This window comes from Pseudomonas sp. EA_65y_Pfl2_P78 (assembly GCF_963970495.1).
Taxonomy (GTDB): domain Bacteria; phylum Pseudomonadota; class Gammaproteobacteria; order Pseudomonadales; family Pseudomonadaceae; genus Aquipseudomonas; species Aquipseudomonas baetica_A.
On sequence record NZ_CAXAON010000039.1, the window covers coordinates 1 to 40791 of the forward strand.

At 59.9% G+C, this 40791-nt stretch carries 42 protein-coding genes and 2 pseudogenes; 32 read left to right on the forward strand and 12 right to left on the reverse strand.

Annotated elements, in window-relative coordinates; genetic code table 11:
- Positions 1-114 precede the first annotated feature (114 nt).
- The gene (locus tag AACY02_RS22960; protein ID WP_339433903.1) at positions 115-639 is read left to right on the forward strand and encodes a DUF4225 domain-containing protein; all 525 of its coding nucleotides are present in this window, start codon (positions 115-117) and stop codon (positions 637-639) included.
- Positions 640-642: 3 nt separating this feature from the next.
- On the opposite strand, the gene AACY02_RS22965 is transcribed toward AACY02_RS22960, so the two are convergent.
- Entirely contained in the window at positions 643-1071 is a 429-nt protein-coding gene (locus AACY02_RS22965) for a hypothetical protein (RefSeq protein WP_339433904.1), read from the reverse strand.
- A 328-nt stretch (positions 1072-1399) separates the two neighbouring features.
- Positions 1400-1948, reverse strand: a complete 549-nt coding sequence (locus AACY02_RS22970; protein WP_007950154.1) for a cupin domain-containing protein — start codon at positions 1946-1948, stop codon at positions 1400-1402.
- A gap of 129 nt (positions 1949-2077) precedes the next feature.
- Between AACY02_RS22970 and AACY02_RS22975 the strand changes: the two genes are divergently transcribed.
- From AACY02_RS22975 to AACY02_RS22995, 5 genes and pseudogenes are all read left to right on the forward strand, one after another.
- Positions 2078-2326: a hypothetical protein gene (locus AACY02_RS22975; protein ID WP_339433905.1), complete on the forward strand. Its 249-nt coding sequence runs from the start codon at positions 2078-2080 to the stop codon at positions 2324-2326.
- A 74-nt stretch (positions 2327-2400) separates the two neighbouring features.
- Positions 2401-3192: pseudogene (locus AACY02_RS22980) on the forward strand (amidohydrolase family protein); the annotation flags it as partial.
- A 214-nt stretch (positions 3193-3406) separates the two neighbouring features.
- Positions 3407-3601 carry a hypothetical protein gene (locus AACY02_RS22985; protein WP_221733894.1) on the forward strand — a complete coding sequence of 65 codons (195 nt, stop codon included), beginning with the start codon at positions 3407-3409 and terminating at the stop codon, positions 3599-3601.
- Positions 3552-3932, forward strand: coding sequence for a hypothetical protein (locus AACY02_RS22990; RefSeq protein WP_339433906.1), 381 nt, complete (start codon positions 3552-3554; stop codon positions 3930-3932). The genes AACY02_RS22985 and AACY02_RS22990 overlap by 50 nt, the downstream gene beginning before the upstream one ends.
- 96 nt (positions 3933-4028) lie before the next feature.
- On the forward strand, positions 4029-4457 hold the full coding sequence (locus AACY02_RS22995; RefSeq protein ID WP_339433907.1) for a nuclear transport factor 2 family protein: 429 nt from the start codon (positions 4029-4031) through the stop codon (positions 4455-4457).
- 94 nt (positions 4458-4551) lie between these two features.
- Here the strand turns inward: AACY02_RS22995 and mqo are convergent, their stop codons facing one another.
- The 3 genes and pseudogenes from mqo to AACY02_RS26105 form a co-directional block, all read right to left on the reverse strand.
- A complete protein-coding gene (gene mqo / locus AACY02_RS23000) occupies positions 4552-6201 on the reverse strand; it encodes a malate dehydrogenase (quinone) (protein ID WP_339433908.1) in 1650 nt (549 codons plus the stop codon).
- 517 nt (positions 6202-6718) lie between these two features.
- Positions 6719-7582 (reverse strand): methyl-accepting chemotaxis protein, encoded by an 864-nt coding sequence (locus AACY02_RS26100; RefSeq protein ID WP_445262003.1) that lies wholly within the window; start codon positions 7580-7582, stop codon positions 6719-6721.
- A pseudogene (locus AACY02_RS26105) lies at positions 7574-8353 on the reverse strand (MCP four helix bundle domain-containing protein); the annotation flags it as partial. The gene AACY02_RS26100 and the pseudogene AACY02_RS26105, both read right to left, overlap by 9 nt.
- Before the next feature lie 197 nt (positions 8354-8550).
- Between AACY02_RS26105 and AACY02_RS23010 the strand changes: the two are divergent.
- A complete protein-coding gene (locus AACY02_RS23010; RefSeq protein ID WP_339433910.1) occupies positions 8551-8865 on the forward strand; it encodes a DUF2388 domain-containing protein in 315 nt (104 codons plus the stop codon).
- 80 nt (positions 8866-8945) lie between these two features.
- Complete coding sequence (locus tag AACY02_RS23015; protein ID WP_339433911.1) at positions 8946-9347, forward strand: hypothetical protein; 402 nt, start codon at positions 8946-8948, stop codon at positions 9345-9347.
- A 71-nt stretch (positions 9348-9418) separates the two neighbouring features.
- Here AACY02_RS23015 and AACY02_RS23020 read toward each other — a convergent pair whose 3' ends face one another.
- Entirely contained in the window at positions 9419-10144 is a 726-nt protein-coding gene (locus AACY02_RS23020) for a tellurite resistance TerB family protein (RefSeq protein ID WP_339433912.1), read from the reverse strand.
- A 258-nt stretch (positions 10145-10402) separates the two neighbouring features.
- On the opposite strand from AACY02_RS23020, the gene pcsA reads away from it, so the two are divergent.
- Positions 10403-11125 carry a phosphatidylcholine synthase gene (gene pcsA / locus AACY02_RS23025; RefSeq protein WP_221733809.1) on the forward strand — a complete coding sequence of 241 codons (723 nt, stop codon included), beginning with the start codon at positions 10403-10405 and terminating at the stop codon, positions 11123-11125.
- Positions 11126-11248: 123 nt separating this feature from the next.
- Here the strand turns inward: pcsA and AACY02_RS23030 are convergent, their stop codons facing one another.
- Entirely contained in the window at positions 11249-12061 is an 813-nt protein-coding gene (locus tag AACY02_RS23030; RefSeq protein ID WP_339433913.1) for a class I SAM-dependent methyltransferase, read from the reverse strand.
- A gap of 33 nt (positions 12062-12094) precedes the next feature.
- On the reverse strand, positions 12095-12367 hold the full coding sequence (locus AACY02_RS23035) for a DUF4242 domain-containing protein (protein ID WP_064120013.1): 273 nt from the start codon (positions 12365-12367) through the stop codon (positions 12095-12097).
- Between the two features lie 237 nt (positions 12368-12604).
- Between AACY02_RS23035 and AACY02_RS23040 the strand changes: the two genes are divergently transcribed.
- The 6 genes from AACY02_RS23040 (at position 12605) to AACY02_RS23065 (ending at position 18128) form a co-directional block, all read left to right on the forward strand.
- Positions 12605-12757: a hypothetical protein gene (locus AACY02_RS23040; protein WP_339433914.1), complete on the forward strand. Its 153-nt coding sequence runs from the start codon at positions 12605-12607 to the stop codon at positions 12755-12757.
- Positions 12754-14070: a hypothetical protein gene (locus AACY02_RS23045; RefSeq protein WP_339433915.1), complete on the forward strand. Its 1317-nt coding sequence runs from the start codon at positions 12754-12756 to the stop codon at positions 14068-14070. Before AACY02_RS23040 ends, AACY02_RS23045 begins: the two co-directional genes overlap by 4 nt.
- Positions 14071-14078: 8 nt before the next feature.
- Positions 14079-14936, forward strand: a complete 858-nt coding sequence (locus tag AACY02_RS23050; RefSeq protein ID WP_339433916.1) for a hypothetical protein — start codon at positions 14079-14081, stop codon at positions 14934-14936.
- On the forward strand, positions 14923-15969 hold the full coding sequence (locus tag AACY02_RS23055) for an NAD(P)/FAD-dependent oxidoreductase (protein WP_339433917.1): 1047 nt from the start codon (positions 14923-14925) through the stop codon (positions 15967-15969). Before AACY02_RS23050 ends, AACY02_RS23055 begins: the two co-directional genes overlap by 14 nt.
- 215 nt (positions 15970-16184) lie before the next feature.
- The gene (locus AACY02_RS23060) at positions 16185-17231 is read left to right on the forward strand and encodes a class I SAM-dependent methyltransferase (RefSeq protein ID WP_339433918.1); all 1047 of its coding nucleotides are present in this window, start codon (positions 16185-16187) and stop codon (positions 17229-17231) included.
- A gap of 54 nt (positions 17232-17285) precedes the next feature.
- Positions 17286-18128, forward strand: a complete 843-nt coding sequence (locus AACY02_RS23065) for an NAD-dependent protein deacetylase (RefSeq protein ID WP_339433919.1) — start codon at positions 17286-17288, stop codon at positions 18126-18128.
- 25 nt (positions 18129-18153) lie between these two features.
- On the opposite strand, the gene AACY02_RS23070 is transcribed toward AACY02_RS23065, so the two are convergent.
- Entirely contained in the window at positions 18154-19029 is an 876-nt protein-coding gene (locus AACY02_RS23070) for a LysR family transcriptional regulator (RefSeq protein ID WP_339433920.1), read from the reverse strand.
- Between the two features lie 149 nt (positions 19030-19178).
- On the opposite strand from AACY02_RS23070, the gene AACY02_RS23075 reads away from it, so the two are divergent.
- From AACY02_RS23075 to AACY02_RS23085, 3 genes are read left to right on the forward strand one after another with little or no spacing between them, the layout of a single operon-like run.
- Complete coding sequence (locus tag AACY02_RS23075) at positions 19179-19877, forward strand: CoA transferase subunit A (RefSeq protein ID WP_339433921.1); 699 nt, start codon at positions 19179-19181, stop codon at positions 19875-19877.
- A 24-nt stretch (positions 19878-19901) separates the two neighbouring features.
- Complete coding sequence (locus tag AACY02_RS23080; protein ID WP_339433922.1) at positions 19902-20567, forward strand: CoA transferase subunit B; 666 nt, start codon at positions 19902-19904, stop codon at positions 20565-20567.
- Positions 20568-20578: 11 nt separating this feature from the next.
- Positions 20579-21760, forward strand: a complete 1182-nt coding sequence (locus tag AACY02_RS23085; RefSeq protein ID WP_339433923.1) for an acetyl-CoA C-acetyltransferase — start codon at positions 20579-20581, stop codon at positions 21758-21760.
- A gap of 202 nt (positions 21761-21962) precedes the next feature.
- Here the strand turns inward: AACY02_RS23085 and cobF are convergent, their stop codons facing one another.
- Together cobF and AACY02_RS23095 are read right to left on the reverse strand one after the other, a co-directional pair.
- Positions 21963-22718 (reverse strand): precorrin-6A synthase (deacetylating), encoded by a 756-nt coding sequence (cobF, locus tag AACY02_RS23090; protein ID WP_339433924.1) that lies wholly within the window; start codon positions 22716-22718, stop codon positions 21963-21965.
- The gene (locus tag AACY02_RS23095) at positions 22718-23287 is read right to left on the reverse strand and encodes a histidine phosphatase family protein (protein WP_339433925.1); all 570 of its coding nucleotides are present in this window, start codon (positions 23285-23287) and stop codon (positions 22718-22720) included. The genes cobF and AACY02_RS23095 overlap by 1 nt, the downstream gene beginning before the upstream one ends.
- A 329-nt stretch (positions 23288-23616) precedes the next feature.
- Here AACY02_RS23095 and AACY02_RS23100 point away from each other — a divergent pair, with 329 nt between their 5' ends.
- The 8 genes from AACY02_RS23100 (at position 23617) to AACY02_RS23135 (ending at position 31889) form a co-directional block, all read left to right on the forward strand.
- Positions 23617-24471, forward strand: a complete 855-nt coding sequence (locus AACY02_RS23100) for a MurR/RpiR family transcriptional regulator (RefSeq protein ID WP_339433926.1) — start codon at positions 23617-23619, stop codon at positions 24469-24471.
- Between the two features lie 2 nt (positions 24472-24473).
- Positions 24474-25118 carry an isochorismatase family cysteine hydrolase gene (locus AACY02_RS23105; protein ID WP_339433927.1) on the forward strand — a complete coding sequence of 215 codons (645 nt, stop codon included), beginning with the start codon at positions 24474-24476 and terminating at the stop codon, positions 25116-25118.
- The gene (locus tag AACY02_RS23110) at positions 25115-26446 is read left to right on the forward strand and encodes a glutamine synthetase (RefSeq protein WP_339433928.1); all 1332 of its coding nucleotides are present in this window, start codon (positions 25115-25117) and stop codon (positions 26444-26446) included. Before AACY02_RS23105 ends, AACY02_RS23110 begins: the two co-directional genes overlap by 4 nt.
- Complete coding sequence (locus AACY02_RS23115) at positions 26430-27182, forward strand: N-formylglutamate amidohydrolase (protein ID WP_339433929.1); 753 nt, start codon at positions 26430-26432, stop codon at positions 27180-27182. The genes AACY02_RS23110 and AACY02_RS23115 overlap by 17 nt, the downstream gene beginning before the upstream one ends.
- An 81-nt stretch (positions 27183-27263) precedes the next feature.
- On the forward strand, positions 27264-28613 hold the full coding sequence (locus tag AACY02_RS23120; protein ID WP_221733826.1) for an APC family permease: 1350 nt from the start codon (positions 27264-27266) through the stop codon (positions 28611-28613).
- Between the two features lie 118 nt (positions 28614-28731).
- Complete coding sequence (locus tag AACY02_RS23125) at positions 28732-29748, forward strand: arginine N-succinyltransferase (RefSeq protein ID WP_339433930.1); 1017 nt, start codon at positions 28732-28734, stop codon at positions 29746-29748.
- A 61-nt stretch (positions 29749-29809) separates the two neighbouring features.
- On the forward strand, positions 29810-30844 hold the full coding sequence (gene astA / locus AACY02_RS23130; protein WP_339433931.1) for an arginine N-succinyltransferase: 1035 nt from the start codon (positions 29810-29812) through the stop codon (positions 30842-30844).
- Positions 30845-31019: 175 nt separating this feature from the next.
- Positions 31020-31889 (forward strand): isocitrate lyase/PEP mutase family protein, encoded by an 870-nt coding sequence (locus AACY02_RS23135; protein ID WP_221733829.1) that lies wholly within the window; start codon positions 31020-31022, stop codon positions 31887-31889.
- A 108-nt stretch (positions 31890-31997) separates the two neighbouring features.
- Here the strand turns inward: AACY02_RS23135 and AACY02_RS23140 are convergent, their stop codons facing one another.
- Entirely contained in the window at positions 31998-33071 is a 1074-nt protein-coding gene (locus tag AACY02_RS23140) for a diguanylate cyclase (protein WP_339433932.1), read from the reverse strand.
- Positions 33072-33262: 191 nt separating this feature from the next.
- Here AACY02_RS23140 and AACY02_RS23145 point away from each other — a divergent pair, with 191 nt between their 5' ends.
- The 6 genes from AACY02_RS23145 to hglS form a co-directional block, all read left to right on the forward strand.
- Complete coding sequence (locus AACY02_RS23145; protein WP_339433933.1) at positions 33263-34717, forward strand: flavin-containing monooxygenase; 1455 nt, start codon at positions 33263-33265, stop codon at positions 34715-34717.
- Positions 34718-34738: 21 nt separating this feature from the next.
- Entirely contained in the window at positions 34739-35665 is a 927-nt protein-coding gene (locus AACY02_RS23150; protein WP_339433934.1) for an alpha/beta fold hydrolase, read from the forward strand.
- Positions 35662-37161 (forward strand): glycolate oxidase subunit GlcD, encoded by a 1500-nt coding sequence (gene glcD / locus AACY02_RS23155; RefSeq protein ID WP_339433935.1) that lies wholly within the window; start codon positions 35662-35664, stop codon positions 37159-37161. The genes AACY02_RS23150 and glcD overlap by 4 nt, the downstream gene beginning before the upstream one ends.
- Positions 37161-38207 (forward strand): glycolate oxidase subunit GlcE, encoded by a 1047-nt coding sequence (gene glcE, locus AACY02_RS23160; RefSeq protein WP_339433936.1) that lies wholly within the window; start codon positions 37161-37163, stop codon positions 38205-38207. Before glcD ends, glcE begins: the two co-directional genes overlap by 1 nt.
- A 2-nt stretch (positions 38208-38209) precedes the next feature.
- Positions 38210-39430, forward strand: a complete 1221-nt coding sequence (glcF, locus tag AACY02_RS23165) for a glycolate oxidase subunit GlcF (protein WP_339433937.1) — start codon at positions 38210-38212, stop codon at positions 39428-39430.
- A gap of 88 nt (positions 39431-39518) precedes the next feature.
- On the forward strand, positions 39519-40791 hold a 1273-nt coding region (gene hglS, locus AACY02_RS23170; RefSeq protein WP_339433938.1), incomplete at its 3' end, for a 2-oxoadipate dioxygenase/decarboxylase HglS.

Genomic DNA, 40791 nt, shown 5'->3' on the forward strand with positions numbered 1-40791 from the left:
TGGTCTGGACAGACAAGAAACTGGGAGCCGATGGGCACTGTGATGTTGAACCCGGATCGGCAGCAGCAGACCGAGAAAAGAGCGGCATAGTTAGACGGCGACGCGACAACAACCTTGAAAAACGCCGTTAGTGCCAAGCAAGGGTTGCAAGCACTTAAAGAGGAACACGCCGACTTATCAAATAAAATATTGTTCTACGCCCAGAACGGTGTGGGTGCTGCGGCGGGGATTATGCAGATTCAAACAGGCGCTATCGTAATTGCGAGCACGCGCGGTGGAGCCATGCCATTAGGTGTACTTTATTATGCGCATGGCGCAAACAACGTTTATGAAGGGGTAGGAAATATCTACAATGGCCCGACCGAGCCAGCGTTAGTGGGACCTATCCGAAAAGGTTACCAAGCTATTTCTGGCGACACTTCCACCGGAAATACACGCTATTACCTTGTAGACCTCAGCCTTTCGGGAATAGGAGTTTTTTTTCCTGTCCGCAAGACTGGCTCGATAGAGCTTTTCAACCGAGACCCCTTAAATTATGAGCGCGCATTTAAAAGCGCGGGAAAGCTAGCACTTTCACTTGAAATACTGGCCGACATGATTACGATCAAAAATATCAAAGACGCCCCAGACACCAAATAGTATTCAGACAGATTTCATTGAACGTTTATGGAGAAAAATGTAGGCAATCACAAATCCCGAACCCCCAACAATTCCGCGATAAAAGTTTGAAAACATGGGCGACTCGCCAACGACAAGATCATACATCTGAATAGCTACCTCCGCGCAGAACACAGAAGACATGAAGCTAAAACAACAGACAACCAGCCACGGGGTTTTCCGAATAAGAAAAGGGCGCTGAAGAACTTTAAGAATCAATTCGAAAAACAAATAACGAAAATTCAAAATCAACAAGAAAACAAATAACACAGCCCTGACAATATACCCGACAAATTCATCTAGCTGGAGCATTTTTTCAAATTCATACACCAACAATACTGCATAAAAAGCCGAAATAGCGAAACTTGCGAAACACAGCTTTATAACAACATACACCTTTACTAAAATCCCCATCAACAAGAACCACCTTAGCCTATATTGCTAGCATTCAGAATGCACAGCCCACACTTTGATCCCAAAAACACAAAAAACGTCTAACAATATACATACTCACAAACCATCGAGCGCCACACAAAAAACATCATCATTACACACTCATACTTTCCTTACACCGCTATGCGAATCATCCTACGAAATTTTCCTAGCGCCTAAAAAAGCCCTAAAAAACAAATAAACCCTAATAAGGGCCACCCATAAAAATCGATACACGAGCAAAAAAAATCCGACACCCAAACAGGTATCGGATCATTCAAAACTCACAAAAATTGAACACTTACACCAATCAAAAGTTAGCAGGCGTATTCGCACTAATTATCTCAGCCTCATCCGCCCCGATATTCCGAAACTTATGCGGCAACGTCGTCGGAAAGTAATACCCATCCCCGGCATTCAAAACACTCACCGACCCATCCACGGTCAACTCAACAGTCCCCCGCGTAACAAGCCCGCACTCCTCACCTTCCGCATGCACAATCGGCTCTTCCCCGGAGCTCGCGCCCGGTGCGTATTGCTCGCGCAGCAAGCGCATTTGTCGGCTCGGCACAGAGGCGCCGATCAGCAGCAGGCGCAGGCCATGGCGGCCCAGATCGGGTTGTTCGTTGGCGCGGAAGACGTATTGGTGTTCGCGTGGGGGCTGGTCGAAGGTGAAGAAGTCGGCCAGGGACATCGGGATGCCTTCGAGCAGCTTTTTCAGTGAGCTGACGGAAGGACTGACGCGATTCTGTTCGATCAGGGAGATGGTGGCATTGGTCACGCCGCTACGCCGGGCCAGCTCGCGCTGGGAGAGTTTGTAGCTTTCGCGTACTAGTTTGAGTCGAGAACCCGTATCCATGACTGCCTTATGTGAGAACGACTTAAGGGCGATGGGGGTGGGTGGCGGGTGCCGCGCAGGTCGCGCGGATCACGTTGCTCCCGTGTCCCGGAACCGTGAAAGGCGGCTATTAAATCACGTTTGGTGGTGTTGCTCAGCAGGTTCGATGGATGGTGGGGAAATCGCTACAACGTGCTGATCGTCGGTTTCACCATCGCCGCCGCCCTGGTGCCGGTGCTCGCGCCCACCCTGTTCAAACAATTACCCGAATGGTCGCAGCCGTTCCTGCACAGCAGCGTGGTCACCGCCTGCCTGGTGTCGGTGCTGCTCAATGCCGCGCTCAATGGCGTCAGCGCGCCCGAAACCACCGCCGGTAAATCTGCCTCGCACATCCTCTGACTGGAGCCTGCCCATGACTCAACTTCAAAACATCCTGATTAAAAATCCGCTCGCGGTGATGACCGGTCTGCGCGGCCCGCGTGCCCTACCCGCGTTTGAACCGGTTCACGCCGCAGTTGGCGAGGATCGCTGCAAGGTCAGGCATGGTCGAGTTGCTGCTCCACTACCTTTATCACGCCCACTGCAGCACCGAGACCGGTGACTTGCTGTTCGATCTGGCAGATGAGTTCGGTCTACGCTTTGTGCTGTGCCGAGGCGGTGCACTGGAGTCAGCCAGCGCTCATCCGGGCCTCTCGAAAACCGCGCTGCAACCGGAAAGCCTTGAGCAAATGGTCGGCGACATCGAGCGACTGAGATCGCTGTATCACCAGAACACGCCGGATGCGATGCGCCGTGTGGTGATCGCGCCAACTACGCCGACTTTCTCGCTGCCACCGACCTTGCTGCGTGAACTGGCCCATACCGCACGCGGGCTCGGTTTGCACCTGCACACGCACTTGTCCGAAACGCAGAACTACGTGAATTTCTGCCGCGAAAAATACAACTTCCTGCCCGTAGAGTTCGTCGCCGAACACGAATGGCTCGGCCCCGACGTCTGGTTTGCCCACGCCGTGCACCTGCAACCCGGCGAAATCCGCCTGCTCGCGCAGACCGGCACTGGCATCTCCCACTGCCCGGTGAGCAATGCGCGCCTCGGTAGCGGCGTCGCACCCGTGGTGGCGGGCGAACCGATCACGGTGAAATACAGCCTGGTCGGCGGCCGTGTGGTGGTGATGGACAACGGCGTGATTCCGGGGCTGGATATCGAACACATGCGCGCGGAGGCGTGGGAAGGCGTGCAGCAGTTGATGAATGTTGACGATTGACCTTGTGCCCACCGAGTAATCCTGTAGGAACTGGCTTACCAGCGATGTCGGACTGTCAGTCAAAGCAATGTCAACTGACCCACCGCTATCGCTGGCAAGCCAGCTCCCAAAAAAGCAGGTGCATTAGCCGCTTCCCGATTTCTCGACTAAAGTTACTCCCGCATCGGACAGAGCCCCTGCCAGCCACACCGGGCTCTTGATCAAGGAGAGACTGATGACATCGCGCCCCAACTTCGAACAGACCTACCGCACCTGGTCCAGCCCGATCCTGCTGGAACTGAAAAAACGCGAACACCAGATGGCGCCGGTCGAGCGTCAGGCACTTGAGAATGTATTAGTGGAAAGAAGGTTGCTGGACATTGGCAACCCCGACGGTATTGAGCGCCGTCAGGGCAAGTCAGGATCGTGAATCCGCCAGGTGTGAGGCGCAGCATTTAAGCACGATTGGCGCAGCACACCTGTGGCCGTCATTTGAAGCGCATGGCTCAGATCGGAGAAATCGTCGCGAGCAGGCCGATCAGAATGGTCAGTACCAAAAATCCACCCAGAAAAAACGCCATCTTGTTCATGTTGCTCTCCTCAATGCTGAGCTTGCGGTGCACTGGACGCTTCGGGATGAAGGACTGTCGCGAGTGACCGAACTGCCGGGGCATTTTGAGCGGATGACTGAGCTGATTACAGAGGCAGATAAAGCAGAAAAATACGGATCAGATGAAGATCTGATCCGTTTGAGCGATTAACCGACATTCAGATCGGCACACAAAGGTCCCGTTTCGTCATGGTTGATCTAGAGTCATTGCCGTCGCATGAAGAACAACAAAAATCCAGGAGTGCAAATGACTGACCTGAACTTGCAACCCAATGTCGCCGAATCCCTGCGAAGTTGGCACGAGATGATTCGCACCGGCGACTTGAGTGCGCTGCCCGGACTGCTTGATCCGCAAGCCGTGTTCCGCTCGCCGATGGCGCACACGCCCTACCCCGGCGCACCGGTGGTGGCGATGATTCTCAACACAGTGTTCGAGGTGTTCGAAGACTTTGAATATCACCGAGAACTGGCGACCGCAGATGGGCTGAACGTGATTCTGGAGTTCAGTGCCAAGGTTGGCGCTAAAGAGCTCAAGGGCATCGACATGATTCGTTTCGATGAACACGGGAAGATTGTCGAGTTTGAAGTGATGGTGCGGCCGTTGAGTGGGTTGCAGGCGTTGGGCGAAGAGATGGGACGGCGGGTTGGGGCGTATCTGGCAACCGCAAAAGCCTGAGCACACAACAACCCGGCGGCAGTTAAAGGTTTGGACCACAAAAAAACCCACTGACCGTCGCCGGTTCAGTGGGCTTTGTGTGTCAGGGTTCTAGTTACAGAGCCATGTCACGTGCAGCGTTTTCCTTCGGTGCAGCAGCCTTGTCAGCGGCAGCCTCTGCAGCCGGAGCCACAGCCTGACCGATCACTGGAGGCGTCGGCAGTTCGAGGATCTTGGCGGTGTAAGCCCACTCTGCAGCCACTTTGGCTGGATCGCTGTTCAGCTGAGTGCCGTAGCTTGGAACGATCTGGTGCAGCTTGGTTTGCCATTCTGGGGTGGCGACTTTGTCTTTGAAGACTTTCTGCAGCACGCTCAACATGATCGGTGCAGCGGTCGACGCGCCTGGCGATGCGCCCAGCAGGCCGGCGATGGAGCCGTCTTGTGCAGCAACGATTTCGGTGCCCAGTTTCAGCACGCCGCCAGCGGCTTCATCACGCTTGATGATTTGCACGCGTTGGCCGGCTTGCCACAGGCGCCAGTCTTCGGCTTTGGCGTTCGGGAAGTATTCCTTCAGCGAGTTCATGCGGTCTTCATCCGACAGCATCAGTTGGCCAGCAAGGTACTCGACCAGCGGGTATTCCTTGATGCCGACCTTGGTCATCGGCCAGATGTTGTGGGTCGTGGTGCTGGTCAGCAGGTCCAGGTATGAACCTTCTTTCAGGAACTTGGTGCTGAAGGTGGCGAACGGGCCAAACAGCAGGACGCGCTTGCCGTCCAGAACACGGGTGTCCAGGTGCGGCACGGACATTGGCGGAGAGCCAACCGACGCTTTACCGTAGGCCTTGGCCAAGTGTTGCTCGGCGATGGTCGGGTTTTCAGTCACGAGGAACGAACCACCCACCGGGAAGCCGCCATACTCCTTGGCTTCTGGAATGCCCGACTTCTGCAGCAGGTGCAGTGCACCACCGCCGGCGCCGATGAACACGAATTTGGCGTCGGTTTCGGTTTTGGTGCCGTCTTTCAGGTTTTTGTAGCTGACGCGCCAGGTGCCATCGGCATTCTTGGTGATGTCCTCGACTTCGCTCGACAGTTTCAGATCGAAGTTAGGCTTGGTCTGCAGGTGCGCAGCGAACTGGCGGGTGATTTCACCGAAGTTCATGTCGGTACCCAGCGGGCTCCAGGTGGCCGCGATTTTCTGGTTCGGGTCACGCCCTTCCATCATCAGCGGGACCCACTTCTTGATCACAGCCGGGTCTTCGGAGTACTGCATGCCGGCGAACAGCGGGCTTGCTTGCAGGGCTTCGTAGCGCTTTTTCAGGAACTTGATGTTGTCATCGCCCCACACGAAGCTCATGTGCGGCGTGGTGTTGATGAACGAACGAGGGTTCTTCAGCACACCTTGCTGAACCTGCCAGGCCCAGAACTGACGGGAGATCTGGAACGCTTCGTTGATCTCGACCGCTTTGGGAATCACTACTTTGCCGGTTTCATCTTCCGGGGTGTAGTTCAGCTCAGCCAGAGCCGAGTGACCGGTACCGGCGTTGTTCCAGCCGTTGGAGCTTTCCAGGGCGACGCCGTCAAGACGCTCGACCATTTCCATCGACCAGCTTGGTTCCAGCTCGTTGATCCACACACCCAGCGTGGTGCTCATGATGCCGCCGCCGATCAACAGCACATCAACTTTCTTTGCCTCTTCCGCCTGAGCGGACGACAGCCCCATCGACAAAGCCAGCCCTAGCAAGGCTGTGTTCACTTTCTTAAACATCCGTTGCACCTATGATAAAACGTCTTCCGCCCGCCGCTGTTATCTGCATGCGATCCGCTTTGATGACGCTCAGGCTGGCGTCGCAGATTCCGGCACACTTCAATTTTGACGGGTGGGCACACAAGGCCGACATGCTGCATCGACCTCAGTTAATGTCCCTTCTGAACTGACTTTTTATCATTATTGGCTTCAGCTACTTGAGCGACAGGGATTCCGTCAGCTCGCCCGAAGGCAAGCAAACTGAATAAGGTCAAACCAAGTTGGCGCGCAGAATATCACGTCAGGGCAAACCCGGGCGTCTGTTCCTGACTTGATAGTCTTTTGCGCTCAGGGACTTATCGGCCGTCTGATACTGAACATGACACCGGTGAGGGCCAGTGATTGTGGGTGGGGCGCGGGCGTTCAGGTGTTGATGTTGTGAATACGCCCGTGTTGACACAGCAAAACCCTATGGGGGGCGGGCTTGCCCGCGAGGGCGTCAGTCCAGCCACCTCACGGGCAGGGCTCTACCCCACTGTCATAACCGAAACCGATCCACCGACTGCGCCAATTGTCCCGCCAGCGTCGACAGTTCATCCGTGGTGTCGGCGGTTTGCCCGATCACCCGGCTATTGCCCTCGGACATTCCCGCAATCATTTCCACTTGATGGGCAATCTCATTGCTGGCCTGGCTTTGCTCGCCAATGGTGCGGGTTATGTCGTTGACCAGTTGCGTGGTGCTCAACGTCGCCTCAAGGATCTCGCGGATCGCGCGCTCGACATCGGCCGTCACCGCCATCCCCTTATCGACCTGAGCCACACCGGCCTCCATGCTGCTGACCGCCTCACGGGTGCTGTGCTGGATGCGCGCAACCATTGTGGCGATTTCCTGGGTGGAGGCGCTGGTCCGGGCAGCAAGGTTGCGCACTTCGTCAGCCACCACCGCAAAGCCCCTGCCCTGTTCGCCTGCCCGAGCGGCTTCGATTGCGGCGTTGAGCGCCAACAGATTGGTCTGATCGGCAATACTCTTGATCACCTGGATGATATTGAAGATGCCCTCGGAGTCCTGATCCAGGGTGCGGATGACCTGCGCCGACTGCTGCGCAGAGCGGGCGATGTCGTCCATGTCACTGACCACTTGATGAATCACACCGCCCCCCTCCTTGGCCAGGGCTTCGGCCTGATTGGCCATGCCCAGTGCGCGTTGGGCATGACGAGTGATTTCCTCGATGCTTGCGGTCATCTGGCTGGCCGCTGCGGCCATGGTCCCCGCGGCGACACTTTGTTGCTGGCTGCTGTCGGCGACCTGATGACAGCCGTGGCTCAACTTCTCGCTCATGCCGCTGACGCCGTGGGCGTTGCGCCGCACCACATCAATCATGTCGCGTAGATCCCGCTGCATGGTCGCCAGCGTTCGGATCAAGGCACTGGCCTCGTCCTTGCCGGTCGGTTCGGCAATCGGCTCGCTGAGGTTGCCGTGGGCGATACTTTCGGCGATACGGCTGGCGGATTTCAGTGGCCCCATGATGCTCAACATCACCCAGCGCCCCTGCACCAGCAGCAACAACAGACTGGCAACCAGCACCGCTGCGAGCGCGAGATTGGCGTTGCGGATCGCCGCCTCGGTGCCCTCGGCGGTCTGCCGGGTATTGGTTTCGATCAGCTCGCTTAAAGCCGCCATTTGCGTTTCGAGCTGACTGAACGCCGTGTTGAACGTCCCGAGTTCCTGCTGCGCCGCATCCGGGCTGTCGAGCGCCAACCCGACAATCCGCTCACCCGCGTTGATGTACGTATCGAGACTCGGTTTGACCTGCTCCAGTGCGCTACGCAGGGTCGGGTTGATCGGCAATTTGAGGTTCTCATCGAGCACCTCACGAAAATGCCCGGCATGTTCATTGATCGAATCGCGCACTTCGGCCGCCGTGTCGGCACTTTTGCCCAACCCCACCAGCATTGCCGAATAGACATCGGCGCGCAGGGCGTCGTGCATCATGTCGGCCTCCATGTGGTTACGCAGCGCACTCATGCTGACGGCATTGTCGCTGACCGCCGACGCCATTCTCAGGTTGCCGATGTAACTGACCAGACTCACGATCAAGGCTGTCAGCAGGCTGGTCGCAATCAGCAACACCAAACGCAGTTTGATCGACACTTTCCAGTCCTCCCTGGGCACGCGTAATTGCGCTCGTCAGGGTTTGAGTTAAGCCTATTTGCGCGCGAATGCAGCCAGCACGCTGCCAACTGACGAGGCCGATGAAAAACACTGGCAAACGCTCAGGATTGTTCACCGCACGGAACTCCCTCCCACTGCGCCCCTCTCACACTATGTAGTACTTCCCTTTTGCTTCGCGCTTGTGGAGGAATACCGTCATGCGCAAGTCAGTCCTCATTTCTTCTTTACTTTTGTGCCTGCCCGTCGGTTCGGCGCTGGCCCGCGTTGATGCGGGTGATGTCGCCACCTCGGCAGGTGTCTCCGCGTCGCTGTACTCGACCTTCAAGGATCACAAAATGGTGATTCCGGCCCGTGACGACTTGTCTGCATTTGTCGCCAGTGGCGGGGCCATTCGTGGGGTTTATCTTGAGTCGGTGCTGCAACAGGTTCGCCAGGAAAATCCAGGCATCAACGCCAGCGATGAAGACCTCGCCAACGCGATTCTGGTGCATTACGAAGGCCTGAATCAGTAGCTGCCTGGGATGAAGCGGCCGATGGATGGAACCTGACAGCGCATAGGCAAAATTGTCCGCCGGCCTCTATCATGGAGGCCATGACGACTTCTGCGCCGTTGCGCTCACCCTGCCCGCCCGGCGCCTGCATTTGCGGGCGCGATCCGTTGCTGGAGACGCCCGGCTCGGATTTGCGCATCCTGCGCCTGACCCGCGAGGAAGAAAAACGCTTGCTCGCGCGACTGGAAAGGCTCAAAGACCTTGCCGATCTCAAGCACCTGCAACAACGCATGTATGAGCAACTGGGTATCCGCGTCGAGGTCGTGCCCGGTTTCAACGAAGTGCGGACCATGCGCGGCATCGCCATTCACATCGATGAATTACCCGGCCTGTGCCGCAAGACCCGGCAGGCAATCCCGGCGGCGATTCGCCGGGGGTTGGAGAGTCACCCGCAAATCGCTTTCGAACTGCTCAACGCCCACGACTTGCTGCGCGACACCTGATCGTAGCTTCATGCCGCCCCGTTTATGCATCTGGGCGGGACCGGATTTGGCTTTGGTCTATTGATTGTGCGTCAGGCCACACCCTTGGCCTGCTGCTCCAGGTGCACCTGCAAATCGGGATCGATCTGCAACGCCGCCGCCAGTTCGTCCAGATAACGGCGTTCGGCGTCTTGCTGATCGTCCACCAGCATCACGCTGGCCAGGTACATTTCGGCGGCCACTGCCGGATCGCCCTGCGCTGACTGGGCCACTTCAGCGGCATCCAGTGGTTTGGCGACTTCGGCATCCAGCCATTGCTGCAATTGCGGATCATCGGTGTGTTTGCCGATTTCGCTGCGGATCATTCGTTTTTCAGCTTCGTCGATGCGCCCGTCAGCCTTGGCTGCCGCGATCAGTGCGCGGAGCACGGCATGGCTGTGCTCTTCAATGTCTGGCCCGGCGAGCAGGTTGGCCGTTTGTGGCGTTTGTGATGGCGCGGCGCTGGCCTGGCTGCGTTGCCAGGCTTGATACGCCTGGTACGCCATCATCCCCAGCGACGCCAGCGCAGCGTAACGGGTGCCGCCGGAACGGCTTTGAGTACCGCCACCGCTCCCCAGCAAGCCACCGAGCAAACCGCCCAACCCGCCAAGCCCACCGGCCGCTGAGCCTGCGCGGGTACCCGAGGAGTCCGCGCCGCCAAGCAGACCGCCCAGCAACCCACCGAGGCCACCCAGACCATCATCGGCCGAGGTGCCACTTTGTTGTCCCGCCGAGGCTCGGCCTCGCAGCAGTTGTTCAAGCAAATCACTGGTGTTCATGACGTCGTCCTCAGGCATAGGGATTGACTGCGTCTGGCAACGATAGACCGCTGCGGCCATTGCGCCAACACCGTTGGGCTGCTGCCAAATACGCTGGCAGATTTCGCCCGCGTATTTTTTCCGCGGCCAGCTAAGATTCAAGGAGGGTGAACCTTATCCCGGCCAGACCGGTCGATAGCTGCAACCCCGACCCGGTTTGCCGGCGCCCTTTGCCCGAGGGTGGTACCCGGCTTGCTTCACTTTCTGGAGAACGCCCCCGTGATATCGACCGTCCACCTTGCCAGGCTCAAGGCCTGGGGCGCCCATGGTTTTACCGCGACCGGCGTGGTCACCGCGTTCCTGGCCACCCTTGCGCTGCTGGAAAATCAGCCAACCCATTGCCTGATGTGGCTGGGTGTGGCGCTGATCGTCGACGGCCTCGACGGCGCGCTCGCACGCAAGGTCAATGTGCAATCAGTGTTGCCCAGCTTCGACGGTTCGATCCTTGACCTGGTGATCGATTACCTGACGTACGTCTTCATTCCGGCACTGTTTATCTATCGCTATATTCCCCTGCCCGATTACACGCTGCTGCTGACGGTGTCGCTGATTCTGGTGTCGTCGCTGTTCTGTTTCTGCAACGTCAACATGAAGAGCAAGGACAACTATTTCGTCGGTTTCCCCGCCGCGTGGAATGTGGTTGCTCTGTGCCTTTACATAATCGGCCCCGGCCCGTGGATCACCTTGGTGACCGTGATCGGTCTGGCGCTGCTGACGGTGACGCGGATGAAATTCCTGCACCCGTTTCGCGTACGCCGGTTCATGCCGATCAACATTGCGGTGACGGCAATCTGGCTGCTGTGCAGCCTGTCACTGGTGCTCAATCACCCGGTGATCAATCCGATGGTGATGGCTTTGTGGCTGCTGATGTCGGCTTACTTTCTGGGGATCTGTATCTGGCGGACGGCGCTGGAGTGGCTGGATCGATCCCCTGTGAAATAAGCCATTGCACACGGTGGGCGCGGGCTTGCCCGCGGATGTGGTGGGTCAGTCCAAGATGTTTCGACTGATTTACCGTATTCGCAAGCAAGCACGCTCCCACAGGGGAAGTCGCTTGAACGCGGACTAGCGTTTGGTAATGACCACTTCCAGATACTCACTCGGCACCACCAGCGAGTCCTCCCCCGCCCGATTCGACCGGTTGAGCAAATCCGCCAGATCACTCTCCAGCGCCTGACAGCTTTGCGGCGGCAGCGCTGCGAACGCTTTGTGCATCGGCCCATACCAATGGCGAAAGATGTCGATGAAGTGCGCCGCCGAGCGATAGCGAAAATTGAAGGTTCGGCGAGTCACCTGCACCACAAAATCGTGATCATCGAAGTGCTGGTGCAGCCACGCCTCCGTGCCCCAGTTTGACGGCGACTGGGCAATCGCTGGCGGTGGCAGATGGCGGCCCAGGGTTTTGAACATTTGGCCAACGAAGCCTTCCGGCGTCCAGTTCGCCAGGCCGATCCGCCCGCCCCGGCAACAGACCCGCGCCAGTTCGGCGCCGGCCTTGGCTTGATCAGGAGCGAACATGACCCCGAATGTCGACAGCACCGCGGCAAAACTGCCGTCGGCGAACGGCAATGCTTCAGCGTCAGCGACCTGAAACGTCACCTCCAGATGCTCGGCCCGGGCGCGATCCTGTCCACGTTCAAGCAGTGCCGCGACGTAATCGGTCGAGGTCACCAGACAGCCCCGGCGTGCCGCCGCCAGCGTCGCATTGCCGTTGCCGGCAGCAACATCCAGCACGGCTTCATCGCAGCGCAGGTCGCAGGCCTCAGCGAGGTTCTCGCCAACGATTTGCAACGTGGTGCCGATCACGGCGTAATCACCACTGGCCCAAGCGACTTTTTGGCGTTCCTTCAAAGCAGTCAGATCAATCGGGTTACCCATGAAGTCGAACTCCGCTAGAAGTGAGTACCGGCATCATTCGGCGGTGGTCGGGTCGATAACCGTCACTACCCGCGCCACGCTGTTGGCCGGGAATCCACCGAGCCTGGCGTGCTCGCGCACCTGTGCTTCATCGGGGGCGATGTACACGCAGTAGATTTTGTCGGCCGTGACATAGCTTTGCAGCCACTGCACCTGAGGCCCGAGTTCGCGCAACGCCTGACAGGACGTTTGCGACACGGCTTTGAGTTCTTGCTCCGACAGCTTACCGGCCCCTGGAATCTCGCGTTCAATCACGAATTTCGGCATGGCAACCTCGCGTTCTTATTGTTGTTCGGATTCATTGGCAGGGCCTACAGCCGCCCGGCTCGACTACTATCGCGCCGAGCCTGTCCGACGTCTTTGCCGATCGTCCGGCAAGCCAGCAAAACAGGGGCTTTGCCGATGAGTGGTGGGAATCTGTCAAGGCATTGAAACACCTTCGGCCTTGCCAGCATTCAAGGATCGGTTTCTGATGCTCAATCACCTTCGCAATGGACTGAAGCGATGTCACGGCGTCTCGATTGGCTAGCTCGGCACCTGCATCACCGCGCCACCTTTCCTGAAGGCCAAGGCAACGGTGACGAGGCCTGCCTGATCGCCCTCGACGGTGAACGTCTGGGTGGCGGTGCGACACAAACTTACCGGGAGGTACCATGACACTGCTGGAATCCGTCACCCAAGTGTGTACACGTCTGGCGCCAGGTGGCTGGCATTCGCTGATGCTGGCGCATGGCCTGGATATTCTCGCCGTGCCGCTGGATGCCGAACTGAAAAAACCACTGACCGTCGACCGCTCGCTGGCCGGCTTTGCGGATTTCTCCTCTGGCGGCAGTCGTGCGATTGAAGCTGCGGCACCGGCCCGCAGCCTGCTTTATCACGCACTGGCCTCGCCACAAGTCACGCTCGACGAAACCGGAAAAGCGCTGCAGATTTTTCCAACCGCAGGCGAAGTTGAGAGCGTTCTGGACTATGTCTACGGCATCCGCCCGCCAACACTCGATGACCTGCAACAGCGGGCTCAGGGTGCGCCATTGGCGCTAGTCGCGTTTGCCAGTGAATATCGCTGCGCTGGCGACACCGTCAAAGGCGAGCATGCAGACCTGTGCTTCTCTCGCACGGGCATTGCCCGTGTGGGCACCGACCCCGCGCTTTATGACGCCAGATTGCGCAGCTTTATGCCTTCCGTGCATGAAGACGCACATGGCATCCGGGTAATGCCTGTACGCTACAGCGCCTACATCGCCATGCAACTCAAGGGCGACGCCGAGCGCTTCGGGCCGATGGACTTCCAGGCGGATGTCGACCCCGGGCTGGACTTCTGGGTGCCGTTGCACAAGGTATTCAATGGCCCGGAGTGTCTGGCCGACATGGATTTGACGTTGAGGCTGGACAACCATCAGATCAACGAAAAACTGCGGCACATTCATTTGCGTCACACCGGCACCGGTTGGCAGGAACCCGAGATCAGTCGGCCGCCCTTTGTCATCACCGAGGGGCTGGCCGACTGGGCGAACACCACGGATCTGGGACCCGGCCTGCTGCTGCCACAGGTCAGGCCCCGACTGGTCGAGCCGGTCGAGTTTGAGGGGCAGCCGCTGTCCTTTCTGCTGCCGCCCAACACCTCCGGCATGGTGCATGGTCGTCACAAGGTCGAAGCGGACGGCAGCATCGTCGACCTGAACGACCACGAAGGTGTGGAAGAACGGGTTCGTCTGGGCGGGTATCAAGCACTGCACTACCACGACGGTACGGCGGATGGCTGGGTTCGAGCGCGATGCGAGGTTCTCGAGAAGCTTTTGCCAACGGTGGCGGCGTATTCGGTGATCGGCCCTCCGGATTTTTCCCGCTGTGCACCCAGCGCAAGCTGTTGCACTGGGCGGATGAGCAACCCGTCTTCCCCGCACCGGATATCTGGCACGCTCGACTGGAGGCGTTATCCAACGTCCGTTACTGCGCCAATCTGGACTTGAAAGACCAGGTGTTCTCACCGCTGGACCGCGGTGTTACGGCGATTGTCGCCCTGCCGACTGAAACAGGGTCTTCGCACCCGCGCCAGACAGCGTCCGCCGTCTCGCGCCCAACCTCGCTGCCCGATGGCGCGGCCGGGGTTTTCGGCCCTGGATGGGAAGTAGGCTGGGTTCGCCAGCGTGGCGCGGACGATGCCTGGATCAACATCCTCGCCGGTTATCAGATGGCGAGCCCTTTTCCCGAAGACGCCAAAATCTGTGCGGCTCTGGGCTCTTTCTGGCCAGGGGTGGCGCCAGATTCGGCGCGTATCTTCGAGCCGCGCTCAAGCCTGCACACCGTTATCCCACTGACCGATCAGGAAATCGGCCAGGAGGGTGGCATGGCCTGGGATAACCAGCCACCCCCCCGGCTGATACCGCACGAGGATCGTGTGATCGTTCAGTACCGTGCCTACGCCCATGCCGATTACACACAAGTGGCCCTCGATCACCGCTTCTGCGTGCAACAGACCGGCAGCACCTCACAATCGGCGTATGAAAACCGCGTACTGTCGATGTATCGGGTGTACACCGTGCTCGGCGCCGCCAATGACAAACCGCTGCGCAACAGGTGGCCGGTGTTGTCCTTCCTCGAAGTAAAGCAGCCCAATGGCGAAGTGGACGCCGCACAGCAGCAAACCGGCATCACGCTTCACGGCTGGATTCATCGCTACTTGATGTTTGAACGCGGCGCTATCTGGACGCCGGAAGGTGACTTCAAGTTGCGCAATGTCGAGGTCAAGCAGCAGGTGACTTTTCTCGTCAGCGCCGAAGCAATCCTGATCAAGCGCGAAGACACGCCATGGCAGATTGCTGTTGAAATGCTTTGATGTGGTAGTGGTCGGCGCCGGCCCTGCCGGATGTGCCGCAGCAATCAGTTGCGCCCAACGCGGCTTGCGTGTGGCACTGATCGAACGTCAGCGCTTCCCAAGGTTTCGCCCCGGTGAGAGCCTGCACCCGGGCATTGAACCGCTTCTGCAACAACTGGGCGTGAATACGCTGTTGTTACATCAGCAAGCCATGCGCTTTGCCGGCCACTGGGTGCAATGGAACGGGCCGGCGCGTTTCCACGCTTTGGGTAGCGATGAACACGGTCCATGGCGGGGTTTTCAAATGGCCAGAGCGCAACTGGATGCGACATTGTTGCGCCAGGCCGAAGAGCTCGGGGTGACAGTGCACCAACCATGTCAGGCCCGGCACGTCCTCAAGCAGGACAATCGCATCGTTGGGCTGACTACCACTCACGGGCCGTTTTCTACCTCCTGCCTGATCGATGCCAGCGGAGCAGCGAGTTGGTTGAGTCGCCAGCTCCACCTCAAAACCCAAGTGTGTTCACCGCCAATGGTGGCTCGCTACGGCTATCTGCAAGGCTGTATCGCGCCTTATGAAACCGCGCCGCACTTGCTGGCCCATGCCACAGGCTGGACATGGATTGCGCAAGTCCAGAAACAACGGCTGCACTGGACACACCTGGACTTCGAAACACCCCGTTCAGCCCCACAAAAAGACGTTAGCCGAATGCTTCCCCAGGCACTGCAAACACTGCCACCTATCGGCCCGATTCGCGGTGCCGACGTGACCTGGCGGATCAGCACCGCAGCGGCCGGCACCGGATATTTCATGGTGGGCGATGCCGCCAGCGTGCTCGATCCGGCCTCTTCACATGGCGTACTCAAAGCCTTGATGACGGGCATGCAGGCAGCGCAAGCCGTGTTCGATTGCCTTCGCCAACCGGCGTTGCAAGCATCGGCGCCAACGCACTATTGCCAATGGCTGAACCATTGGTTCGAACGTGACAGTGAACAACTCCGCCATTTCTACCGCCAACACCCGTACCCTCCCCGGTGGTTGACCGAGACCTGAATCAGGCGACGTCGGTCACTGCCCTCACCCCAACCATTAACCGACCTGTTTGTTCAGTGTCAGTCTCGCAAACGCAGCTAGACTCAAACAGTACCCAGTCGAGGGGGACGCAGGACTCAGGCTGTGCCCTGCCCGTTTCCATGACCACCGCCCGGTGGCGCATGCCTCGACCCTCAACGCCGCCGGACTGTGATCCTGTTTCAGGAGCACACCTGATGGACGAGGCCCGACTCAACGACTTCATGGGCAAACTGGTCAACGACATGGGCGGCGCGGCGATGCTGGCCAATGTCATCGTCGGCGAAGAACTCGGGCTCTACCGGGCGATGGCCGACAGTCAGCCGATCAGCCCCGAAACCCTCGCCACAAAAACCCGCTGCAACCCGCGCCTGGTACGCGAATGGCTCAGCGCGCACGCCGCCTCCGGCTACATGGAGCACCACGACGGCCAGTTCCGCTTACCGGAAGAACAGGCCCAGGCGCTGGCTGTCGAAGACTCGCCGGTGTACATCGCTGGCGGCCTCGGGGTGGTAGCGTCGTTTTTCCATGACAAGGACAAACTGGTCAAAGCCATGCGCAGTAACGGCGCCCTGCCCTGGGGTGATCATCATCCGTGCATGTTCACCGGCACGGAACGCTTCTTCCGCCCCGGCTATAAAGGTCACTTGATCGCCGAATGGTTACCGGCCCTGGACGGTGTGGTCCCCAAACTCGAGACCGGTGCGAAAGTCGCCGACATCGGCTGCGGCCACGGCGCCTCGACGGTGATCATGGCTCAGGCGTTTCCCAATTCGCGCTTCGTCGGCTACGACTATCACGCACCGTCGATCACCGTCGCCTCCCAACGCGCCGAAGAAGGTGGTGTCAGCAGCCGGGCGAAATTCTTCGAGGGCTCGGCAAAAAGTTACCCTGGCAATGACTACGACCTGATCTGCTATTTCGACTGCCTGCACGACATGGGCGACCCGGTCGGCGCCGCACGCCATGCCTACGACGCGTTAAAAGACGACGGCACGGTGTTACTGGTCGAACCGTTTGCCAATGACACGCTGGACGACAACATCAACGCGGTCGGGCGTTTGTTTTATGCCGCATCGACGTTCATTTGCACCCCGAACTCCCTGTCCCAGGAGGTTGGCCTGGGCCTCGGTGCGCAGGCCGGTGAAGTGCGTCTGCGCAAAGTGTTTGCCGAGGCTGGCTTCAAGCGGTTCCGACGAGCGACGCAAACGCCGTTCAACCTGATTCTGGAGGCGCGCAAGTAAGCAGCGCGTATCGCGTGCTAACCTGCTGGCACCGTCCTCCCCGGAGCGCTGACCATGCTCGACAGCCCGATCCGCGAACACTTCGACACGCTGCAACAGGCGATGGCCGAAGGCGACTTTCTGGTACTGACCGGCGCCGGCATCAGCACGCCGTCGGGTATCCCGGATTACCGCGACAGTGACGGTGTGCGCCGTGGACGCCAGCCGATGATGTATCAGGAATTTCTCGCCGCCCCAGAATCACGCCGCCGCTATTGGGCGCGGGCGATGCTCGGCTGGCCGCGCGTGCGCCAGGCGCGACCGAATGCGGCGCACGAAGCGCTGGCCCATTTGCAGACGCAGGGGCGGATCAGCGGCTTGATTACGCAGAATGTCGACACCTTGCACGATCAGGCCGGCAGTCCTGACGTCATCGAATTGCACGGCAGCTTGCATCGGGTGCTGTGCCTCGATTGCGGACAGCGAAGTGAGCGCGATGCGATACAGCGGTTGATGGAAATGCACAACCCGTACCTGGCCGGCGTCGATGCGGTGCAGGCGCCGGACGGCGATACCCTGCTCGACCTGGCGTTCGAAGCACGTTTTCAGGTACCGCTATGCCCTCATTGCGCAGGAGAGCGGATGAAACCGGACGTGGTGTTTTTCGGTGAGAACGTCGCGCAACACACGGCGGAACGGGCCATGACAGCGGCGCAAAATGCGGCAGGAATGCTCGTGGTGGGTTCTTCGTTGATGGCCTATTCGGCGTTTCGCCTGTGCCGGGTCATCGCGGATCGCGGCAAGCCCTTGCTGGCGATCAACCTGGGCAAGACCCGGGCGGATGAATTACTGGATCTGAAGGTTGAAGGGTCGTGCGAGCAACTTTTGCCCCTACTGACACAGCGCCTGACCACCTGAACACGCACAGCCCGCTTCCACAGGGTCAGTATTTTTCCCTCAAAATATCGAACAACGCCTGCGCCGCCGCCGACAGTTCATTGCCCGGTTCGGTCAAAACGCCAATCGCCCGTTCCACCGAGTCATTCAACGTCAGGCACCGGGCCCCCAGTTCCTGCATCTGCTCGGCACACAACGCCGGCACCGCACTGACTCCCAGCCCACTGGCAACCATCCGCCCGACCGTCGACAGTTGATGGCTTTCGAATTCCACCGGTAGCTTCATGCCGCGAGCCTGCAAATGTTCTTCGAGCATCACCCGCACGGTCGACGGCCGCTGCAAGGTAATGAACGGCTCGAGCAACAAGGTCTGCCAGTCAATCTCGGTGCGTGCGGCCAGCGGTGACTCCTGCGAGACCACCGCCACAAACCGATCCATATAGAGCGGTGTAAATGTCATCGAGGTGTTCTGCATCGGTTCGAACGCCACGCCCAACTCCACTTGCCGGTCGCGGACCATTTCCAATACTTGCTCGTTGATCACGTCGTTGACCGTGACGCTGACGTTCGGATACCGCGCCCGAAAGGTCTTGAGGATCGGCGGCAGCAGATTTCCGGCAAACGACGGCATCGCCGCCAGCGTGACTCGCCCGCGTTGCAGGCTGAACCGTTGGCGCATTTCGTCTTCGGCGTTGTCCCAGTCGGCAATCAGGCGCCGGGCCAGCGGCAGCAAGGATTCACCCTCCGCCGTCAGCGCCACATTGCGGGTGTTGCGGCTGAACAGACGCCCACCGAGCCCCTCTTCCAAGGCTTTGATGGTCAGGCTCAGCGCCGATTGCGACAGGTGCAACCGCTCGCAGGCGACGGCAAAACTCAGGCTTTGGGCCACGGCGAGGAAGGCGCGGATCTGCTTGATGGTCATGAACGCTATGCTTCCGTATCAGAATCCAATGGATTATTGATCTTTATCAATCAATCAACCTTAAAAATCAACTTAACAAATATATCCTTCAGCGAGACACTCCAGTCATTCGGCTAGCCAGCCGCCCGCAAATAATAAAAGAGGTGCATATGGCAGGTTTCGACAAGCGCGTGAGTTCCTACGAGGAAGCCCTGGCCGGGCTTGAGGACGGCATGACCGTCATCGCCGGCGGCTTTGGTCTGTGTGGCATTCCGGAAAACCTGATCGCCCAGATCAAGCGCAAAGGCACCCGCGACCTCACCGTCGTGTCCAACAACTGCGGCGTCGATGGCTTTGGTCTCGGCGTACTGCTGACCGACCGCCAGATCAGCAAAGTCGTTGCCTCCTACGTCGGCGAAAACAAGCTGTTCGAAGAGCAACTGCTCAAAGGCGAAATTGAAGTCATCCTGACCCCGCAAGGCACTCTCGCCGAAAAAATGCGCGCAGGCGGCGCCGGCATTCCGGCCTTCTTCACCGCCACGGGCGTCGGCACGCCGGTGGCCGAAGGCAAGGAGGTGCGTGAATTCAACGGTCGCAAGTACCTGATGGAAGAGTCCATCACCGGCGACTTCGCCATCGTCAAAGGCTGGAAAGCCGACCATTTCGGTAACGTCATCTACCGGCACACCGCGCAGAACTTCAACCCGCTGGCCGCCACTGCCGGCAAGATCACCGTGGTCGAAGTCGAAGAAATCGTCGAACCCGGCGAACTGGACCCCGCCCATATCCACACACCGGGCATCTACGTCGACCGGGTCATTTGCGGCACGTTCGAAAAGCGCATCGAACAGCGCACCATCCGCAAATAATCCAGGCTGACGGAGAATAAAAACATGGCACTTTCCCGCGAACAAATGGCTCAGCGCGTCGCCCGCGAAATGCAGGACGGCTACTACGTGAACCTTGGCATCGGCATTCCGACCCTGGTCGCCAACTACATCCCCGAAGGCATGGAAGTCATGCTGCAATCGGAAAACGGCCTGCTTGGCATGGGACCTTTTCCGACAGAAGAAACCATCGACGCCGACATGATCAACGCCGGCAAACAAACCGTGACCGCGCGCATTGGCGCGTCGATCTTCAACTCCGCCGAATCCTTTGCGATGATCCGCGGCGGTCATGTCGATCTGACCGTTCTGGGCGCGTTCGAAGTGGACGTTGAAGGCAACATCGCCTCGTGGATGATTCCCGGCAAACTGGTCAAGGGCATGGGCGGCGCCATGGACCTGGTGGCGGGCGCAGACAACATCATCGTCATCATGACTCACGCCTCCAAGGACGGTGAGTCCAAACTGCTGTCCAAGTGCAGCCTGCCACTCACCGGTGCCGGGTGCATCAAGCGGGTGCTGACCGACCTCGCCTATCTCGAAATCGAGAACGGTGCGTTCATTCTCAAAGAACGTGCGCCGGGCGTCAGCGTCGAAGAGATCGTCGCCAAAACCGCCGGTAAACTGATCGTGCCTGACCACGTACCGCAAATGCAGTTCGCTGCCCAGTGAGGAATTCGAAAATGCAAGACGTCGTCATTGTTGCCGCCACGCGTACCGCGATCGGCAGTTTCCAGGGCTCTCTGGCCAGCGTTAGCGCGGTTGATCTGGGCGCGGCGGTGATCCGCCAGTTGCTCGAGCAGACCGGGCTGGACGGGGCGCAGGTTGATGAAGTGATCATGGGCCAGGTGCTGACGGCCGGCGCCGGCCAAAACCCGGCGCGTCAGGCAGCGATCAAGGCTGGCTTGCCTCACGCCGTGCCGGCCATGACCCTGAACAAGGTCTGCGGCTCAGGCCTCAAGGCCCTGCACCTCGGCGCACAGGCCATCCGTTGCGGCGACGCTGAGGTGATCATTGCCGGTGGCCAGGAGAACATGAGCCTGTCCAACTACGTGATGCCGGGCGCACGCACCGGTCTGCGCATGGGTCATGCGCAAATCGTCGACACCATGATCAGCGATGGCCTGTGGGATGCGTTCAACGATTACCACATGGGCATCACTGCCGAGAATCTGGTCGACAAATACGACATCAGCCGCGAACAGCAGGACGCCTTCGCGGCCGCCTCGCAGCAAAAAGCAGCCGCAGCCATCGAGGCTGGGCGCTTCGTTGATGAAATCACCCCGATCCTGATTCCGCAGCGCAAGGGCGATCCGGTCGCGTTCAAGGTTGATGAACAGCCACGCGGCGAAACCACTGCCCAATCCCTGGCGAAACTGCGTCCGGCCTTCAAAAAGGACGGCAGCGTCACCGCCGGCAATGCTTCATCGCTCAACGACGGCGCGGCCGCCGTGATCCTGATGAGCGCCGAAAAAGCCAAAGCGCTCGGCCTGCCCGTGCTGGCGACCATCGCCGCTTACGCCAACGCCGGTGTTGACCCTGCGATCATGGGCATCGGCCCGGTCTCAGCCACCCGCCGCTGCCTGGACAAGGCGGGCTGGTCGATTGAGCAACTGGATCTGATCGAAGCCAACGAAGCGTTCGCCGCACAATCGCTGGCGGTGGCCAAGGATCTGCAATGGGATCTGGACAAGGTCAACGTCAACGGCGGCGCCATCGCCTTGGGTCACCCGATCGGCGCCTCGGGTTGCCGCGTGCTGGTGACCTTGCTGCACGAAATGATCAAGCGTGATGCGAAAAAGGGTCTGGCGACCCTGTGCATCGGAGGCGGCCAAGGCGTCGCTCTGGCACTGCAACGCGCATAAAGAGCAATACAGACAGCGGGCGGATCCACGACATCCGCTCGCTGTCTCCCACCCTGGATCGGCGACAGACCCAAATCTCGTATCCACCACCATCCCCCTGTGGGAGCGGGCTTGCTCGCGAAGGCGTCCGGCCAGCCAACATCTCCGGCGACTGACACACCGTTTTCGCGAGCGACAGCGGGTCAGCCCCGCCAGCAAAGCTCTAAGGCTTGCGCAGCAAATACGTATCCATGATCCACCCATGCTCAGCCCGCGCGGCCTTGCGCACCTGCTCGATTTGATCCGCGACCTCCCCGAGTTTGCCGCTGATGAGAATTTCATCCGGCGTTCCCAGGTAAGCCCCCCAGTAAATCTCGGTCTGCGGATCGGCTACCCGGTGGTAGGCATCTTCGGCATCAAGCATGACCACCAGACTGTCCGCATCACTCACCTGCCCTGCCGCCAAACGCCGGCCCGTGGAGATTTCAATCGAGCGACCAATTGTGTTCAACGGCACTTTGTGCTGCGCTGCCAATGCCTGAACGCTGGTGATGCCGGGAATCACTTCGAACTCGAACTCACAGGCACCGCACGCCAGAAGCGCCCGCAGGATACGAACGGTACTGTCGTACAAAGCCGGATCGCCCCACACCAGAAAACCGCCGCACTGGCCGTCAACCAACTCTTGATTGATCAGCCGTGCAAAGATTTGCTGCTTCGCCCGGTTCAAATCATCAATGCTGGTGGCGTAGTCCGCGTCGCCACGCTCACGCTCCGGGCTGTGGACTTGGGCGAAGCGGTAGGCGGGATCCGTGATGTAGCGCTCGCAGATCTCGCGGCGCAGATCCATCAACTTGTCCTTGCTCTGGCCTTTGTCCATCAAAAAGAACACATCCACCCGATTCAGCGCCTTCACCGCTTGCATCGTGATGTAGTCCGGGTTGCCAGCGCCAATGCCGATGACCAGCAGTCGTTTCATCAGACAGCGCCTCCATCATCGAGACTGGGCAGACGCAGGCGCCAGCGCTCGGTGAAGCGCAGTTCGACCACTGACAGTGGCTCGACATCGATGTCATGAAACGCCGAGCCGCGCATCATCTGGATCAACGCGGCGCGGATGATAAACGGATGGGTCACTGCCACGACGTGTCCCGGCGTGGTTTGCAAACTGACCAGCCATGCCGCCACTCGCTCACACAGATGCGCAACCGACTCACCACCGTGGGGCGTGGCGTGTGGGTCCTGGAGCCAGGCGTACAGCGCTTGTTCCTGTTTAAGTTGCAGGTCCTTGATCGACTGGCCGTGCCAGCGCCCCCAGTCACAGTCACGCAGCACCTCGTCAACTTGCGCATCCGCGCCGAACCACGCCGCCGTCTGTCGGGTGCGCAATTCAGGGCCGCAAATCAAACGGCGGGCGGAACTGAAACGTGAGGCCAACGCATCAGACGCTGACCGGATATTTTCAACAGGCTCATTCGTAGGAAAACGCGCCAATTTCTGTGAGACGGTTCGCGCATGGCAAATCAGTGTCAAACGGGTGGTCTGCACAATGAATTCCTCTGTCGAGCACCATGAAATCAACGGCCTGATGCCGAAGTGTTGGCAATTGTGCCGTAAATAAAGGGCTCCAGGGCTGCCCGATGAAATACCGCGATACCCGCCGACACTGGGAAAGCTGCAATATCTGACACCTCCACGGGCAATGGACTACAAGACACGTCGACTTCCGTGTAGCCCTTGTTACACGGGCATCCTGCCCTGTTTTGGGGCCGTTTCAACAGGATAAAAAATTCACTAGACATGTAGCGTAAGTTACATAAATACTGTTTTAGCGAATTGTGAAGCAAATTCGACACCTTCATCCAGCAGGAGCCAGGATGCCCCCTCTCAGAGACCTGATCACCGACCCCGACCTTGATCTCACGCCGTCGGAGCGCAAAGTCGTTCGCGCCTTGCTTGATCAGTACCCGCGCAACGGCCTGGGGCCCATGGCACGACTGGCCGAGCATGCCGGTGTCAGCGACCCGACCATTGTGCGCCTGGTAAAGAAACTCGGCTTCGGCGGTTATGCCCAATTCCAGGATGCGCTGCTCAGCGACATGGATCATCGTCTGCGCTCGCCGCGCACCCTGTTGCAACCCCGCGCGCACCAGAACAAGGATGACGCCTGGAGCCACTACCTGAGCGACAGTCATCGTCTGCTGGTCGAAACCCAATCGCTGACTCAACCCGAAGATGTGCGCATTCTCACGGACTGGCTGCTCGACGTTCGGCATCAGGTGTACTGCTTTGGCGGGCGCTTCTCCAGCCTGATGGCGAACTACCTGCTCAATCACCTGCGCCTGCTGCGCCCTGGTTGCTTTGCCCTGGATGACAATGCGCAACTGCCCGATCGCCTGTTCGATCTGCAGCGCCAGGACGTCGTGCTGGTGTTCGACTATCGCCGCTACCAGACCCAAGCCCTGCGCGTCGCTAGCGCAGCAAAAAACAATAACGCGCGCGTGGTGCTGTTCACCGACATCTACGCCTCGCCGCTGCGCGAACTGGCCGACCTGATCATCAGCGCCCCGGTGGAGTCGGCTTCGCCGTTCGACACCATGGTGCCAGCACTGGCTCAGGTCGAAGCGCTGATAGCCTGTCTGACCCTGCGCAGTGAGAATCTGGCCGATCGCCTGGAAGGCATCGATGCCCTGCGCAATGACTTCAACACCCACCTGCTGGAGGATAAATAAGGATGTTCAGCCTTCCCCACCGCTCGCCGCGGGACTTGCCATTTGTCACTGACCACACCGCGTTGCTGCTGGTGGACATGCAGCGTGCCTGGCTCGAACCGCAGTTCGACCCGCACCTGAACGGCCCGGACGCCGAGTACTTCCTGACCCGCACCCACATGCAGGTGGTGCCCAATCAACGCCGGTTGCTCAGTGCCTTTCGTCAGACGCGGCAGAACGTACTGCACACCCTGATTGAAAGTCTGACCGCCGATGGCCGCGACCGCTCGCTTGACCACAAGCTCTCGGACATGCACCTGCCCAAAGGCAGCTCACAGGCGCGGATCATTGATGACCTGACCCCGGTGGAAAACGAAATCGTCCTGCCGAAAACCTCTTCCGGGGTCTTCAACTCGACCAACATCGACTATGTGCTGCGCAATCTGCAAACCCGCCATCTGATCATCGCCGGTATCGTTACCGACCAGTGCGTCGACATGGCGGTGCGCGATGCCGCCGACCGTGGCTATCTGGTGACCCTGGTCGAAGACGCCTGCGCCACTTATAGCGCCGAGCGCCATCACGCCTGTCTGAACGCGATCAAGGGGTATTGCTGGATCACCGACACCGACACCGTGCTCGCCCGGTTGCAGGAGATGCAGCCATGAGCCCCCGCCTGACACCGCTGCCGATGACCACTATCGTCACCACTGACCTGATCGGCATCACCCGTGGCCGCTCGTTCCCCACCGACGAACTTGAGCACTACCAGGCCGCCGGTTGTGGCTGGGTGCCCGCCAACAGCGCCTTGACACCTCAGGACATCATCGCCTCGACCAATCCATGGGGCGCCTATGGCGACCTGCGTTTGATCCCGGATCTGGCCAGCCGCGTGATTGTCGGCAACGGCCCGGATGCCGACGCACCGGCGCTGGATTTCATTCACGGCGACATCCGCGAAACCGATGGCCGTCCGTGGGGGGCCTGCCCGCGTACGCTGCTGCGTGATGAGGTGGAACGTTATCGCGACCAGTTGGGTTTGCAGGTCAACGCTGCGTTTGAACACGAGTTCAATCTGCACGCCGGTTTTGTCGAACATCTGGCGTTTTCCCTCGAAGCCCAGCGTCAGGGCGCCGAATTCGGCGGCTGGCTGCTCAGCGCCTTGCGCGCCGGTGGCGTCGAGCCGGAAATGTTCCTGCCCGAATACGGCAAGCACCAATACGAAATCACCTGTCGGCCGACCCTGGGTGTCGCCGCCGCGGATCGTGCGGTCAACGTGCGCGAAATCACCCGCGAGATCGCCCGGCAGATGGGCCTGGACCTGAGTTTCGCACCGAAGACCTCGGCGGACGCGGTGTGCAACGGCGTGCACCTGCACGTCAGCCTGCTCGACCTGGCCGGTCAGCCAATGCTCTACGACGCCGGCACCCGCAACGGCTTGTCGACCCTCGGCCAGCATTGGGCGGCGGGGGTTGTGCATTATTTGCCGGCGCTGTGTGCGTTCACCGCGCCAACCCCGGTGTCGTATGAGCGCTTGCAGCCGCACCACTGGAGCGCGTCCTATGCGTGCCTTGGCCAGCAGAACCGTGAAGCGGCGTTGCGTATCTGCCCGACCGTGACACTGGGCGGCAAATCCGTGGCCACACAGTTCAACCTTGAATTCCGGGCGATGGACGCCACCGCCTCGCCGCACCTGGCAATGGCTGCACTGCTGATCGCCGGCCGCTTGGGGATCGAACAGCGTCTGGCGCTGAACGCGATCACCGATGACATTCCCGATTCACTCAACGACGAGCAACGCAAGGCCCGGGGTATCGTTGCCCTGCCCGCCTCGCTGGCCCAGGCGCTGGATTGCCTGCGCAACAGTGCAGCCTTCAATGAATGGCTGCCCAAGCCGTTGCTCGACACGTATCACGCCCTTAAAACCGAGGAACTGGCGCTGACGGAACAGCTCTCGCCCGCTGACCTGTGTGAGCACTATGCACGCCTGTACTGAGCCCGCCGAGCTTGGGTTGTATACCCGACCGGTCTACAACCTGAGCCGCGCCGACTCGACGCATCCGGTGATCCTGGTGTGCGAGCACGCCAGCCATTACATCCCCGCGGCCCTGAACAACCTGGGCCTGGACGATATCGCCGCGCGTGAACACATCGCCTGGGACATCGGCGCATTGCAACTGGCCGAGCAGTTATCGCAAACACTCGGTGCAACGCTGTTGAGCGCCAACTATTCACGTCTGTTGATCGACCTGAATCGGCCACGGCACGCCCGGGACAGCATTCCGGCGCAAAGTGAGATTTATCAGGTGCCGGGTAACCGCGAGCTGGACGAAGCCACTCGCGAATACCGGCGTCAGGCACTGTTCAAACCGTTTCACACGCGCTTGCAAATGTTGATCGACGAGCGGATTGCGCTGGGCCAACCGGTACGGGTGGTGGGAATTCACAGTTTCACGCCGGTGTATTACGGCCAGCCGCGAACGGTGGAGGTCGGCGTGCTGTTCGGTCAGGCCAAGGTGTATGCCCAGCGTCTGCTCGACGGTCTGGAGCAACATCCGTTGAACGTGGCCGGCAATCAGCCGTACAGAATTGACCCACTGGGCGACATGACCGTGCCGGTACACGGCGATGCCCGGGGCCTGGATTCAGTGCTCATCGAGGTGCGCAACGACTTGCTGCACAGCCCCGAGGCCGTATCGCGCTGGGCCGGATACCTCGCACCATTGCTGTAAAGAAACACTGCTGACGCTGTAAATGATGGACCGATAGAACAACTAAAAAATGACCGACTGGCTGACAAGGAGTTGCGCTTCATGGAAATTGAAGAATTCGGCTACAAACAAGAATTGAAACGTAGCCTGACACTTACAGACCTGGTGGTGTACGGGATGATCTTCATGATCCCCATCGCCCCGTTTGGCGTGTATGGCTACGTCAACGCCGAGGCGCCCGGGATGGTGCCGCTGGCCTACATCATCGGCATGGTGGCGATGCTGTTTACCGCGTTGAGCTACGGCAGCATGGCCCGAGCCTTTCCGATTGCCGGATCCGTTTATTCCTACGCGCAACGCGGCTTGAATCAACATGTCGGCTTCATCGCCGGCTGGCTGATGCTGCTCGACTACCTGCTGATTCCGCCGCTGCTCTACGTCTACGCGGCGATGGCACTCAACCATTTGTACCCGGATATTCCGAAAGTCGGTTTCATTCTGGCCTTCCTGGTCAGTGCGACGTTCGTCAACCTGCGCGGCATCACCTTCACCGCACGGATGAACATCATCTTCCTGCTGGCCCAACTGGTCGTTCTAGGCATCTTCCTCTTCTATGCCTGGACGGCCCTGCACAACGGTGGCGGTAACGGCGAACTGACGTTGGCGCCGTTGTACAACGCCGAGACTTTCAACTTCGCCCTGCTGATGCAAGCGGTGTCGATTGCGGTGCTGTCATTCCTGGGCTTCGACGCGATCTCGACCCTGGCCGAAGAAATCAAGGGTGATCCGGGTCGCAGTGTCGGCAAAGCGGCACTGATCACACTGGTAGTGATGGGCGTGATTTTCGTCGCACAAACCTGGATTGCCACTGACCTGGCCGCCGGCATGGGCTTCACGTCCGCCGACACTGCGTTCTATGAAATCGCCGAAATCGCCGCTGGCAGTTGGCTCGCCACCCTGACCGGTGTCGCGACCGCCCTGGCTTGGGGTGTAGCGGTGGCAATCACCTCGCAAGCGGCGGTGTCGCGCCTGCTGTTCGGCATGGCCCGTGACGGCAAACTGCCGAAAGTGCTGGCCAAGGTCCACCCCAAACACAACACGCCGTACTTGAGCATTTATCTGGTGGCGGTGCTGTCGCTGGTGATCTGCTACCTGTTCATCAACTCGGTCGACACCCTGACGTCGCTGGTCAACTTCGGCGCGCTCAGCGGTTTCATGCTGCTGCACCTGACCGTGATCAACTACTACTGGCGTCGGCAAAAGTCCGGTCAGGTCGTGCGCCATCTGATCTGCCCGGTGATCGGCTTCATCATCGTCGCGGCCATCATGTACAACATGGGCGTCGATGCACAGAAACTCGGCCTGATCTGGATCGCTCTGGGCCTGGTTTACCTGTTCTTCCTCAACAAACTCGGGGCTAGCACCGCGCTGCCGGACCCAAGCAACGGCTGACAAGAAAAAGAGCAGCGTCTGACAACAAATCAGGCGCACGCCGATTTAACGCGTGGAAACCGACAGTGATAGTCAGGTTCGGTGAATTCGCCGAACCTTTTGATACAGGAGTACATCCATGCTGGCCTTACGCCCAGTCGCGCAGACTGATCTGCCCCAGCTACAACAATTGGCCCGCGACAGTTTGGTGGGCGTGACGTCCCTGCCGGACGACAGTGACCGTTTGCGTGAAAAAATCGCCGGCTCCTGCGCTTCGTTTGCTGCAGACGCCACCGCCCATGGCCCGGAGAACTACTTCTTCGTGCTGGAAGACCTCGACAGCCAACAACTGCTGGGTTGCTCCGAAATCCTCGCCACTGCCGGTTTCGACGAACCGTTCTACAGCCTGCGCAATCGCCATTTCACCAGCGCCTCGCGAGAACTGAACATCGAACACGGCGTGCCGGCGCTTTCGTTGTGCCACGACCTGAACGACCACACGCTGCTGCGCGGTTTCCACATCAACGCTGCGCTGGTGGGTACGCCGTTTTCCGAATTGCTCTCGCGGGCGCGCCTGCTGTTCATCGCCGCTCATGCGCAACGGTTCGCCGAAGCAGTGATTACTGAAATCGTCGGCTACAGCGATGAAAACGGCCATTCGCCCTTCTGGGACGCGCTGGGCAAGCACTTCTTTGACCTGCCCTATACCGAAGCTGAGCGTCTGTGCGGATTGCAGAGCCGTACGTTTCTGGCTGAACTGATGCCGCAATACCCGATCTACGTGCCGATGCTGCCGCAGGCCGCACAAGACTGCATTGGCCGCATCCACCCGGACGGTCAGGAAGCCTTCGACATTCTTGAGCGTGAAGGCTTTGAAACCAACAGCTACATCGATCTGTTCGACGCCGGCCCGACCCTGTATGCACGCACAGCGACTATCCGCTCGATCGCCCGCAGCCAGACGGTACACGTGCGGCAACAGTCGCAAATCGATGCGCGTGGCCGTTATCTGCTGAGCAACGATGCGTTGCACGGTTTTCGGTGCATCGTCGCCGAACTCGATTACCACCCCGATCAACCGCTGTCTCTCACCCCTGCAATGTGTGCGGCGCTGAATGTGACCGATGGCAACCCGATCCGGCTGATAGCCCTGTGAACCGCGCCCGGCTCCGCACCCAACGACAGTGCCCGAACAGGCGCGCAGAAGGAGTTACAGCATGATTGTCCGCCCGGTTAAAGTCAGTGACCTGCCCGCCTTGATGGCGCTGGTACAACAGGCCGGCCCGGGGTTCACCACCCTGCCGGTCAACGAAGATCGCCTGGCCCACCGCGTGCGTTGGGCGCAACGTGCATTCGCCGAGCAAGTGGAACGTGCCGATGCCGACTATCTGTTTGTGCTCGAAGACGATGACCAGCGCGTGGTCGGTGTCAGCGCAATGGCCGGAGCGGTCGGCCTGCGCGAGCCCTGGTACAACTATCGGGTCGGTTTGACGGTGAGTTCGGCGCCGGATCTGGGCATTCAACGCCAGATTCCCACGCTGTTCCTGAACAACGAATTGACCGGCCAATCGGAACTGTGCTCGCTGTTCCTGCGGCATGACCAGCGCCATGGCAGTAACGGTCGGCTTTTGTCGCTGGGGCGCTTGCTGTTCGTCGCCGAATTTCCGCATCTGTTTGGCGAAAAGATGATCGCCGAACTGCGCGGCAGCGCCGATGAACTGGGGTGTTCGCCGTTTTGGGACAGCCTGGGCCGGCATTTCTTCCAGATGGACTTCAGCCACGCCGATCACCTGTCGGGGCTGGGCAACAAATCGTTCATCGCCGAGCTGATGCCACGCCAGCCGCTGTACACCTGCCTGCTCACTGAGCAGGCCCAGGCCGCTATCGGTCAGGCGCATCCCAATACCGAGCCGGCGCTGAAAATCCTTCAGGCCGAAGGTTTTGCGCACAAAGGCTATATCGACATTTTCGATGGTGGCCCAGTGATCGAATCACCGATCCGAAACATCCGCACGGTGCGCGACAGCCTTGAGCTGACCTTGAGCCTCGGCAGCCCCGACGAGCAGGCCCCCTTGTGGCTGATCCACAACCGTCGCCTGGAAAACTGCCGCATCACCGTCGCTCGCGCCCGTTGCGTCGGCAGCAGCCTGGTGATCGACCGCCTCACGGCCAAACGCCTGCAACTGCAACCAGGCAACTCGGTACGGGCGGTGATGCTGCCCAATCAACAGCGGCATGCCGTGGCGGCATGAACCGGCCATGGAAATCTGCCGCCAAAGATGAATCCTTTCAGCCAAAGGCGCATGTTTAACCCCAGCCCCGCAAATTCGTCATGATCCTTGACCCATTCGCGTGATAGCCTTTTCATCCTTCGGCGTTGACACCTTTGCTCAAGCCCTTCCATTCCTTTGTATTGGTGGAACTCGTATGACCAGGCTTTCTCATCAAGATTTGCGCCGTAATTTCCGTCAACTGCTGGCATCCGATACCTGCTACCACACGGCTTCGGTGTTCGACCCGATGTCGGCCCGCATTGCCGCTGACCTGGGTTTTGAAGTGGGGATTCTCGGTGGTTCGGTGGCCTCGTTGCAGGTGCTCGGCGCCCCGGACTTTGCCCTGATCACCCTCAGCGAGTTTGCCGAACAGGCCACCCGCATTGGCCGCGTCGCCCAATTGCCGGTCATCGCCGACGCCGACCACGGCTACGGCAACGCCCTCAACGTGATGCGCACCATCGTCGAACTGGAACGCGCCGGCGTCGCCGCCCTGACCATCGAAGACACCTTGCTGCCCGCGCAATTCGGGCGCAAATCCACCGACCTGATCACGGTCGCCGAAGGCGTCGGCAAGATCCGCGCCGCACTCGAAGCCCGGGTCGATTCGGAAATGGCCATCATCGCCCGCACCAACGCCGGCATCCTGCCGAACCAGGAAATCATCAGCCGCACCCGTCAGTATCAGGCCGCAGGCGCCGATGGTATCTGCATGGTCGGGGTGCAGGATTTCGATCAGTTGGAACAAATCGCCGAACACCTGACCGTGCCGCTGATGCTGGTCACCTACGGCAACCCGGCACTGCGTGACGACAAGCGTCTGGCCGAACTGGGCGTGCGCGTGACCATCGATGGCCATGGCGCTTACTTCGCGGCCATCAAGGCCACCTACGACAGCCTGCGCGAACAGCGGCAGATTTTCACCCAGGCTTCGGACTTGAGCGCGACCGAACTGACGCACACCTATACCCAGCCGGAGGAGTACATTCTCTGGGCGAAGGAATACATGAGCGTCAAGGAGTAACGCGGTGGCCGGACTGACGTCAGCCGCTAAACCGGCGCCTTGTACGCCACCTCCCGCTGCATCGCCCGCGTCAGAATTCGCTCTATCGCGGATGCAACATAGAGGGACTCAGACCGAGTCGAGCAATGGCTGCCTGGGCAGGTTGTCGCAATTGCAGATCACCCGATTCCGCCCGCCGGCCTTGGCTTCGTACAACGCCTGATCGGCATCATTGAGCCAGCGCGTCGCATCGGCATGGGCCGGTTCGTACGCCGCCAGGCCAATACTCAAACTGACCTTCAACGCCGGATTCTGCTCGTAACCCAGCGTCGCGAAGCGCTCACGCAACGCCTCCATGGCCTGGGCGGCGTTGAACAGCGGCAACTCCGGGAGGATCACGCAGAATTCATCGCCCCCGTAACGCCCTGCAATGTCGGTCACGCGCAGGTTTTGCTTGAGCATTTTGCTCAACTGCCGTAGCACGATGTCGCCGGCCACATGGCCGTAGGTGTCGTTGATCGCCTTGAAATGGTCAATGTCGATCAACGCGATCGCCGCGCCCTGCTGCTGCCGTTTGCAGCGCTGAAAGGCAATCTCCAGTTGATCCTTCCACGCGCCGTGGTTGAGCAATCCGGTGAGGCTGTCGGTGCGGCTCAGGGCCAGCAATTCGCGTTTATGCAGGCCCAGCGTGTAGGCCTGACGAAAGCAGATCCAGCCCAGCGCCAACGGATACAGCATCAGCAACGGCAGGCAGGCATATAACTGCAAGGGCGTTGTCTGGGGAATGAACACCGGGGCAAACACCACCAGACCGACACACACACCGAGAATCTGCGCCGCCGTGCCGGCCAGCAAAAAACGCAAACCGCCGATGGCGACGTTATTCATCGCCATCATCGAAATGGTCGTGGCGCTGGGTAGCGGATTGAACTGCATCGCCGCAACCCAGAAACCGCCGAGAAACGCGTCGATCAACAGGTTTCGGTGTTCGGCGTAGTAAGGCACTTTGGCCCGACGCGCCCACTGAAACGCCAGATGTGGCCAGAGCAAGCCGTTGAACAGCATCAGGGCCCAAACCCACAGCGGCGGATCGAGCGGGTACATCGCCATGCTCACGCATAACAACCCCAACGCCAGACCGAGGATTCGCGATGTATAAAGCCTCCTGGCCAATGAAAGTCCCTTTCCCCCGGTGTTTCTCATAAGGGCCTCGTTCGTTTAAAAGAACCTTGGCGCACCGTCAGACGGATGTGTCTGGAGTCTATCAGGGCGACGTTAAATAGCCATCGCCGGCCCGCGAGCTCGACCCGGTACACAAACCCGCTCCCACAAAGCAAATATTTGGCTATACATGAAAGGAGGAAAACGGAAAAACAACTATAAGAAGGAGGCCCATGCAGATCTGCCAAGTGTTGATCATCGGCAGCGGTTTTGGTGGCCAGTGCGCGGCAGTCAATCTGCTCAAGGCCGGGATCGACGATTTTCGCCTGCTGGAACGGCGCGACTTCTTCGGCGGCACCTGGTGCCAGAACACCTACCCGGGCGCTGCAGTGGACGTGCCGTCGCCACTGTATTCACTGTCGTTCGCGCCGTACCGCTGGTCGCAGATGTTTGCCGGACAAGCGGAGTTGCACCGTTACACCGAGCATGTGATCGACGAGTTCGGCCTGCGCGAGCGGGTGGAACTGCAAGCCAATGTCGAACGCATCGAATGGGACGACACTGAAAAGCACTGGGCGGTCCACACCGGCACCAAGGGCACGTTCTACGCGCGGTTCCTGATCAACGCCACCGGCCCCTTGAGCCAACCGGTGATCCCGCACTTCCCCGGGCAGGAGCGCTTTGAAGGCAAGACGTTTCATACAAACCATTGGGATCACAGCTACGACTATCGCGGTAAACGCGTGGCCATCGTCGGCAGCGGTGCCAGCGCGGCACAGGTGATTCCGGCCATTGCGGCGCACGTCGAGCGACTGCATGTGTTCCAGCGCACGCCGCACTGGGTGTTGCCTCGCGCTGATCGCATCTTCGGGCCGGTTCAGCGTTGGCTACTGGGTTTGAAACCGGCTTACAAACTCCTGCGCTGGCTGATCTACTGGCAATTCGAAACCCGGGTCATCGCCTTCAAATACTCGAAACCGGCGATTCACCTGGTGCAAAAGCAAGCGCTGCGCTTTCTCAAACGCCAGGTAGCGGATCCAGAGCTGCAAGAAAAACTCACTCCCGACTTCACCATCGGCTGCAAGCGGGTACTGGTTTCGAGCACCTACTATCCGGCACTGACCCGACCCAACGTCACGCTGCACACCCGTGAGCAAGGTATCGCCTCCATCGATGAAACCGGGATCAACACCCAGGACGGCCAGCATCTAGATGTCGACCTGATTGTCTGGTCGACCGGTTACGACGCCACCGATGGCGTTATTTCCTACTCGGTCAGCGGAAAAAACGCCGTGCAACTCAGAGATGTCTGGGCCGAGTATCCCCGCGCCTACCTCGGCACCAGCCTGCCGGACTTCCCCAATCTGTTTATCGTCACCGGCCCCAACACGGGCATTGGCCACACTTCGGCGCTGTTTATTATCGAGTCGCAGATGAATTACATCCTCGACTGCATCCGCACCGTGCAAGCCAATGGTTTGCGCAGCATCGAAGTACGCCCCGAAGCGGAACGTACCTACACTGAGATGATCCACCGGGAGATGGAGCGCACCGTCTGGAAGTCCGGCGGCTGCCACAGTTGGTATCAAAGCAAGAGCGGTCATGTGATCGCGATGTTTCCCGGCTTCAGTTTCAGCTATTACCGGTTGACCCGGTCGCTGAAACCGGCCGACCACATTCTGTCCTGAACACGTAAAAGGAAGACGTCGATGCTTTTGCTGTTTGTCGCCCTCGCGGTTTTCGTGGCCTGGAGCTGGTTGAGTTATCCGGCGGTCGGTCATTGGCTCTATGACTTGAACATGGCCATCGAGGCCAAGTGGTACAAGCTGCACAAAATTGAAGTGCCCATCGCCGAGATGACGGTGTCGACCTGGCAGGGCGGGCCGTATGAGGCCGCCAGCGCGATCCTGATGCTGCACGGCTACAGTGGCGACAAGAACCTGTGGCTGCGCTTCTCCCGGCATTTTGTGCGTCAGTATCGGGTGATCATTCCGGACCTGGCCGGTCACGGTGAAACCGGCTTCAAGGCAGGTGGCGGTTACGACATTGCGCTGCAGGCCAAACGCATGATCCAGTTGCTCGACGTCTGCGGCGTGGAGAAGGTCCATGTGATCGGCAATTCAATGGGGGGCTACATTGCTGCGTGGCTGGCGGCGACGTATCCGGATCGCATTGCCTCGGTGGCGCTGATCGACCCGGCCGGTGTGACGGCACCGCAGGCCAGCGACATGGAGCGTCATCTGGCCCGAGGGCATAACCCGTTTTTGATCAACTCCCGGGAAGAATTCCGCCAGTTTTATGCCATGACCATGGCTTCGCCGCCGTGGGTGCCGAACCTGGTGCTGGATGCCATCGCCCAGCGCTACGAGCAGCAACGCGATGAACTGGAAGAGATCTTCCGCGACTTGCGCGCCAGCCCGCCGATGGAGCCGAAACTGGCCGACATCAAATGCCCCGCCCTGCTGCTGTGGGGGCGCAAGGATCGCTTGATCGACGTCAGCAGCGTGCCGGTCTGGAGCAAGGGCATCGCCAATTTGCGGGTGGACGTGTGGGATAACGTGGGGCACATGCCGATGGTCGAGCAGCCGGGGAATACCGCACGGTTGTACCGGGAGTTCTTGGGAAATCAGCGATGAACATCCTCTACGACGAGCGCCTCGACGGCCCGTTGCCTGAGGTGAACAAAGCTCAATTGCTCAAGGCCTTGCAGCAAGCCATCCCGGATCTCGACGTCTTGTGGCGCGATGAAGAGCTCAAGCCTTACGAATGCGATGGTTTGTCGGCTTACCGCACCACGCCCATGCTGGTTGCCCTGCCCCGTCGTCTTGATCAGGTGCAGGCGCTGCTCAAACTCTGCCATCAACAAAACGTCCCCGTTGTTGCCCGTGGCGCTGGCACCGGTTTGTCCGGCGGGGCCTTGCCACTGGCAAAAGGGCTGTTGCTGGTGATGGCGCGCTTCAACAACATCCTGCACATCGACCCGGCCGCGCGCACCGCACGAGTCCAACCGGGCGTGCGTAATCTGGCGATCTCCCAGGCTGGCGCACCGTTCGGGTTGTATTACGCGCCGGACCCATCGTCGCAAATCGCCTGCTCGATTGGCGGCAATGTTGCCGAAAACGCCGGGGGCGTGCACTGCCTCAAGTACGGTTTGACCGTACACAACGTGCTGAAAATCGAAGTCCTGACCATCGAGGGCGAACGCCTGACCCTGGGCTCTGACGCCCTCGATGCAGCGGGTTTCGACCTGCTCGCGCTGTTCACCGGCTCCGAAGGTTTGCTGGGGATCATCACCGAAGTCACGGTCAAACTGCTGCCAAAACCTCAAGTGGCGAAGGTGCTGCTGGCCAGTTTCGATTCCGTGGAAAAGGCTGGCCGGGCGGTGGCCGACATCATCGCGGCGGGGATCATTCCCGGCGGTCTGGAGATGATGGACAACCTCGCCATCCGTGCCGCCGAAGACTTCATCCACGCCGGTTACCCGGTCGACGCCGAGGCCATTCTGTTGTGTGAACTCGACGGCGTCGAAGCCGATGTCCACGACGATTGCCTGCGCGTGCGTGAGGTCATGAGTAAGGCCGGCGCCACCGAAGTACGCCAGGCACGCGACGAAGCCGAGCGCGTGCGCTTGTGGGCAGGACGCAAGAACGCGTTCCCGGCCATTGGCCGATTGTCGCCGGATTATTACTGCATGGACGGCACCATACCGCGCCGCGAACTGCCCGGTGTGCTGCAAGGCATCGCCCGCCTCGGCACCGAATATGGTTTGCGCGTGGCCAACGTATTTCATGCCGGCGACGGCAACATGCACCCGCTGATCCTGTTCGACGCCAATCAGCCCGGCGAGCTGCACCGCGCCGAGGCCTTGGGCGGCAAGATCCTCGAATTGTGCGTGCAGGTGGGCGGCAGCATCACCGGCGAACACGGGGTCGGCCGCGAGAAGATCAATCAGATGTGCGCGCAGTTCAACAGCGCTGAACTGAGCCTGTTCCACGCCGTAAAAGCCGCGTTCGACCCGCAAGGCTTGCTCAACCCCGGCAAAAACATTCCAACCCTGCACCGCTGCGCCGAATTCGGCGCCATGCACATTCATGCCGGGCAACTGCCATTCCCCGAGCTGGAGCGTTTCTGATGGCCGAATTCGATGCCGCCAGCGCCCTGCTCGATCAGGTCAACGAGGCGCGGAACAGTGCCACGCCACTGAAAATCCAGGGCGGCAACAGCAAAGCGTTTCTGGGGCGCGAGGTGGCCGGCGAGGTACTCGACACCCGTGAGCATCGCGGCATTGTTCACTATGAGCCGACCGACCTGGTGATCACGGTTCGTGCCGGCACGCCATTAGCCGAACTGCTCGCGACGCTGGACGCTGCCGGGCAAATGTTGCCGTGCGAGCCGCCGGCGTTTGCTGAAAGCGCCACGGTCGGCGGCATGATCGCCACAGGCCTGTCCGGGCCCCGGCGGCCATGGTCGGGCTCGGTGCGCGATTTCGTCCTCGGCACTCGGGTGATCACCGGGCTCGGCCAGCACCTGCGTTTTGGCGGTGAAGTGATGAAAAACGTCGCCGGTTATGACCTGTCGCGGCTGATGACCGGCAGTTTCGGTTGCCTCGGCGTACTGACTGAAGTCTCGCTCAAAGTCCTGCCCAAACCTCGGCAATGCCTGAGCATCCGCCTCGACATCGACTGCGCCCGCGCCTTGGCCAATCTGGCCGAATGGGGCCAGCAACCGCTGCCCATCAGCGCGGCGTGTCACGATGGCGACAGTCTGTACCTGCGTCTTGAGGGAGGCGAAGGCTCGGTGACGGCGGCGCATCAACGCTTGGGCGGAGAGCCGCTGGACTCGGTGTTCTGGCGCGATTTGAACGAGCACCGTTTGCCGTTTTTCGACGAAGGCCTGCCGTTATGGCGCCTGTCATTGCCGAACAATCTCGGGCCACTGGACTTGTCCGGCAAGCAATTGATCGACTGGGCCGGCGCGCAACGCTGGCTCAAATCTGCCAACGAAGGCATTCACGCCCTCGCCGAAGAGCTTGGCGGCCACGCCACTTGCTTCACCCACGGCCACGACACGCCGTTTCAGCCCTTGGCGCCGACACTGCTGCGCTATCACCGGCAACTCAAAACGCAACTCGACCCGCAAGGGCTGTTCAACCCCGGTCGAATGTACGCAGAGTTCTAGCCATGCAAACCACCCTCAGCGAGCAATCCCGCCAACTGCCCCGCGCCGCCGAGGCGGAAAAAATCCTGCGTACCTGCGTGCATTGCGGTTTTTGCAACGCAACGTGCCCGACTTATCAACTGCTCGGCGATGAACTCGATGGCCCGCGTGGGCGTATCTACCTGATCAAGCAAGTGCTTGAGGGCGCGCCGGCGACTGCGCAGACACAACTGCATCTGGATCGCTGCCTGTCGTGCCGCAACTGCGAAACCACCTGCCCGTCCGGCGTCGATTATCACAACTTGCTCGACATCGGCCGGGCAGTGGTCGATCAGGCGGTGCCGCGCCCGGTGGCGCAACGCATGCTGCGTGAAGGGTTGCGGGCACTCGCGCCGAATCCCGGTTTGTTTAAAGGTTTGTTGCGAGTGGGCACGACATTCCGGCCGCTGTTGCCGCGCATGATTGAAAGCAAACTGCCGCAGCACCTGCCGAGCTCGGGTGTGCGCCCGTCCCCACGGCATGCGCGCCGGGTTCTGCTGCTGGAAGGCTGCGTGCAACCAGGTTTGTCGCCCAATACCAATGACGCAACGGCGCGGGTGCTGGATCGCCTGGGGATCAGCATCACCCCGGTGGCCGAAGCCGGCTGCTGCGGCGCGCTGGACTATCACCTCGACGCCCAGGCCAAGGGCCTCGACCGCGCCCGGCAAAACATCGACGCGTGGTGGCCGCATCTGCAAAACGGCGCTGAAGCCATTGTGCAGACCACCAGCGGTTGCGGCGCGTTCATCAAGGATTACGGGCATTTGCTCAGGGACGATCCGCGCTATGCCGGCAAGGCACGGCGGATCAGCGAGCTGACCTTGGATCTGGTGCAAGTGCTTGCGCAAGAACCGCTGGAGCAGGTCTGTGCCGCCAGCGAACGACGGATCGCCGTGCATTGCCCGTGTACGTTGCAACACGCACTGAAACTCGGCGGCGCGGTGGAAGCCGTGCTGACGCGTTTGGGTTTCAACCTCACGGCCGTGCCGGACGGGCATTTGTGCTGCGGTTCGGCAGGCACCTACTCGCTGACGCAACCGGTGCTGGCCCGGCAACTGCGTGATAACCGCCTCAACGCGCTGGAAAGCGGCCGCCCGCAACTGATCGTCACTTCAAACATCGGTTGTCAGAGCCACCTGGCCAGTGCTGGACGCACACAGGTTTTGCACTGGGTCGAATGGGTGGATCAGTCGTTGGCAGAATGAAGTCCGTAGGATTCTTCGTTTGCCCGCGCAGGCGAAGGCTGCGATCTTTTCCTCCATCCATTACGTGACCGTGGCAGGAATTTTTTTCATGACAGTGCAGCCTTTCGTCAGCCCCGACCTGATTCGCCAACGCTTCTCCAAAGCGATGTCCGACATGTACCGCGAAGAAGTGCCGCTGTACGGCGCACTGCTGGCACTGGTGGAGCAGACCAACCGCGATGTGCTCGCACGTCAGCCAGACATCGCCCGACAGCTCAACAGCACGGGTGAAATCGAACGGCTGGACATGGAGCGCCATGGCGCGATCCGCGTCGGCACCGCGACTGAACTGGCCACCCTCGCCCGCCTGTTCGCCGTGATGGGCATGCAACCGGTGGGTTATTACGACCTGACGCCGGCGGGCGTACCGGTGCATTCCACCGCGTTTCGTGCGGTGCATGAAGAGGCGCTGCAAATCAGCCCATTTCGCGTGTTTACCTCGTTGTTACGCCTGGAGTTGATTGACGATCCTGAACTGCGCGCCTTTGCCGAATCGGTGCTGGCCAAGCGTTCAATCTTTACTGAGGCGGCATTACGTTTGATCGCACAGGCTGAGACGGCCGGAGGACTGAATGAGGCAGACGCCGCGGAGTTTGTCCTACAGGCACTGGAGACCTTTCGCTGGCATCACAGCGCAACCGTCACCGCCGCGCAGTACCAGACGCTCAGCGCCCAGCATCGTTTGATCGCTGACGTCGTCGCGTTCAAAGGCCCGCACATCAACCACCTGACACCGCGCACACTGGATATCGACAGCGTGCAGGCGCAGATGCCAACCCACGGCATCACCCCAAAAGCGGTGATCGAAGGCCCACCACGCCGGCAGTGCCCGATCTTGCTGCGTCAGACCAGTTTCAAAGCGTTGGACGAACCAATCGCCTTCACCGACCAGCGTGAAACCCGCGGCAGCCACAGCGCCCGTTTCGGCGAAATCGAACAACGCGGCGCAGCGCTGACGCCCAAGGGCCGGGCGCTGTATGACCGTTTACTGAATGCCGCCCGCGACGAACTCGGCGACTTCCCCAATGAAGCCAACGCCGCACGCTACAACGCGCTGATGACTCAACACTTTGGCGAATTTCCTGACAGCGTCGAGGGCATGCGCGAACAGGGCCTGGCGTACTTTCGCTATTTCGCCACGGAAAAAGGCGTGGCGGCGGGTAGCCTCAATGCCGCTTCTTTGGAGGATTTGTTACGCAATGGTTATGTGAAAGCTGAACCGCTGGTGTACGAAGATTTCCTGCCAGTCAGTGCGGCGGGGATCTTTCAATCGAACCTTGGGGATGCAGCGCAGGCCCACTATGGCGAACATTCCAACCGAC

What these genes read in the sequence shown, in the direction of transcription:
- AACY02_RS23015 (WP_339433911.1), top strand. Translation starts at nt 8,946, where the DNA reads ATGACGACTTCTGCGCCGTTGCGCTCACCCTGCCCGCCCGGCGCCTGC.
- AACY02_RS23120 (WP_221733826.1), top strand. Translation starts at nt 27,264, where the DNA reads ATGGAAATTGAAGAATTCGGCTACAAACAAGAATTGAAACGTAGCCTG.
- AACY02_RS23070 (WP_339433920.1), bottom strand. Translation starts at nt 19,029, where the DNA reads ATGACCATCAAGCAGATCCGCGCCTTCCTCGCCGTGGCCCAAAGCCTG.
- AACY02_RS23140 (WP_339433932.1), bottom strand. Translation starts at nt 33,071, where the DNA reads ATGAGAAACACCGGGGGAAAGGGACTTTCATTGGCCAGGAGGCTTTAT.
- AACY02_RS23065 (WP_339433919.1), top strand. Translation starts at nt 17,286, where the DNA reads ATGCTCGACAGCCCGATCCGCGAACACTTCGACACGCTGCAACAGGCG.
- astA (WP_339433931.1), top strand. Translation starts at nt 29,810, where the DNA reads ATGATTGTCCGCCCGGTTAAAGTCAGTGACCTGCCCGCCTTGATGGCG.
- AACY02_RS26100 (WP_445262003.1), bottom strand. Translation starts at nt 7,582, where the DNA reads ATGCAGCGGGATCTACGCGACATGATTGATGTGGTGCGGCGCAACGCC.
- AACY02_RS23010 (WP_339433910.1), top strand. Translation starts at nt 8,551, where the DNA reads ATGCGCAAGTCAGTCCTCATTTCTTCTTTACTTTTGTGCCTGCCCGTC.
- AACY02_RS23135 (WP_221733829.1), top strand. Translation starts at nt 31,020, where the DNA reads ATGACCAGGCTTTCTCATCAAGATTTGCGCCGTAATTTCCGTCAACTG.
- AACY02_RS22985 (WP_221733894.1), top strand. Translation starts at nt 3,407, where the DNA reads ATGACATCGCGCCCCAACTTCGAACAGACCTACCGCACCTGGTCCAGC.
- glcE (WP_339433936.1), top strand. Translation starts at nt 37,161, where the DNA reads ATGGCCGAATTCGATGCCGCCAGCGCCCTGCTCGATCAGGTCAACGAG.
- AACY02_RS23045 (WP_339433915.1), top strand. Translation starts at nt 12,754, where the DNA reads ATGACACTGCTGGAATCCGTCACCCAAGTGTGTACACGTCTGGCGCCA.
- AACY02_RS22995 (WP_339433907.1), top strand. Translation starts at nt 4,029, where the DNA reads ATGACTGACCTGAACTTGCAACCCAATGTCGCCGAATCCCTGCGAAGT.
- AACY02_RS22965 (WP_339433904.1), bottom strand. Translation starts at nt 1,071, where the DNA reads ATGGGGATTTTAGTAAAGGTGTATGTTGTTATAAAGCTGTGTTTCGCA.
- AACY02_RS23030 (WP_339433913.1), bottom strand. Translation starts at nt 12,061, where the DNA reads ATGGGTAACCCGATTGATCTGACTGCTTTGAAGGAACGCCAAAAAGTC.
- AACY02_RS23080 (WP_339433922.1), top strand. Translation starts at nt 19,902, where the DNA reads ATGGCACTTTCCCGCGAACAAATGGCTCAGCGCGTCGCCCGCGAAATG.
- AACY02_RS22970 (WP_007950154.1), bottom strand. Translation starts at nt 1,948, where the DNA reads ATGGATACGGGTTCTCGACTCAAACTAGTACGCGAAAGCTACAAACTC.
- AACY02_RS23100 (WP_339433926.1), top strand. Translation starts at nt 23,617, where the DNA reads ATGCCCCCTCTCAGAGACCTGATCACCGACCCCGACCTTGATCTCACG.
- AACY02_RS23020 (WP_339433912.1), bottom strand. Translation starts at nt 10,144, where the DNA reads ATGAACACCAGTGATTTGCTTGAACAACTGCTGCGAGGCCGAGCCTCG.
- glcF (WP_339433937.1), top strand. Translation starts at nt 38,210, where the DNA reads ATGCAAACCACCCTCAGCGAGCAATCCCGCCAACTGCCCCGCGCCGCC.
- mqo (WP_339433908.1), bottom strand. Translation starts at nt 6,201, where the DNA reads ATGTTTAAGAAAGTGAACACAGCCTTGCTAGGGCTGGCTTTGTCGATG.
- AACY02_RS23125 (WP_339433930.1), top strand. Translation starts at nt 28,732, where the DNA reads ATGCTGGCCTTACGCCCAGTCGCGCAGACTGATCTGCCCCAGCTACAA.
- AACY02_RS23110 (WP_339433928.1), top strand. Translation starts at nt 25,115, where the DNA reads ATGAGCCCCCGCCTGACACCGCTGCCGATGACCACTATCGTCACCACT.
- AACY02_RS23040 (WP_339433914.1), top strand. Translation starts at nt 12,605, where the DNA reads ATGTCACGGCGTCTCGATTGGCTAGCTCGGCACCTGCATCACCGCGCC.
- AACY02_RS23115 (WP_339433929.1), top strand. Translation starts at nt 26,430, where the DNA reads ATGCACGCCTGTACTGAGCCCGCCGAGCTTGGGTTGTATACCCGACCG.
- AACY02_RS23145 (WP_339433933.1), top strand. Translation starts at nt 33,263, where the DNA reads ATGCAGATCTGCCAAGTGTTGATCATCGGCAGCGGTTTTGGTGGCCAG.
- glcD (WP_339433935.1), top strand. Translation starts at nt 35,662, where the DNA reads ATGAACATCCTCTACGACGAGCGCCTCGACGGCCCGTTGCCTGAGGTG.
- AACY02_RS23035 (WP_064120013.1), bottom strand. Translation starts at nt 12,367, where the DNA reads ATGCCGAAATTCGTGATTGAACGCGAGATTCCAGGGGCCGGTAAGCTG.
- AACY02_RS23060 (WP_339433918.1), top strand. Translation starts at nt 16,185, where the DNA reads ATGGACGAGGCCCGACTCAACGACTTCATGGGCAAACTGGTCAACGAC.
- AACY02_RS23075 (WP_339433921.1), top strand. Translation starts at nt 19,179, where the DNA reads ATGGCAGGTTTCGACAAGCGCGTGAGTTCCTACGAGGAAGCCCTGGCC.
- AACY02_RS23085 (WP_339433923.1), top strand. Translation starts at nt 20,579, where the DNA reads ATGCAAGACGTCGTCATTGTTGCCGCCACGCGTACCGCGATCGGCAGT.
- AACY02_RS23150 (WP_339433934.1), top strand. Translation starts at nt 34,739, where the DNA reads ATGCTTTTGCTGTTTGTCGCCCTCGCGGTTTTCGTGGCCTGGAGCTGG.
- cobF (WP_339433924.1), bottom strand. Translation starts at nt 22,718, where the DNA reads ATGAAACGACTGCTGGTCATCGGCATTGGCGCTGGCAACCCGGACTAC.
- AACY02_RS23105 (WP_339433927.1), top strand. Translation starts at nt 24,474, where the DNA reads ATGTTCAGCCTTCCCCACCGCTCGCCGCGGGACTTGCCATTTGTCACT.